Here is a 56,378-nt window from a genome sequence, read left to right as displayed (position 1 = left end):
CGAAGTCATCGTGATGGTGGGCGACGGCAGCTACCTCATGATGAACAGCGAACTCGCGACTTCCGTCATGCTCGGCGCAAAGCTGATCGTCGTCGTGCTCGACAACCGCGGCTACGGCTGCATCAATCGCCTTCAGCAGGCCTGCGGCGGCGCGCCCTTCAACAACCTCTTCGACGACTGCGTGCAAGGGCCGGCCGGCGCGCCGCAGATCGACTTCGCGGCCCATGCGCGCGCGCTCGGCACGCATGCGGAGCACGTGGCGAACGTCGGCGAACTCGAAGCCGCGATGCAACGCGCGCGTGCCGCGGACCGCACCTACGTGATCGTGATCGACACCGACCCGGCCCGCACCACGGACGACGGCGGCTGGTGGTGGGAAGTGGCGGTGCCCGAAGTCTCGCAGCGCGGCGCGGTGCGCGAAGCGCGCGCGAAGTACGAGGCGCAGATCGCCGCGCGCGACCGCCACGACGGCACGGTGTAACGTCATTGAGAACCAGGGAAACGCTCCATGAATTCGTTTGAAGTGCGCATCGGCATCAATCCGCTCTCGTGGATGAACGACGACCTGCCCTCGCTCGGCGGCGAAACGCCGCTCGACGTCGCCCTCACCGAAGGGCGGCGCATCGGCTACGAAGGGTTCGAACTCGGCAACAAGTTTCCGCGCGAACCGCAGGCATTGAAGACGCTGCTCGCGCAGTACGACCTCGCGCTCGTCTCGGGCTGGTATTCGGGGCAGCTTGCGCGGCGCAGCGTGGAAGAGGAAATCGCCGCGGTGGGCCCGCACCTGGACCTGCTCGCGAAGAACGGCGCCACGGCAATGGTGTACGGCGAAGTGGCCGACACCATCCAGGGCGCGCCGAAGCCGCTCTATCAGCGGCCACGCTTTTTCTCGGCGGCGCAGTGGGACGCCTACGCGGAACGTCTCGACGCCTTCGCGCGCTATACGCTCTCGCACGGCGTGCGCGTCGCTTATCACCATCACATGGGCGCTTACGTTGAAACGCCCGCCGACGTCGACAACCTCATGGCGCGCACGAGCGACGCCGTGGGCCTGCTGTTCGACACGGGGCACATCACGTTCGCGGGCGGCGACCCCATTGCCGTGCTGGACAAATACATCGACCGCGTCTGTCACGTGCACTGCAAGGACGTGCGTCCCACTGTCGTCAAACTTGCGCGCAACCGCAACTGGAGCTTCCTCGACGCCGTGCTGGCCGGCGCTTTCACGGTGCCCGGCGACGGTGCCGTCGATTTCGCGAGCGTGATCGATCGGCTCAAGCGCCACGGTTATCGCGGCTGGCTCGTGGTGGAAGCGGAACAGGATCCCGTGGTGGCGCCCTCGTACGCCTATGCGGAGAAAGGCTATCGCACGCTGCGCACGCTCGTGGACGCGCCGCTCGATGCAACGAAGGAGGCCGCATGACCCTGCTGGTGAAGGCCGAGCGCGAAGGCCAGACAATCGCGCGCGTCACACCCGAATCGGCGGACTGGCGCTACGTGGGTTTCGCCGCCTACCGGCTCGGCGAAAACGACGTGGTGCACGTGTTCGAAAGCGCGCGGGAAAGCTGCCTCGTGGTGCTCTGCGGTGTGGTGGACATCGAGGCCGGCGACACGAAGTGGCTGAACCTGGGTTCGCGCGACAGCGTGTTCGAGGACAAGTCGCCCTATGCCGTGTACCTGCCGCCCAACGTGCGCGCCGTGGTGCGCGGCGTGCGCAATGCCGAGATCGGCGTGGCGAGCGCGCCCGCGAAGGGCACCTTGCCGGCGCGGCTCATCGAGCCCGCGCAGATGAAACGCTCGACGCGCGGCAAGGGGCTCAACACGCGTTACGTCTGCGACATCCTCCCGCAAACCGAGCCGGCCGAATCGCTGCTCGTGGTGGAAGTGCGCACGCCCTCGGGCCATGCGTCCAGCTACCCGCCGCACAAGCACGACACGGATGACATCCCGGTGGAAAGCTCGCTCGAAGAGACTTACTACCACCGCCTGAATCCGCCGCAAGGCTTCGCCTTCCAGCGCGTGTACACGGATTCGCGCGACATCGACGAATCCATGGCGGTGGAGGATCACGACGTCGTAATGGTGCCGCGCGGCTATCACCCGGTGGTGGTGCCCTACGGCTACGACTCGTACTACCTCAACGTGATGGCGGGCCCGCAGCGCGTGTGGCACTTCAAGAACGATCCCGCGCACGAGTGGATCATCGAGCGGGATGCGCGCGGCGGCTGAACGCGCGAGAAGCCTGCCCGACGCCCGGATGAGGACCAGGGAAGCGGCGGCAACGCCGCTTAATGTCTCGCTGAAATGACATTAAGCGGTTTTTTCCGCCTAATGCTCTCTATACAGGACAATACTTGCACCCACGTAATGTTCCGTATACGATGCGTTAACTCGCATTTCCGCGTTAACGTACCGAATACAGAACATGAACCTCGCTGAATTGGGTGAAGCCTTCCGCCATGCGCGCATGGCCGCCAACCTCACGCAACAACAGGTGGCCGACCTGAGCGGCGTGGCGCGCGGCCGCATCAGCATGTTCGAGACGGGAACGCTGCCCGAAATTGGCGCCGTCAAGTTGCTGAGCCTCTTCGACGCGGTGGGACTGGAACTGATCGCCCGCCCGCCAGGCCATCAGCGCACGCTCGACGACGTGCTGATGGAGACGGCCGAGACCTACGATGCGCCGCCCCGCCAGCGCGTGCGTGCCCGCGCCGCGCGGCCCCCGAAAGCCACGGAGGGCAAACCGTGAGCGGCGCGACCCTCGACGTGTATGTGAACAGCCGGCACGTGGGCACGCTCACCGAAGAGGTCGGCCAGTACGTCTTCACCTACCTGCCCGATGTTCCGCCGGCAAGCCTCGTCTCGCTGCTCATGCCCGTGCGTGCGGCGTCGTACGGCTGGAAGACGCTGCATCCCTTCTTCCAGATGAATTTGCCGGAAGGCTTCCAGAAGAACCTGATGATCCGCCGTCTCGGCCCGCACGCCGACGTCAGCGATTTCGGTCTGCTGGCGCTCACCGGCGCGAACACGATCGGGCGCGTCCGGCTGGTTCCGCGCGGCGCCACGCCGGAACAGGCGGCCAGCAAGGCGGATATGGCGGCGCTGCTGGCGTCGGCCGACTCGCGCGACAACCTCTTGCAGTTGCTCGAAGGCGGAGTTGCGGAAGGCGTCTCCGGGGTCATGCCGAAGGCGCTCGTTCGGCCCGACCACCTCGACAGCAAGGCCACGGTCTGGACCGACGAGTTCATCCTGAAGACGGGATTCGAAGACCTGCCGGGACTCGCCATCAACGAATACCTGTGCCTCGACGTGGCGCGCGAAGCGGGTCTCGAGGTGCCCGAGGCGCGCCTGTCCGACGATGGGCAGGTGCTCGCCGTGCGCCGCTTCGACCGCAACGCGGATGGCGGGATGCTGGCGGTGGAGGACTACTGCGCCCTCAAACCCAACGACGCCGTCAACAAGTACAAGGGGTCGCTGGAGGACCTCGCCAAGCTGACGCACACCTACGTGCCGCGCGCTGCGCTCAAGGACAACGCCCGGCGCCTCTACACGCTGATCCTGCTGAACTACGCGATTCACAACGCGGATGCGCACCTGAAGAATTTCGCGCTCGTCTACACGAATCTCGACGACGTTCGGCTTGCGCCCGTCTACGACGTGCTGAGCGGCACCGTCTACCCGAGGTACGCCACGCAGCTGCCTGCGCTCACGTTGCAGGGCAAACGGGTGTGGGCCTCGGGCAGCATGCTCGCCACGTACGGCGGCGCCAGGCTGGGGCTCAGCAGGGCCGACATGGACGAAGCGCGCGAGCGGATCACGGGCGCCGTGCACAAGGTGGCCCCCAGGGTGGAGGCCTATGCGAAGAACCACCCCGCGTTTCGCGAGGTGGCGAAGGGCATGCTGGACACGTGGGCCGCCGGGCTCGAGGACATCTTGCCCAACGCGAAGCCGGGCAAGACCACCCCGGCGCCGCTGCGCGCACAGATGGGCATGTCCGGGCCCGACACGACGGCACGACGCAAGGAAGCGAATCCTTATGCCAACGCCGACGGTCCTTTCAGCTACAAATCGCGATAAATCCGCGACAGGTCCGCGACGGGGCCGCAATCAATCCGCGATCAGCCGCTCGATGCCGGACCGGCCGCCCGATCCAGCCCTCAGCCCGCCAGCTGGAACTTGCCCACCATCCGCTTGAGCGACTTCGCCTGATCGTCGAGCGACTGGGCCGCCGCCGTGGCCTCTTCCACGAGCGCCGCGTTCTGCTGCGTGCCCGCGTCCATCTGCGTGACCGCGTGGTTCACTTCCTCGATGCCGGCGCTCTGCTCCGCGGAGGCCGCGGAGATTTCGCCCATGATGTCGGTCACGCGCTTGACCGCTCTCACGACCTCGTCCATGGTCTGGCCCGCGTCCTGCGCGAGCGCCGAGCCGTTGCTCACGCGATCCACGGATGCGCTGATGAGCGTCTTGATTTCCTTCGCCGCGGCCGCGCTGCGCTGCGCGAGGTTGCGCACTTCGCCCGCCACCACCGAAAAGCCGCGTCCTTCCTCGCCCGCACGCGCCGCTTCAACCGCCGCGTTGAGCGCCAGAATGTTGGTCTGGAACGCGATGCCTTCGATCACGCCGATGATGTCGGCAATGCTCTTCGCGCTGTCGTTGATCTCGCCCATCGTCGCGACCACGCGGCCCACCACTTCGCCGCCCTTCTCCGCGATCTCCGACGCGTTGGCCGCCAGCGTGCTGGCCTGCTTCGCGTTGTCGGCGTTCTGGCGCACCGTGGAGGTGAGCTGTTCCATGCTGGTCGCCGTGCGCTCCAGCGCCGTAGCCTGTTGCTCCGTGCGTTGCGAGAGATCCAGGTTGCCCATCGAGATTTCGCTCGACGCCGCGGCAATCGCCTCGGCGCTCGCCGCGATCTCGCTCACCGTGGAGGCGAGGCCCTTCTGCATGTCGCGCAACGCGAACAGCACGCTCGACGAATCGCGCCGCTCCACCTTCACGGGATAACCGAGTTCGCCCGCCGCAATGCGCGCCGCGATCTCTTTCGCGTAGGCCGGCTCGCCGCCCAGCTGACGCGCGAGCCGCCGCACCACCCACTCGCTCACGAGGAACGCGAGCACGATCAGCCCAACGGTCATCGCCGCGATCATCACGAACGACGAATGGAAAATGAACGCGGATGCCTTGATGGTGGCCTTCGCCGCCGTGCCGCGCTGCGCGACGAGTTCGTCGACGAGCTTTTCGAGCTTGCCCGTTTCCACGAGGAGCGACACGTCCTGCGTGCCCACTTGCCAGTTCATCTGCGAGAGGTCGAGCGGCTGCGCCTTCACGAGCGTCACGAAGTCATGCAGGTGTCCGCTCCACGTGGTCACCGCCGCGGAGAACTTGCGCTCCAGCTGGGCGTCGTTGGCGTCAGGCGATGCATCGGAATATTGCTTCAGCGTGGCGAGCTGGGTGTTGAGCGCGGCCAGACCGCTTTCGATGTCGGCGCCCAGTTCGTCGCGCTCCTTCGCGGTGGTCGCGGTAAGCAGCATCTTCTGGGCGCGGCTTGCGCGCAGCATGTAGCCGCGCACTTCTTCCGCCGCGCGGCTCGCCACGTGGCCCTGGTCGTAGATGGATTGCGCCGATGCGTTGAGGCGGCTGATCTGCGTGAGCGCGAATATGCCGATGGCGAACGTGCCGATCAACAGGAGGGCAAAGGCGAGACGCAGCGTCGCCTTCACCGAAAGCCGCGCGAGGCGATGTGATCCGGCCGTGCCCGCAGGCTGCCCCGACCTGGGTGCCGCCGCTTCGTGCCATGGTACGAATCCGATGGTCCCGCTGCTCCCCGAAACTGCTTTCATAGTGTCTTCCCCGCTACTTTGGCCGCGCGCTGCGGGCCGGATCGCACCCGCATGCGCGCTTATCCTCCGGGTCTACGGCAGCGGCATCCTTTTCTTTAGCACTGCGCCGTCCGTGTCAACCCGAACCCGTCGTGACGCGCGCTTCGTGGGCGCACGTCCGTGCGGCTTTATACACGGCCAAAAACGCGCAGCGGGTCCGGGTTCGCATTCGCCACACAGATTCGTCGCGCGGATGCGACGTAGCGGGCCGTAGTTGCCTGACGACTCCGGATACTTGTTTTCCGGGGGTTTTCACGTGCTTGTCACGCACACGTCGGCCAATCAGACCGCGGGCCGCGTAGGCACACGCTGGGCAAACTTGCGCAGCCGATGCGCAAGCCGGTGCGAGGGCCGCTCCACCGCGAGGTAGAACGCGTAGCTCACGGCGAGCGCGATCACCACCGTCGCGAACCATGCGGCCACGGCGCCGGGCGGACTGCCCGTGACGCCGAGAATCGCCTGCGCGAGCTTGTGGCAGAGATAGAGGCTGTAAGACCACGCACCCAGCGCGCCCACGCGATTCCAGAAGCGACTACGCGAGGGCCGTGCCAGTTCGGCGGCAATCCATGCGGTCGCAACGAGCTGGAAGATGGGCAGCGTGATGTCCGGCCCGATAAACGGCAGGAACGCGGGCTTGATGCGCGACGTGGACGCCAGCACGAAGGTCAGCGACGCGGCGGCCACCACGGCGATGCGCGTGGCGACGAGTTGCGTCGAAAGTGCCTGCGCGACGGCGCGCAGCGTAGCGGCGAACCTCGCGGTAAAGGCCGACATGGGTGAACGCATGGACGAACCCAGGGACGCCCCCCCTCGTTCGCCCGCAGCGCCCATCTGTTGGATCTCGGCGACGAGGCAGCCCAGCAGCCAGCCAGGCAGATACAGGAACGACGTGCCGGCCACGCCATAGGTTTCGTAGACGCAGTGCTCGCACACGATGTGCGTGTGCGTATGGACGTACCACACCATCGCGGCTCCGGCGAGCGCGATGCCGACGATCATCTCCCCCGCGTAGCGGAAATAGCTGCGCAGCAGCGGATAGAGCGTGTAGTAGACGATTTCGCAATAGAGCGACCACAGCACCGACTGCAGCAGATTGCCCGCCCCCGGCAGCGGCTGGCAGACGAGCACGGCCACCGCGAGCGGCAAACCGATGCGCACGTAACGCGAGGCAAAGTAGTTGACGGGCTTGAGCACCGCGTCGCGATGCCAGGCGTGGTGGATGCAGTAGCCCGAGATCACGAAGAACACGATCACGGCGGCGGGCCCGGCGAACAGCACGACCGAGCCCGACCACAGCGCGCCGCCCACCGGCGCGAATGCAGGCGCGAATGCAGGCGGAAGCACGGCCTTGAAAATCTCTTTGAAAGGCGGCGGACCGAAGTGGTAAAGCATGACCCACGTGGCCGCGAGAAAACGGATGGCGTCGATCTTGAGCGATTTACCGGACGCCGCCGCGCGTGCACTGCCCTCGCCATGCGCACCCGCCGACCTCACAGCCGAATGTCCGTCCATGACAGGCCCCTTTCAGGAAAGTGCGAAAAGCCTACGCTTGCGTGCCATGAAAAAAATCGGAAATAAATTCGCATGCGCCGAGGAGACGAAGCAGCACGCAACTCATGTCCTGATCGCGACAAAGGTTGTCCGCACAATGCGGGCAGGACACATTACACTGCGTCAAAACAAGTCGAATAAATCTATTTATTCCCATGCAATTTGGCGCCACATCCGTTTCGCCCGTGTTGGGCGACCGGACGCCGCGATGCGTGGACATTTCCGCCCATAAAAAATGGATACGAGTTTCGATAAACACGCCGCCGCGGCAGGCGCCATCGCTTCCACGGCTTCACCCACAGAAGCCTCGCTGCCGGCGAAAGCCCAACGCACGGTTTATTCCGTGCTGGGCGCAATCAGCTTTTCGCATTTGCTCAACGACATGATCCAGTCGTTGATTCTCGCGATCTATCCGATGCTGAAGGCGAATTTCGCACTCTCGTTCACGCAGATCGGCCTGATCACGCTGACCTATCAGATCACGGCGTCGATGCTGCAGCCGCTCGTCGGCATCTATACCGACCGGCGTCCGCAGCCATGGTCGCTGCCCGTCGGCATGGGCTTCACGCTGAGCGGGCTGCTGCTGATGTCGGTGGCGCCGAATTTCGGCGTGCTGCTCATGGCCGCAGCGCTCGTGGGCTGCGGCTCCTCGGTGTTTCACCCCGAGTCGTCGCGCGTGGCACGTATGGCTTCGGGCGGACGGCACGGGCTCGCGCAGTCGCTGTTTCAGGTGGGCGGGAATGCGGGCACGTCGCTCGGACCGCTGCTCGCGGCGGCCGTCGTGATTCCACATGGGCAGCGCAGCATCGCGTGGTTTTCGGTGGCGGCGCTCGTCGCGATTGCCGTGCTCACGCAGATCGGCCGCTGGTACCGCCAGCATCCGGCCACGAAGAAGACGCGTGCCGAACGGCCCCACGCCACGCTCTCGCGCGCACGGGTGGCGGCAGCAATGGGCGTGCTGGTGCTGCTCGTGTTCTCGAAGTACTTCTACCTTGCGAGCATCAACAGCTACTTCACGTTCTATCTGATCGACCGCTTCCATCTGCCCGTGCAGGCCGCGCAGGTGCATCTGTTCGTGTTTCTCGCGGCCGTGGCGGCGGGCACGATCATCGGCGGGCCGGTCGGCGATCGCATCGGGCGCAAATATGTGATCTGGGTATCGATACTCGGCGTGGCGCCGTTCACGCTGCTGCTGCCCTACGCGAACCTGTTCTGGACCGGCGTGCTCACGGTCGTGATCGGCGTGGTGCTCGCCTCGGCGTTCTCGGCGATTCTCGTCTACGCGCAGGAACTCATCCCCGGCAAGGTGGGGATGGTGGCCGGCCTCTTCTTCGGCTTCGCATTCGGGCTGGGCGGCATCGGCGCCGCCGTGCTCGGCCAGCTCGCGGACGCCACGAGCATCGCCTACGTCTACAAGGTGTGTTCGTTCCTGCCGCTGCTCGGCGTGCTGACGGTGTTCCTGCCCAACGTGGAGGCGAAGAAGGCTGCGGCGTAATGAATGATGAATGGCGCCGCGCGCGGTGTGCTGGGCCGCACCACCATCACGCGCGGCGGGTTCAGCGCGGCTTCGGCGGGTTCAAGCCTGGTTCAAGCCCGCTTCAAGCCTGCTTCATTCGCCTCCTGACCTGCCTCACTTGTCCGAAGCGAGCGAGGCCGATGGCGTCGTCGACCGTTGTACGGCCATCTGTGCCGCACCGCGCGGATTGAGGTCGACGTCGAGGCTGCCGTCCAGCGCCATTTTCACGGTGCCCTTCGCCACGTCGCGCCGGTACGCGTACATGTCGAAATGCAGCGGGCCGCTCGCGCGCGAATCGTGAATCAGCGTGCGTCCGTTCACCACGAGCGAATCGAACATCTTCACGTCCCCCGCTTCTATCCAGACGTAGCTCGCCCCCGCCGACGCCGGCGCGTGGATCGCGGGCGCATGCGGCTCGGCGCGAAACTTGAGCACGAGGCCCGCCTGCGTCACCGTCGCGCTCTCCAGATGGCCGCGCAACACCGGCGGCGGAAACACGGTGTACTGATCGAATACGAGTTCGTTGCCGCGCAGCGCCACGCCCTTGCGCGCGAACGGCGTGAGCGACGAAAGCGGGATGTCGAGCGCGCGCAGCAAGCCCGCCTGCGGCACGCCGAGCACCGTCACGCTCTGCGGCGCGTAAGCGAGATGACGCTCGTCGAGCACGCGAATCGTGCCGCTCATCGTCGTGGGCAGCCACACGCCTGGAAAGTGATTCCAGAGCTTGATGCCGCCCGTCACGCGTAACGCGTTGCCTTCCGGCACGAGCACGAGGTCGTTGAGCGAGCGCGGCGTGTAGTCGAGCAGATAGTCGTTGAAGAGCGCCGACATCGCGGACCACGGCTCCACCACTTCGCCGCCCAGAATGCGAATCTCGTATTGCGTCGGGTCGTCCAGATTCACGGGCTGGCCGGGCTGCTTCGCCACGAGTTGCGCGTCGAGCGAGCGCACGTGAAAGCCGATGCGCCCCGTCACGTAGAAGTCGACGTTCTGCGCATGGATGAACGGCGCCGGCCCCGACGAGCGGCGTTCGTCGTCCGCCGATTGTGCCGATTGCACCGATTGCGCCGTGGGCGGCGATGCCGGTGTAGTCGCGGGCACGGCGTCCGAAGACATGGATACGGTAGACACGCCCGATGCCGCCGACGCCATCGGCGTATTCGCGTCCCGCAACGATGCCGGCACGAAGCGCCATTGCGCGCGTGCTTCGGCGAGCGACGCCTGCTGCATGCGGATGAAGCTGTCGTTGTAGCCCGCGGCGGCGCTGCCCGTCTGTATCGACGCAGACTGCGTTGCCTGCGCGGCCACGCTCGTGACCGGCCACGATGCGAGCCGCACGTTCAACGCGCCCGCCTCGCTAAACGTGAGCCAGCCCGCGGCGAGTTGCTCGCGATAGTGGTACAGGTCCAGCACGAACGGCGCAGCGCGGTTCACGGGCTCGATAGCCATGTCGATGTTCATCGGCATCGAGCGCATGAACTTCACGTCGCCACCCACGATACGCAGGCCGCGCGCCGGCATCGACTCGGGCCACACGATGTTGTTCAGCGTATGGTCGTCGAGCGTGAAGCGCACGCCCTCGGGCGTCACGTCGATCTGCGTGATGGTCATGCGCAGCGCGGGCGGCGGCGTGAGCTTCGCGACCTGCATCACGACATCGTCGCCTTCGAGGCGTGCAATCGGCGTCTGAACCTTGAGCAGATCGGCCATCCTCACGTGGGCGGCCTGCATCAGATGATCGGCACTCGCGCCCGCCACCTCGACGTGCTGGGCATGGAACACGAGTTCGTCCGCATTGCGCATGGCGAGCGTGCCCGTGAGCGCGATCGGCACCCAGCCGTCGCGCCGCATCTGCCCCGTGATGCGCAGCGTGCCCTGCTGCGGCACTACGCGCATGTTGCGCAAGGGCGAGCCCTGGTACTGGAACAGATAGCGGTTGAAGATCCCGGTGAGGCGGTCCGCATTGAGCGTGACGTCGCCGCGATGGACGCTGATCACGACGCTCGTCGGGTCGTCGAACACGACGGGTTCCCCGCGCTTGACCGGCGTGAGCGTGGCGCTCATGTCGTGGATCATGAAGCCGATGTCGCCTGTGACGCGAAAGTCCACGTCGCGCGCGAACATCAGCGAGCCGTCGATGCCCGAGTCGCGCAGCGTAAGTGCGCGCGTGCGTTGCAGTGCCAGGGGCCCGACCGACGGCACGCGCGCGAGAACCCGCTGATCCTCGCCTAGCTCGCGCGCCTTTGCCACTTCGAGCTTTGGATGCTCGGCCGAACCCGCATCGGCGCACCCGGCGAGGAATGTCGTGATAGCGAGCAGCGTCGTAATGGCGAGCAGCGCAGCAGCACACGCCGCCACGGACGTGAAAGCGCGTGTGCCGCGCAATGCGCGCTGGCGGCGTGGTTGAGTTTGTCCGGACTGCGCTTTCGCGCACGCTTCGTGCTGAACAGCGGCCGAACCGGTTGTGTCTTGCATGGTGTTCGCCTCCTCCCTGGGAACGGCGCAGCGGCTTCGTATCGGGTCATACCCGCTTCATACCCGCCTCATACCCGCTTCGTGGAATGCGCGGCGCCGTCGTCCTGCTTGCCCTCGTTGTCCGGTACCGTCATCTGCGCGATCTGTGCGATGTGCCGGAACGGGGTCTTTGCAAGCGATTGTCTTTTTTTGTCGCCGCGCTGCCGACAAGATTCGTCGAGGAGAGTCACCAAACGCGGGCGCGGACGGCGACGGCCGCAGAAGCGCCGTGAAGCCGCGTCCGCAGGGGCCTTTCGCGAGAAGCGTGGGTGACATTCAAACGCCTGTTTTGAGCGTTCGAATCGATAAATGGCGGGGTTTTTGTGTTGCGCTGCAATGTCGCTGTGTACCAGGCAAAGACCAGGCGCACACCAGGCGAGTACCAGGCGCGTACGCTCGCCGCGCGCTCGCTCAGCCCACGCCGAGCCAATCGCGCACCACGTCGTCGCGTTTGGCGAACGCGTCGAGCGATCCGTCGAACACGATGGCGCCGTGTCCCATCACCGCAACGCGGTCCGCAAGCCGGCGCGCGAGCACGAGCCGCTGTTCGATCAGCAGCACCGCGACGCCGCGTTCGCGCAACGTGCGCAGGCAATCGCCTACGAGTGCGCTCATCTGGGCCGCCAGCCCTTCGGTGGGTTCATCGACGATCAGAAGATCAGGATCGCCAAGCAGTGCGCGAGCCAGCGCGAGCATCTGCTGCTCGCCGCCCGAGAGCACGCCTGCACGCGCCGTGGCACGCTCGCGCAAAATCGGAAAGAGCGCGTAGGCATCGTCTAGCGTGAAGCGCGGGGCGCGTGATAAACGCGACACGCGCCGCAAAGCGCCACGCGGCGCGAAACCGAGCGCGAGGTTTTCGCGCACCGTGAGCGTGGGAAACACGTCGCGGTGCTCGGGCACGTAACCGATGCCGAGCCGCGCGATCTCGAACGTACGCCGTCCCGCGAGCATCTGACCTGCGAACCGCACGTGCCCTTGCGTGCGCACCATCCCTATCACGGCTTTCGCGAGGGTCGAGCGACCCGAGCCGTTGCGTCCCGCGAGCGCGAGTACTTCGCCTGCATCCACACGCAGATCGACGCCATGCAGCACCTGGCTTGCGCCGTACCACGCATGCAGTCCGCGAATCTCGAGCAGCGCGCCCATCACGCGAACGCCTCGCCCAGGTACGCGGCGCGCACCGCCGCGTGCGCGCGAATCTCTGCGGGCGTGCCCGTCGCGATAACCCTGCCCTGCACGAGCACCGAGATGCGATCCGCGAGTCCGAACACCGCGTCCATGTCGTGCTCGATCATGAGCAGTGTCTTGCCGGCCGTCGTCGCGCGGATCATATCGATGGCGTGCGCGGCTTCGGCGCGGTTCATGCCGGCCGTCGGCTCGTCGAGCAACAGCGTGTGGGCGTCGCTTGCGAGCGCGAGGCCGAGATCGAGCGCGCGCTGCTGCGCGTAGCCCAGTCGCGCGGCGCTCACGTCGCGCTGTGCGGCAAGGCCGATGGCGTGAAGCACGTCGTCGGCGCGTGTGTCGATGACTGCGGAGCCTGCCCATCGATGCCACCAGCACACGCCGCCGCGCCGCGCGGCGAGCACGGCACAACGCAGGTTGTCGTACACGGAGAGCCGCCCGAACACGCTCGTGGTCTGGAAACTGCGGGCAAGGCCAAGATGATTCACGCGCTCGGGCGTGAGTCTCGTGATGTCCACGCCGTTTAACTCGATACGGCCTGCGTTCGCTCGCGCGGCGCCCGTGATCACGTTGAAGAGCGTCGACTTGCCCGCGCCGTTCGGGCCAATCAGTGCGTGGCGCTCGCCGGCTTGCACGACGAGATCGACGCCGCGCAGCACCTCGACATCGCCGAAGCGCTTCTCGAGGCCACGCAGGACGAGCGCCGCGGTCATGATTCGTCTCCGGTGCGCGGGTCTGCGCGGGTGCCTGGGCCTGCCAGGTCGCTGTCGTGACCCGCCGTGAGCTTCGACCACGCACGTGCGGCGCGCCACGCACACACGCCGCCTGCCATCGCGAGCGCCGCGAGACAAACCGCGAGCCGCGACGCGCCCGCCGCATCGTGCGGCACAGCGCCGACGAACGGCAGCGCAGCATCGGCGCTGCCACCGGAGATCTCGCCGAAACGCGCGGCGTACGCCCACTGCACCGCGAGCACCAGTGCCACGCCCCACGCGCTCGCGCCGCCCGTGCTCCACGCGTAGAGGCGCGCGCAACGCCGCCATCCGTATTGCGCCACGAGGCGCCGCTGCCGCTCGACGAAACCCGCGAGGCCGCCCGGCGACGCCACCATCACGACCACGAAGAACAGCCCTACGTAGAGCAGCCACGCGCGCGTGACGCTCGCCACCGCGACGCTGAAAAACACCAGCGCGACAGCACCGACCGCCGGTCCGAAGAACCACGCCGGGCCGCCCGTGACCGTTGCGATCAGCACGGCGGCCGAGGGCAGCATGCCGACGCTCTCGGGCGACACGAGTTCCACGTTCACGAGCGCGAGCGTGCCCGCCACGCCCGCGAAGGACGACGAGAGCACGATCATCGCGTAACGGATGCGCGCCGGTGCACAACCGATCGCGGCGGCACGCACCGGGTTGTCGCGCACGGCGTTGGCGAGCCGCACGAGCGGCGTGCGCGAGAGCACGAACATCGCCGCGCTGGCCAGCACGCACCACACAGCGATCAACGCGTACGCCTGATGCGCCGGGCCGAAGGTCCAGCCGCCCCACGCCGGGCCGCTGGTACGGTCGATAGTGACGCCTGCTTCGCCGCCGAACCAGTGAGGCAAAGTCCAGGCCGCCGCCGCAACGAGTTCGCCGAGCCCGAGCGTGATCATGGCGAACGCCGTGCCCGCGCGGCGCGTGGCCACGGCGCCGAACAGCACGCCCACCAATGCGCCGCCCACGCCACCCACTGCGGGCAGCAGCGGCAACGCGATGCCGAACCGGTTGAACACGTGCGCGGCTGTCAGCGCGCCGAGCCCCGAGCAGGCGGCATGGCCGAACGAGAGCAGCCCGGTCTCGCCGAGCAGCAGGTTGTACGAGAGCGCGAGCACGATCAGCGTGGCCGTCTGCGCGAGATACGAAAGCAGCCAGCCCGCTGGCACGAGGTGTGACGGCGACAACAGCGCCGACACGAACGGCGGCCCGGCGAGCAACGCGATCAACGCGCACCAGGGCGCCGCACGCTGGAACAGGCGCGGGCGCGAAGGCCCGTGACACCTACGCATCGTCGCCACGCTGGCCGAAGAGTCCGCGAGGGCGCAGCGCGAGCATCGCCACGAGCAGCACATAAGGCAGCAGCGGCGCGATCTGCGCGACGGTAAGCGCGCTCCATGCAGGCGGCAGCGCATCGGCGAGATGCCCGAGGTGGCTCAGGTGATCGAGGCGTTCAGCCAGATCGCCGAAGGACACGTTGCTCGCCGCCGCGAACGTCTGAATGCAGCCCACCGCGAGCGAGGCCGCGAGCGCCCCCGAAAGCGAACCCAGGCCGCCCGCCACCACCACGACGAACACGATGGAGCCGACGGACTCCGCCATCGCCGGCTCGATCACGAAGAGCGGCGCGCCCACCACGCCGGCCAGCGCCGCGAGCCCGGTGCCCACGCCGAACACCCAGGTGAAGACGCGCGGCACGTCATGACCGAGCGCCTCCACCATCTGCGCATGCGTGAGCGCCGCACGCACGACGAGCCCCGTCTTCGACACGCGCAGCACCGCGGCGAGCAGCGCGAGCATGGCGAGCGCCACGGCCATCATGAAAGCGCGGTAGCGCGCAAAGGCGAGGCCGTCGAGCGTGAAGAGCGGACCGTCGAGCACGGCCGGCACCGTCGCGCTCAGCGGCTCGAGCCCCCACACGAGCTTGACGAGTTCACCGATCACGTAGGCGGCGCCGAAGGTGAGCAGCAACTCGTTCAACGCGCCGCCAGGCCGCACGCGCCGCAACAGCCAGCGTTCGAGCGCCGCGCCCGTGGCGCCCACGGCAAGCGGCGCGAGCACGAGCGCCCAGCCGAAGCCCATGCGCGCCGCCAGCGAAAAACCCACGTACGCGCCCAGCATGTAGAAGCTCGCGTGCGCGAAGTTGAGCACGCCGAGCATGCTGAAAATCAGCGTGAGTCCGGCGCTGAGCATGAACAGCAAGAGGCCGTAGCTGAGGCCGTTCAGCGTCTCGATTGCCAACGTCTGCACGAGTTAATCCGCCGCCTCGTCCTGGTTCTTGTGCTGACCGGAAGCAACGGCCTCATGAGGCGCCACGACGAGCGGCGCGAGTGCTGCGCGCAACGCGTCGGGCAGCACCGAGACCGGCCGGCGCGTGGCGCGCTCCACGTAGACGTGCACGAAATGCCCCTGCGCCGCGGGCTGCGACTCGCCCTCGCGGAAGAGCCCCACCTCGTAACGCACGCTCGACGACCCCAGCCGCGCCACGCGCAGACCGGCATCCACGCGCTCCGGAAACACGAGCGGCGAGAAGTAGTTGCACTGCGTCTCCACCACGAGGCCGATGGTCGTGCCGTGCTCCACGTCGAGCGCGCCCGCGCGGATCAGGTACTCGTTCACCACCGTGTCGAAATAGCTGTAGTAGACGACGTTGTTCACGTGGCCGTAGACGTCGTTGTCCATCCAGCGCGTGGTGATGGGCAGGAAGTGGCGGTAGGCGCTGCGAACGATCGCGGTGGGCCTCATGGTGGTTTGCGTCCCTTCGTGGGTTAGAGCGACTCGTGCAGCATGCGACGGTAGTCGTCCGCGCTGGCTTCGCGCGGATTGGTCTTGTGGCAATGGTCGGCAAGCGCGCCTTCGATCACGTGGTCGAACACGCTCGCATCCACGCCCATCTGCGCGAGCCCGGTGGGCAGGCCGAGCCGCGCGGTCATGTCGTGCAGCGCGTCGGCCAGATCGGCATGGGGCGCGAGCCCCATTACGCGGCGCATGCGTTCGTAGCGCCGGTTGGCCACCACGCTTTCGGCGCTCGCGTTGAAGCGCAGCACGGCGGGCAGCACAACGGCGTTGAGCGTGCCGTGATGCAGCGACGTGCGTCCGCCCACCTTCACGCCACCGAGCGGATGCGACAGCGAATGCACGCAGCCGAGCCCCTTCTGGAACGCCATCGCGCCCTGCATCGAAGCGCTCATCATGTTGAGACGCGCGTCGCGGTCGCTGCCGTCGCGGGTGGCGCGCTCGATGTTCGCCCACGCGCGTTCGAGCCCGTCGAGCGCGATGCCGTCGGCGGGCGGGTTGAAGGCGGGCGCGAGGAACGTCTCGATGCAATGGGCGATGGCGTCCATGCCCGTCGCCGCGGTGAGCATGGGCGGCAGGCCGAGCGTGAGGCCGGGGTCGCAGATCGCGGCCTTCGGCAGCAGATGCCACGAATGGAAGCCGAGCTTGCGTCCGTCGTCGAGGATGATGATGGCGCCGCGCGCGACTTCGCTGCCCGTGCCGGCGGTGGTGGGCACGGCGATGAGCGGCGCGGCCGCGCTCGTGATGCGGTTGCTGCCGCCTTCGATGGTGGCATAGGTGGCGAGCGGCCCCGGATGGGTCGCCGCAATGGCCACGCCCTTGGCCAGATCGATCGACGAACCGCCGCCCACTGCCACGAGCCCGTCGCAGCCCTCCTCGCGATAACGTGCTGCGGCGGCCCGCACCATGGCCTCCGTGGGGTTCGATGGCGTGTCGTCGAACACCGGCAGCGTGCCGCGACCGAGCGCATCCACGGCGCGCTGGGCAAGACCTGCGGCCACGACGCCTTTGTCGGTGACCACGAGCGGTCGCGTGATGCCGGCGCGCGCGCATTCGGACGCGAGCTGGTCGAGCGCGTCGTAGCCGAGATGGATGTGAGTCAGGTAGTAGATGTACGCCATGCCATGTCTCCTGGTTGGGTCGCCCGGTTTGGGCGTCCGGTCGGTCATCCGGTTGCGCGCCTCAACTGGGGCGCCTTGTTCGGTCTGGTTCGACCACTTGCATCGGCTACCTGCCGCGCGCGGGCACTTTTGTCTTGCGAACCGCTGCGGCGGCTGAGGGGTGCCGCTTCATCGTTATCGACAGGAATGTGCCGCTACTGCTCTGCTGTGATGGCGTGCTGATACGTCGCTACGCGCGGATGCCGCCGTCATTGTCCCGGCCGCTCGACGAATTCGAACGGCAGACCCCGGCGCCGCATCCACTCGGCGAGCGCCTGGCCCGTACCCGCCAGCCACGGCCGCAGCTTGGCGGGCTCCACGAGCCGATACTCCAGTAGCTCCGGCGACAGCGCGATGGTGCCATGCGCCTTCACGTGATACGCGATGATGAGTTCGTTCTTGCGGATGAACTCGTAGACGCCCACCAGTTCCACGCTCTGCGCATGCAGCGCCGTCTCTTCGCGCACCTCGCGGGCAATGCCCTCTTCGGGCGTTTCGCCGTTTTCGAGAAAGCCCGTGATGAGCGCAAACGTGCCCTCGGGCCACGCGGCATTGCGTGCCAGCAGCACCCGCCCTTCGTACTCGACGATCGCGGCCACCACGGGCAACGGATTGTTCCAGTGCACATAGCCGCAGGCCTCGTCCGGACAGGTCTGGCGCACACGGCCGCCCTCGTGTTCCGGATCGGTTCGCTCGACGAGCGGCGTGGCGCAGCGGGGGCAGAAGCGGTAGTCGGTCATGGGGCGGGAGGACGCAGGGTGCGATGGAAAGCGTCCATTTTAGTGTGCGATTGCGGCGGTCGTGGGGCGGCGTCGGCGTGGGGCGAGGTTCGGGCTGAGGTTCGTCCCGGGACGGCCGCTTTGGGCCGCCACGCCGCTCTCGTTGTACCCCACGCCTCGCGCCCCAAACGAAACGGGCCGCTCCCTTTTCTTCAGGAGCGGCCCGTTCGCCTTTTACTGTCCGGCACGCCGCGATGGCGCTTTCATCGAGCCATTACGGTGGCCCGCCGTCTGCGATTAAAGCTGCGCTTCAATCCAACCCTTCACGCCGGCCAGCGCGGCGGGCAGGTTGGTCGGATCGGTGCCGCCGGCCTGCGCCATGTCGGGCCGGCCGCCGCCCTTGCCGCCCACCTGCTGGGCGACGAAGTTCACGAGTTCGCCGGCCTTCACCTTCTTGCTGGCCTCGGCCGTGACGCCCGCGATCAGGCTCACCTTGCCGCCTTCCACCGACGCCAGCACGATCGCGGCGCTCTTCAGCTTGTCTTTGAGCTTGTCGACGGTCTCGCGCAGCGTCTTCACGTCCGCGCCTTCCAGCGTCGCGGCAAGCACCTGCACGCCGGCCACCTCGACCGCCTGGCCCGCCAGTTCGTCGCCCTGGCTCGACGCGAGCTTCGACTTGAGCGCGGCCAGTTCCTTCTCGAGCGACTTCACCTGGTCTTGCACCTGCGAAATGCGCTGCGTGAGTTCGGCCGGCTGCGCCTTGAGCGCCGCGGCCGCCGCGTTGACGCGTGCGTCGAGTTCCTGCACGTAGCGCACCGCGTTGTCGCCGGTAATGGCTTCCACGCGACGGATGCCCGCCGCCACGCCGCCTTCCACCACGATCTTGAAAAGGCCGATGTCGCCCGTGCGATGCACGTGCGTGCCGCCGCAGAGTTCGCGCGAGAAGCCGAGATCGAGCACGCGCACTTCGTCGCCGTACTTCTCGCCGAAGAGCGCCATCGCGCCGCCCTTCACGGCTTCGTCGTAGGGCATCACCTGCACCACGCCCGGCGCGTTCGCAAGCACCTCGGCGTTCACGATGTCTTCCACGCGGCGAATTTCGTCGTCGGTCATGGGCGCGTTGTGGGCGAAGTCGAAGCGGGTCTTTTCCGCATCCACGAGCGAGCCCTTCTGCTGCACGTGCGCGCCCAGCACTTCGCGCAGCGCCTTGTGCATCAGGTGCGTGGCCGAGTGGTTGCGCGCCGTGCGGGCGCGGCGGATCGCGTCGATCTCGGCCTTCACCACGTCGCCCACCTTGAGCGTGCCCTGTTCGAGCAGACCGTGATGGCCGATCACGTCGGCCTGCACCTTCTGCGTATCGCTCACTGCAAAGCGCACGCTCGCGTTGCCAAGCACGCCCTGGTCGCCCACCTGGCCGCCCGACTCGGCGTAGAACGGCGTGTGGTCCAGCACCACCACGGCGTGCTGGCCCTTCGTCACTGCGTTGACCGCGGCGCCGTCCACGTAGAGCGCGACCACCTTCGCGTCGTCGAAGACGATCTCTTCGTAGCCGTGGAACGTGGTCTTCGCGCCCGAGTATTCGAGGCCCTGCGCCATGCGGAATTTGCCCGCCGCACGAGCCTGCTCGCGCTGGCGCGCCATGGCTTCGTCGAAGGCGGACTCGTCAACCGTCACGCCGCGCTCGCGGCACACGTCGGCCGTGAGGTCCAGCGGGAAGCCGTAGGTGTCGTGCAGCTTGAACGCGAGTTCGCCGTCGAGCGTCTTGCCGCCCGCGGCTTCGAGTTCGGCAAGCGCGCCTTCGAGAATCGACATGCCGTGCTCGATGGTCTCGAAGAAGCGTTCTTCCTCCTGGCGCAGCACGTCCGTGACGCGCGCCTCGTTTTCCTTGAGTTCGGGATACGCGCCGCCCATCTGCGCGACGAGGTCGCCCACCAGCTTGTGGAAGAACGCCTGCTTGCGGCCCAGCTTGTAGCCGTGGCGGATGGCGCGGCGCACGATGCGGCGCAGCACGTAGCCGCGGCCTTCGTTGCCCGGAATCACGCCGTCGACGATCAGGAACGAGCACGCGCGGATGTGGTCCGCAATCACCTTGAGCGAGTTGTTCGTGAGGTCGGCGATGCCGGTTTCACGGCCGGCGGCCGCGATCAGCGCCTGGAACAGGTCGATCTCGTAGTTGCTGTGCACGTGCTGGAGCACGGCCGCGATACGTTCGAGGCCCATGCCGGTGTCCACGCAGGGCTTCGGCAGCGGTGTCATGTTGCCCTGCGCGTCGCGGTTGAACTGCATGAACACGAGGTTCCAGATTTCGATGTAGCGGTCGCCGTCTTCTTCGGGCGATCCCGGCGGGCCGCCCCACACGTCCGGGCCGTGGTCGTAGAAGATTTCGGAGCACGGGCCGCACGGGCCGGTGTCGGCCATCTGCCAGAAGTTGTCGGAGGCGTAGCGCGCGCCCTTGTTGTCGCCGATGCGGATGATGCGCTCGGCCGGCACGCCCACTTCCTTCGCCCAGATGTCGTAGGCCTCGTCGTCTTCCTGGTAGACGGTGACCCAGAGCTTGTCCTTCGGCAACTGGTAGACCGTGGTGAGCAGCTCCCACGCGTAGTGGATCGCGTCGCGCTTGAAGTAGTCGCCGAACGAGAAGTTGCCGAGCATCTCGAAGAACGTATGGTGGCGTGCGGTGTAGCCCACGTTTTCGAGGTCGTTGTGCTTGCCGCCCGCGCGCACGCTGCGCTGGGCCGTGGTGGCGCGCGAGTACGGCCGCTTGTCGGTGCCGAGGAACACGTCCTTGAACTGCACCATCCCCGAATTGGTGAAGAGCAGCGTCGGGTCGTTGGCGGGCACAAGGCTCGACGAGCGCACGATCGTGTGGCCCTTCGATTCGAAGAACTTGAGGAATTTCTCGCGGATATCGGCTGCTTTCATGGCGTGGTGGGGCGGTCTCTGCTTTAAATCCGGCGCGTACCGGTCAAAACCGCAGACGCGCCAGCCATTTGCTTTCCAGACGGTCGATTATACGGGATCACGCCTGCCACGCGAGGCCGCAGAGCCCTCGTGGGCGGGCGCGCACGCGGGAATCGCTTAAGATGGACGGCATTGCAGGCAGCCACAAGAGGAGACATGCAAGACATGATGGGCGCTCTCAGTCATATCCGGGTGCTGGACCTCACCCGCGTGCTGGCCGGTCCCTGGTGCGCACAGACGCTCGCCGACTTCGGCGCGGACGTGATCAAGATCGAGCGCCCCGGCGCCGGCGACGACACGCGCCACTGGGGTCCGCCGTATCTGAAGACGCCGGACGGCGCCGACACGCGCGAGGCCGCCTACTACCTCGCGGCCAACCGCAATAAACGTTCGGTCACGGTGGACATCGCGACGCCCGAGGGCCAGCGCATCGTGCGCGAACTCGCGGCGCAAAGCGACGTGGTGCTGGAGAACTACAAGGCCGGCCAGCTGAAGAAGTACGGGCTCGACTACGCATCGCTCGCCGCCGTGAAGCCGGACATCGTCTACTGCTCCGTGACGGGCTTCGGCCAGACCGGCCCCTACGCGTCGCGGGCCGGCTACGACTTCATCGTGCAGGGCATGGGCGGCTTCATGAGCATCACGGGCGAGCGCGACAGCCTGCCGGGCGGCGGCCCGCAGAAAGCCGGCGTGGCCATTGCGGACCTCATGACCGGCATGTACGCGACCATCGCCGTGCTCACGGCGCTCGCGCACCGCGACCGCACGGGCGAAGGCCAGTACATCGACATGGCGCTGCTCGACGTGCAGGTCGCCATGCTCGCGAACATGAACGCGAACTATCTCGCGAGCGGCAAGCCGCCCGTACGCTGGGGCAATGCGCACGCCAACATCGTGCCGTATCAGACGTTCCAGACGAGCGACAGCTGGATCATCGTGGCGGTAGGCAACGACGGCCAGTTCCGCAAGTTCGTGGAAGTGGGCGGCCGCGCGGAACTGGCCGACGACGAACGCTTCGCCACGAACCCGGCCCGCGTGCGCAACCGCGACACGCTCGTGCCCGTGCTCGCCGAAATGGTGCGCCTGAAGACCAAGCACGAATGGATCGCGGCCCTGGAAGCGGCGGGCGTGCCGTGCGGGCCGATCAACGATCTGGCCGAGGTGTTCGCCAACGAGCAGGTGGTGGCCCGCGGGATGCAGGTCGACGTGCCGCATCCGTCGGGCGCCACGGCGAAGCTCGTGGCCAATCCCATCAAGATGACGAAGACGCCGCCGCGGGTGGCGAGCCATCCGCCCACGCTCGGCGAGCACACGGACGAGGTGCTGCGCGACGTGCTGGGCTATAGCGAAGACGCCATCGCGGCGTTGCGGGCGAAGTCAGCCGTCTGAACGCCGCGCGCCCGGGGCCGTTCGGCGCACGTTCAACGCACCCTCAGCACACCCTCAGCGCCCCGCCTCCACGCGTGGCTCGCGCGCCAGTTCCGCGAGCCACGCGAGTCCCTGTTCCCAGTCGCCAAGACCGCTGTCGGCATTGATGTGCCCGCGTGCGCCGATGTCGAACCAGCGGCTGCCCCACGCCTGCGCGCACGCGGCGGAAAACGCAATGCCGCCGTACGGGTCGTTGCTGCTCGCCACGACGGTGGTGGGAAACGGCAGCGGTTCGAGCGGCACGGGCGAGAAGCCCGACGCGTCGCGGGGGAACACAGCGCCTGCCGGGTCCGGCACGGCCACGAGCAGCGCACCCGCCACCTTCGCCGCGCGTTCGGGCGTGGCGTATTGCGTGGCCCAGAACGCCACGGTGAGGCAGCCCATGCTGTGCGCGGCGAGCCGCACCGGCCCTTCAGCGGCGGCGATGGCTTCGTCGAGCGTGCGACACCACGCCTCGCGCACCGGATGGTCCCAATCGGCCATCTGCACGCGGGTGAAGGCGAAATGACCCGACGGCGCGCCCGATACCGCGCCTCTGGCCGGCCCATGCCGGCCGTGCAGCGCCTCCCAGCGCGTCTGCCAGTGGCCGGGGCCGGAGTTCAGGTAGCCGGGCAGCGTCAGTACCGTCAGTACCGTGTGGTCGATCATCGCTTTCGTGTTCCTCGCAGGCTCGCGACAAGGCTGCGGCGCCCCGCGCAACGCCGTGCGGCGGCTGCTGGAGCGGGCCTCGTCAGGTAGAATTAACAGAATTGCGGACGCACCGCGCGCCCTCGAACGACATCCCTACTCTCGCATGAACAACGAACGCAAACCCACCGAACGCAAAGCCGCCGACAGCAACCACGCGGACCGGACGGACGCGCCCGCGTCCAATTTCATCCGCAACATCATCGACGAGGACAACCGCTCGGGCAAGTGGAGCTCGCGGGTTGAAACGCGTTTCCCGCCCGAGCCGAACGGCTACCTGCACATCGGCCACGCGAAAAGCATTTGCCTCAATTTCGGCATGGCGCGCAGCTATGGCGGCGTGTGCCATCTGCGCTTCGACGATACGAATCCGGAAAAGGAAAGCGTCGAGTACGTCGAGTCCATCATCGACGCCGTGAAGTGGCTCGGCTTCGACTGGCAGCACGACGGCCGCGAGCACCTCTACTATGCGAGCGACTACTACGACAAGCTGTACGCGTTCGCCGAGCTGCTGATCGAGCGCGGCAAGGCCTACGTGGACAGCCAGAGCGCCGACGAAATGCGCGCGAACCGCGGCTCGCTCACCGAGCCCGGCAAGCCCTCGCCGTACCGCGACCGCACGCCCGAAGAGAATCTCGACCTGTTCCGCCGCATGAAGGCGGGCGAATTCACCGAAGGCGAGCACGTGCTGCGCGCGAAGATCGACATGGCGTCGCCCAACATCAACATGCGCGACCCGGTGATCTACCGCATCCGCTTCGCGCATCACTACCGTACCGGCGACACGTGGTGCGTGTATCCGATGTACGACTACACGCACTGCATTTCGGACGCGCTCGAAAACATCACGCATTCGCTGTGCACGCTCGAATTCGAAGACCACCGGCCGCTCTACGACTGGGTGCTCAACGAACTCGCCGACGCCGGCGTGTTCACGCGTCCGCTGCCGCAGCAAATCGAGTTTTCGCGGCTCAACCTCACGTACGCCATCACGAGCAAGCGCAAGCTGCTGCAACTCGTGACCGAAGGCCATGTGGAGGGTTGGGACGACCCGCGCATGCCGACCATCGTCGGCCTGCGCCGTCGTGGCTTCACGCCCGAGGGGATCCAGCTCTTCTGCGAGCGCATCGGCATCACGAAGGTGGATTCGTGGATCGACATGAGCGTGTTCGAAGGCGCGCTGCGCGACGACCTCGACGAGAAGGCACCGCGCACGGTGGCCGTGCTGGACCCGGTGAAGCTCGTCATCGACAACTTCCCCGAAGGCGTGACCGAGGAATGCAGCGCGCCGGTGCATCCGCATCATCCGGAACGCGGCCTGCGCACCTTCCCGATTTCGCGCGAACTGTGGATCGAACGCGAGGACTTCACGGAAACGCCGCCGAAGGGCTATTTCCGCCTTTTCCCCGGCAACAAGGTGCGGCTGCGCTACGGCTACGTGGTGGAATGCACGGGTGCGGAGAAGGACGGGGACGGCAACATCGTGGCGGTGCATTGCACCTATTTCCCGGACAGCCGCTCGGGCACCGAAGGCGCGAACAACTACAAGGTGAAGGGCAACATCCACTGGGTGAGCGCGGCGCAGGCCTGCCCGGCGGAAGTGCGCCTCTACGACCGCCTCTTCAAGGAACCACAGCCCGATGCAGGCGGCCGCGATTTCCTCGAAGCGCTGAACCCGGACTCGAAGCGTGTGGTGCAGGCCTATCTGGAACCCGGCGCACGCGATGCGATGCCCGAAGACCGCTACCAGTTCGAACGGCATGGCTACTTCGTGGCCGACCGCGTCGATTCGAAGCCGGGCAAGCCGGTGTTCAACCGCATCGTCGGGTTGCGCGACAGCTGGGGCAAGCCGGCTTGAATCTGCGATGAAGAGAAGCGGCGTCTGAAATGACGCCGTTTCTCCTGCGCACCGCGCGCCGTTACAGCCTGCGGTGCAGTTCCTCCAAAGACAACGTTGTCTCGAAGAGCCGGTTCAGACTCCGGCTCGCGTACTGGGCCACCTCGTCGGGCGCGGCCCAGCGGTAAGCGTCCATCTCGGGAATCATCACGCCGTCCCAACGGCGCGGAAAGAGCGACGTGCAAGTGCAGCGCGTGAGGTCCAGTTCGTCGTCCCGCGCGCGGGCGGCAAAGAGATGCAGTTCCTTGTCGCGCCGATAGTCGAAACGGCCCAGGTCCACCAGCCGGTCCGGGGCGATCACGAGGCCCGTCTCTTCCACCAGTTCGCGCAGTGCCGCCTCGCGCGGCGTCTCGCCTTCCTCGCCCTGCCCTTTCGGAACGTCCCAGTGGTTGGTGCCGGTGGCATGCGCAAGCAGAACCCGGCCTTCCGGGTCCAGCAAAACGACGCCACACGAAACGGTGCGTTCGGCCACCGGCTGCATCCTCCCTGCTGCTTCTATCGGGCTTTCTGGAATTGCCACTCGCCTTTGCCTTCGCGGCAGTAGGACGGCACAAGCGTCATGGACTGGCCCTTCGCATCCAGTTCCACGTCGACCTTGCGACAGGTCTTTTCCCCGTCTTTAGTCGTGTCGTGCGGCGTGATCTTCGCGTCGATCCTCACGCTGTTGCGGGAACCCTGATTCGTCCAGTTCGCAGTTTGGCCGTCCTGCTTGTTGTCGAGCGCGACATACACGGCCTTGATGATTTCATCGTGATCGCGCTGCTGGATGTAGGCGAGCGGCGTGTTGTCGAGAAAGCTCAGGTTCGAGGCCAGCGCGCTGCCCGCGCAGGCGAGCAGCAGCGCCCCGGCGCCCATGCTCAAGAGGTTTCGAATCCGCTGGCGGCTTTGATGTTGATTTCGCGTCGTCATTCAGTCGTTCTCCTTGTTAGCGTCGTTCGAATAGACGTCGTGCAATGGCCCGCACACGGGCTCCTCAATCGAGCACATTAATCGGCGCATTAACCAGCGCATTAACCAGCGCATTAACCAGCGCATTAACCAGCGCGTTAACCAGCACATTAACCGGCACGCAGACTGAGCGCCACGGCACGCGGGACGGCCTGGCAAGCATAGCACGCAGCTTTCGGCCGCCCCGGGGCCGCCCGGCCCCCTGCGGCCCTGCGTCGCGGCCTACTGCGCGGCGGGCTGCCAGCCGTCCGTGAGCGTGTTGAGAAAGGCAATGACATCGCGGATTTCGGCGGCGTTGAAGACGGGCGCGTCACCCGGCTTGCGGTCGAACGGCGGCTCGGTATTGAGATTCGGCCAGTAGCGTTGCGGCAGGTCGTCGAACTTCTGCACCTTGCCGTTCACCACCGGATAGAACTTCGCCGGGTTCGTGTCGCGTTCGGCGTAGAAGCGCAGCACCTGTTCGAGCGAATGGTAGACGCCGTTGTGGAAGAACGACTTCTTGAGCGCCACGTTGCGCAGCGTCGGCGTGCGAAAGAGGCCGCAGAATTCGGCGCGGCCCTTGAGGTCGGTACGCTCGGGGCCGCACGCACCCAGGTCGTAGAAATGCGGATCGCGGTTCACCGCGAGTGCGCGGTTGCGCGGCACGCCGACGGCGATCAGCCCGAAGTCGCTGAACTGCGGCGGCGCGCCGTCCCGCGCGCGCTGGCTCACGTGGCAGCTCGCGCAGTTGCCCTTCTTCTCGTCGTTGAAAAGCTGCAGGCCGCGCAGCTCGGCCGGTGTGAGTTGAGTCTTGCCCGCCAGGTACGCGTCGTACTTGCTCGTGTACGGATAGAACACCTGCGGCGTCTGCTCGAACGTTTCCAGCGCCTTGAGGACCGCCTTGAAGGTGGCGTCGGCGTTGTCGAAGATGTGCTCGCCGAACGCGTCCCGAAACTGGTTCGCGTAAGGCGCGGCCTTGACTGCGGCGGCCACCTTCTGCGGCGAGCTGCCCATCTCGAGCGGCGAGAGGATCGGAATGCGCGCCTGGTCCGCGCCGCGATCCACGCGACCGTCCCAGGTAAGGCCGCCGGTGGGGCCCGCGTCCACGCTTTCGTCGCCTTCGTCGTCGGACTCGTGATAGTGCTCCTGGAACGCCGGCACCGACTGCAGATACTTGAGCGTGGGCACGGCTCGCATGCCTTGCTGGTGCATGTCGCTGCCGCCCAGTTGCACGGAAAGCGCGTTGGCCGGCGTGAACGCGCGCGACGGCGTGTGACAGGTGGCGCACGCGAGCTTGCCCGAACCGGACAGCGACGGGTCGAAGAACAGCTGCTGACCGAGCGCCGTCATCTTGCGCACCGATTCGTACACCTGGGCGCGCGTCTGTCCGCCTCCGTCCACGGCAGCGACGCGCACGATCTGCACGATCTGCGGTGCATCCGTTGCTGCGCCCGCTCGCTGCGCATCGGGCTGCGCCGTTGCCGCCACGGTCTTCGCACTTGCCGGCGCAGCCACGTCCGCAGCGCCTTCGGCGCCCGGCCCGCGGGCATCGCATCCGCCGAGCAGTGCCAGCAGCAGGAGTACCGCGCCCGCGGCAAGCGCCGCAACGGCGTGCTCCCGCATGCGAAGCGACAGGCGGCCGGGCGAAGGCGACCGGGCGAACGGCCATTCCGTGAAACGACACAGCATGAGTATTCTTCCGAGGTTGGCGAATCGCGAGAGCGTATGTCGGTGCCGTGACGAAACCATGACGGAAAGCCAACGAACGCCCGGGAATTTAAAGGCGCTTGTAAATAATTACATCTGTCTGTCAAATTAGCTTGCGACACTCCCCGGGGCCGAACGTGCCGAGACAACCCGCCGGTTCCCGACCACAGCCGCACAGCATAGATCGGGAGCCGGGCACAACGGATGGACAGAACGGCCGCGGCAGTCCCCTACGCGAGAGAGAGAACTCCATGAACAAGAAACTGATCTGCACGGCGCCCCTCGCGATCGTTGCAGCGCTCGGCCTGTATGCCTGCGGTGGCAATGAAGTCACCAAGCCGGACATCTCGTCGGTGAAGACCATCGTCGTGATCTATGCGGAGAACCGCAGCTTCGACAACCTCTACGGCAAGTTCCCGGGCGCGAACGGCCTGCAGAACGTAACGGCCGCGAGCGCGAAGCAGCTCGATCGCGACGGCTCGGTGATGGCCACGCTGCCGCCCGTCTGGAACGGCCTCACGCAAACGGGCGTCACGCCCGCCGTCACGCAGGCGATGACCGCGAACCTGCCCAACAGCCCGTTCGCCATCGACGATCCGAACGGCTTCAACGTGCCCTTCACGCAGACGACGCGTGACCTGTGGCACCGCTTCTACGAAAACCAGATGCAGATCGACGGCGGCAAGAACGACAAGTTCGCTGCCTGGGCCGACTCGGGCGGCCTCGTGATGGGCTACTACAACCTCAACGCGGACAAGCTGCCGCTCTGGAAGATCGCCCAGCAATACACGCTCGCCGACAACTTCTTCATGGGCGCGTTCGGCGGCTCGTTCCTGAACCACCAGTGGCTCGTCTGCGCGTGCACGCCGGTCTACCCGAACGCGGACGCGAGCCCGGCCGCCAGCTCGATCTCGGCCGTGAATCCAGACGGCGTTTCGCTGCAGGTCGCGTCGAACTCGCCCGCCTCCGCCATTTCGGGGCCGCCGAAGTTCGTGAAGTCGGGCAACCTCACGCCTGACTTCTTCGCCGTGAATACGATGCAGCCGCCGTATCAGCCGAGCGGCAACAAGCCTGCCTCGGGCGGCGACACGACGCTCGCCGATCCGTCGAATGCGACGACGCTGCCGGCGCAGACGCAGCAGAACATCGGCGACCTGCTCAACAACGCGGGCGTGTCGTGGGCCTGGTATGGCGGCGCGTGGGGCGCGGCGCTCTCCGCGTCGCAAAGCGGCACCTCGGGCGTGATCTACGGCGCGAACATGAGCGCGCCGAACTTCCAGCCGCACCACCAGCCGTTCAACTACTTTGCGGGCTACGCGCCGGGCACGGCGAACCGCTCGGCTCACCTGCTGGACGGCGGCCTTGCGGGCTCGGAGTTCATCAAGGCGATCGATGCCGGCACGCTGCCGCAAGTGGCCTTCTACAAGCCGCAGGGCAACCTCAACGAGCACGCGGGCTACACGGACGTCCAGTCGGGCGACCAGCACATCGCCGACGTGATCGCGCATCTGCAGAAGAGCCCGCAGTGGAACAACATGGTCGTGATCGTCACCTACGACGAAAACGGCGGCTTCTGGGACCACGTCGCGCCGCCGAAGGGCGACCGCTGGGGTCCGGGCTCGCGCATTCCGGCCATCATCGTTTCGCCGCTCGCGAAGAAGGGCTTCGTGGACCACACGCAGTACGACACGACCTCGATCCTGCGCTTCATCACGCGCCGCTACGCGCTGCCCACGCTGCCGGGTCTCACGGCGCGCGACAAGGGGCTGACCGCGAACGGCAACCCGTCGATGGGCGACCTCACGAACGCGCTCGACATCGTGCACTAAGGTTTCTTCAAGCAGCAGCAACGCGCGTTACGCGCAACCTTCGGGCAGCTTCGGCTGCCCTTTTTTGTTTCTGCTGCATTCGTGCGGGCCATGCGTATGCGGTGACGCGCGCCGTGCCGCCTATGCCATGCGCCGCTAAGGTTTGGTAAGGGCCTGCGAAAAACACGCTGTGCCGCGCGCTTCGGCGCGGCGCCTCGCGCGTGAAGATCGGAGCGCGAAATACGGTGCGTCCCCTGTCGCCGTGTTTCGCGCATCAACGTTCAACCATCGGAGCGAGCCCTCATGCAACTGACCAACCTTCCCTCCACTCACCTGCCGAACCTCAACGAGGCCACCGGGACCACCAGCGCCGCGGGGGCCGCTTCGGCGAAGACCGGCAGCCGCACCGGCCTGCGCACCGGCACCGGCACGCAAGCGGCCGCCGAGCCCGCCGCCGACACCGCGCGCAAAGCCCGCACCGGCTCGATGGTCGGCTCGAACGTCGACACCACCGCGTGAGCGGCGCATGGTGACAGCTGTTCCGGCACGGTGGTACGGATGGCGCGGCCGGCCCGCGGCGGTGTTGCGAGCCGCGCGCATGTGCGGCGCGTGGCTCGCCATGGCGGCGGCCACGTTCTCGCTCGACGGCTGCGCTGTCGCGGCGCTGCCATGCCGCGTGGTCGCCGCCACGCTGAAGGTAGTGCCGGTCGTGGGCCACACGGCCGCCGTGCCATTCGATGCCTGTGCCGACGTGATCGACTGACGCAATCGCCTGACGGGGTGCAACAGCAGAGGGAGGGACGGGCTTCACGGCGTGGCGGGATCGTCCGTCACGTCCGTCTTCTCGCTGCCTCTCCATCATCGGGCGACGCTGCGTTCGCGCCGCCCTCGCAATAATTCGCAACACGCCGCAAGCCAGCGTAAGCCTTCGCAACCCGCCGGCAATCTCTGATAACGACCGGTCGCGTCGCCGCGCATATTCGGCCCATTGCGCGAGCCGCGCGGCCCGTATCGTCTGGCCATTGCTTCATCGTGTTCGTTATCGAGCTTTCATATCGAGCCGTCATTCAGGTCCGCAGCCATGATCGCGTCGTTCCGTTCCCCTTGCTCCACTCGCTCCCCTCGCCGCATCGCGCGACAGGCGCGAAACCCAAGGCTGCTCGCCTTCGTGTTGGCCGCGTTGCCGTGGCTCGTCACGGGCTGCGGCTCGAGCCGACAGCCCTCGGTGGTCAACATGCCCTTGCAGCCGCCCACCGTCGCGCAGCCTTACACGATCAACACGCAGGGCGCCATCTTTCAGCCCGGCACCGCGCTTGCGCTCTACGAGACGCCGCGCGCCCAACATGTAGGCGACGTGCTCACCATTCGCCTCTCGGAATCGTGGTCCGGCAACGATTCGGCCGACACCGAACTGAGCCGCGCAAGCTCGATCAGCGCGGAAGCCGCGGACAAATCGACGGGCGCCGCCGCGCGTCTCGCGCGTCTCTTCAACATCGGTTCGGCGGACACGACCTTCACGGGCAAGGGCACGACGAAGAACTCGATGGGCATGGACGGCACGCTCGCCGTTTCCGTGATCGGCACGACCGCGGGCGGCAATCTCGTGGTGGCAGGCGAAAAGGTGATCGCGATGGCGGGCAACCAGGAGCGGCTGCGGCTCTCGGGCATCGTCAACCCGAAGGACATCGAGGCCGGCAACTACGTGGCGTCGAACAAGGTGGCCAACGCGCACATCGAACAGGCGGGCGTGGGCAGCCTCACCGATTCCACGACGGTGGGCTGGCTGCAGCATCTCTTCCTGAGCGTGCTGACGTTCTGAAGCGGGCGCGCAAAACAGCAGACACCGCGTGATGGCGAAATGATCGGGACAACCTCTCACGCCGCGGCGCGCGCCGCCCGCTTACCCGGCAACCGGACTGCCCGAGCCGTAGCGCTCGGCCGCGCCTGTCTCGCCCTGCGGCACGAAGATGTAGCCCTGCCCCCAGACGGTCTGGATGTAGCGCGGCTCGGAAGGATCGGTCTCGATCAGACGGCGCAGGCGCCAGATCGAAACGTCGAGGCTGCGGTCACGGTAGGTGGCCGAGTGGCCGCGCAACCGTTCGTTGAGCTGGGCGCGCGTGATGACCGTCATCTCGTTCTTGACGAAGATCTTGAGCGTGGCGAATTCGCTGGAACGCAGCGGCACGCGCTCGCCGTTGCGGCGCAGTTCGCGCGCCGCGAAGTCCACTTCGAACGGGCCGAAGCGGTACGAAGGACGAATCTCGGGCGCGCCCGGCGACACCGTGCTCTGCCGGCGCAGCACCGTGCGGATGCGCGCCACCAGCTCGCGCGGATCGAACGGCTTGGGCAGATAGTCGTCGGCGCCCAGTTCGAGACCCACGACGCGGTCGATCACGTCGGAGCGCGCGGTGAGAAAGATGACCGGAATGTTGTCGCCCGTGGCACGCAACTGGCGCAGCGCGGTGATGCCGTCCTGCTCGGGCATCATCACGTCGAGCACGACGATGGACGGCCGCTCCATTTCGAGGCGGCGTTTCAGGCCCGCGCCGTCGTACAGCACGGACACCGCGAAGCCGTGGCTTTGCAGGTATTCGCGCACGAGGTCGCGCACTACGGGGTCGTCGTCGACGAGCAGCACATGTTCAGTCATGCAACGGATTCTAAGGGCTCAATTCGCGTTTTTGCGACGGCCAATCCTTTCCAGATATTTCCTGTAATGGCCCTTTCGGGCCACGGCATGCGCCTGCGCGGTTCGCCCCGCCTGCGAGGCCGATTTCGCCGAAGGTTGCCGTGCGGTGTTGCCGCGTGCATTTGACACGTCTTTCGCGCTCTTTCAGGAACGCAACGCGGCTCACCGAACCTCAAATGAACGTAAGAATCGGTAACTCCACCGTCAGAACTCTGCAAGGTTCTTTTTTTGATGGCCGTCTACAATTTCGCGGTGTCGATTCCGGCGCCTGCCGTGCCTCGCGGCCGCACCGGTCTGCGTATCGGTCTACCTGCAGGTCCGCTTGTCGATCCGTCCTCCTGCCCGCCCTTTTGTCTGCGATGAACAAGCGAGCCCTCCTCAAGATTCCGTTCGACTCGCTGTTCGGCAGGATGGCGCTCATTTCCATGATCGTGCTGTTCGCCGTGCAGGCGGGCTGGTTCGCCGTGCTCACGGCGCAGCGCCGCCACCACGACGCGGACGGCTACGCGCGCGGCCTGCTGCTCGTGCTCGAAGCCGTACACAGCGACACCTCCCACGGCGCCCATCTCGCGCCCGCGCTGCACACCCATCTCGTGCCGACCTGGAACATGCCGGCCACCGTGAAGCTCGAAAACCCGGCCGCGACGCCCATCGCGATGCTCGCGCGCAAGCTCGCCGCCGATTTGCCGGCCGGCGTGCAGATTGCCGCGGACATCGACCCGCAGCACACCGTGCGGCTCTGGGTGCGTTACCCGGACAGCAACAACTGGATCGTGACGCCCGTGGATCTGCCGCCGCCCAAGCCGATTCTCGTGGAATCGGTGTCCATGCTGGTGGGGGCGCTGCTGCTCTCCTTCGTGGCCGCGTGGCAGTTGCAGCGGCCGCTCTCGCGCGTCGCCCAGGTGGCGCGCCATTTCGGCGGCGGCCGGCGCGCGGCGCCCGTGGTCGAGCGCGGGCCGCGCGAGCTGCGCGACCTGATCCGCGCGTTCAACCAGATGATGCAGCAGATCAACGAGACCGACGACGAGCGCGCCGTCATGCTCGCCGGCATCGCGCACGACCTCAAGGCGCCGCTCACGCGCCTCAAGCTGCGCGCGAGCGTGACCGCGGGCGGCAACGAGGAAACGCGTGCGCAGTTCATTCGCGACATCGATTCGCTCACGCGCATCGTCCAGCAGTTCCTCGAATTCGCGGCGAGCGCGCCCGCGGCTGGTCCCGATGTGGGCGTGGACGACTTTCTCGCCGAGCAATTCTCCCTGCCTGAAGACGACGATGCGCCGCTCTTCGTGCTCGCGCTCGCGGCCGGCCCCGCGTTTCGCCTGCCTCGCACGCTGATCGACCGGCTCGCCACGAATCTGGTCGATAACGCGCTCGAACACGGCGAGCCGCCCGTCGAAATCAGCACCCAGCGCGACGGCGACGACTGGGTGCTCATGGTGCGCGACCACGGGCGAGGCATTCCGCCCGCACGCATCGAAGACGCGTTGAAGCCGTTCGTGCGGCTCGATCCCGCGCGCGCGGGCGACGGCCACTGCGGTCTCGGGCTGGCCATCGTCACGCGGCTGGCGCGCGACCTGGGCGGCCGCTGCGCGATCGAAAACGCGGCGGGCGGCGGGCTCGCCGTGCGCATCACCGTTCCCGCCCAGACGCCGCGCGCCCTCCCGGGCCGCCCGACGCCATACGACAGCTCACGCGCCGGCGCCCGGCTCGCAACCGCATGAACGGGCCCGACATGGACGCTGCCTTCCACGCCTCACCGTCTTCCTCCATGCTGCTTCACACGGACACGCCGCACGAGCCTGCGCACAATGCTTCCTTCAGCCCTGCGCTTGATCCCTCATTCAATCCCGCATTCAACCCCGCGTTCAGCCCCGCATTCAACCCGTCACTCCACGACGCGTACGCCGCTGCGCTGCGCATGCACGGGGCCTGCAGCGGCCCGCGCCCGCCACGGCCGATCCTGCCGCAGGCATTGACGCGCCGTGCGTTCCTGAAGAGCAGCGCGCGCGCCGTGGCGCTTTCCGGACTCGGCGCGTGCCTGCTTTCGGCATGCGGAGGCGGCGACACGACCGACGTGCCTGCGGCGGTCCAGCTCACCTCCGTCGAAAATTTCCGCGACGTGAGCGGCTCCGGCGCAGGCTACCCGACTACCGACGGCCGCCGCACGCGGCGCGGCATGTTCTACCGCAGCGGCGCACTCTCGCCCGACGACGCCGATGCGGCCACCCTCGCGCGCCTCGGCATCGCCCAGGTCTACGATCTGCGCGTCGCAGCGGAAGTCGACGCGCGGCCCGACCGGCTGCCCTATGGCGCCGTGCGCAGCGAACTCGACATCTCGCCCATCGACGTGAGCGCCGTGCGCCCCGCGAGCGAAGCCGAAGCCGTGGCGTGGATGAGCGAGGCCGAGCGGCGCCTCGTGATCGACGCGCAATCGCGCTCGCGCTTCGGCGCGCTCTTCACGCAGCTCGCCAACACGGCGGGACCGCAGGTGTTCCACGGCTCGACGGGCAAGGACCGTACGGGCTGGGCCGCGGCGCTGCTGCTCGCGATTGCGGGCGTGCCGCTCGACGTGATCATGCAGGACTATCTGCTCACCAACACCGTCGCAGCGAGCGCCATTTCCGCGCGCATCGACGCCCTCGCGCGCCGCACGGACGCCACCGTGGCCGCCCGCGCCAAGCCGCTCTACGAGGCGCAGCCCGACGTGCTGCAGGCCGCCTTCGACCAGATGCAGCAAAGCTTCGGAACCCTGAACAGCTATCTCACTTCCGGGCTCGGTCTGAGCCAGGGCGTGATCGATACGCTGCGCGCGAAGCTGGTGGTCTGAGCGTCAATGAAAAAAAGGGGTTCTTCACTGTGGTAGGTGAAGAACCCCGAAGTATGGCCTGCCCGGTCGCACAGGCAGGCCTACGAGGGACGTTCCGGTACGCGCGCCCTTCGGCGCACGTACCGCTCGATGCAGCGCACGGCGCGGTGGCGCGTGCGACGCATCCGGTTCGGTCAATCGGTGCGCGCCACGACCATCCGGTCCACCAGCGCGCCAAGCTTGGTTCTCGGGCTCGAGAAGCGATCCGTGTTCAGCCCGCGCGTTTCATAGCGCGCATTCACCAGCACCTGACCGCCCCGCATGAGCGTGAGGTCGATGGCCGAGAGGTAGGCGGTCCATTCGTCGCTGAACGAACGGTGGCCCCATTCCATCGTCGCCGCGTAGACCAGCGTGGCTTCGCAGGTGGGCGGCGACGTACCGGGGCTGTAGACCTCCGACATCACGCCGCGCTTGCGCAACGCGTACTGCAACGCAGGCACGAAATCGCCCTGCGAGACGTTCTGGTTCAGCTCGATGCACACCGTGTGCAGCGTGGCCGGATTGCCGTTCACGTAAGTCGCCGACGGAAAATTCGAGGCCGCGGCGAACCCCGCCTGCACGAGCGATCCCGCGGCGTCCGCAGCGGAAATCAGCGTCCACGCGCAGCCCGAGAGCGCGCTGAAGCACGGCGTCGCGAAGAGCGCCGCCAGCAGCAGCGACGCACGCGGCATCGCGCAGCGGCGGCACTGCCGCCGTTCGCCGGCCGGCATGGCGCGAGGCAGCACGCTCGTCATCGCCGTCGCCACCGCGCGCACGTCACGCCACGCACCGCGCCCACCCACGCGCAAGCGCCGCTGCCCTCAGCGGACGATGCGCAGATGCAGCGTGCGCGGCCCATCGACGCTCGCCGTCACGCTCACGGGACCGTTGTCGCTGCGGACCGTGAAGTGCTGGCGCGTCGGTGTGTTCACGTCGTGCACGACGTTGTTGAAGCACGCGGCGATGTCGGCGCCCATCTCTTCAAGCGGGTCGCTCACGACGCCGTCCGCGCCCCAGTGCGCAGCGAACCGGCAATCGTAGACGTGGCGCGCCGCGCGGCAGTCGCCGAGGAACGGCGCGTCGGTCAGCATGCCGCCGGTCTGGCCGCGCAGCGTCTGGAAGTCGCGCGTGGAGACGACGTGCGCGAGCGCGGCGCACGTGTCGGGCACTTCGCCGGCATAAGTCAGGGCCGGCGCAACCGCCAGGCCGAGCGCGCACGACGCGGCAACGGCCGCCGCCATGCGGCGCGCGAGCGGCGTTCGGCGCGCCGCGCGCACGGGTGCGACGCGAACCGCATCGCGCTGAAACAGGGGCAGAGAGAAGTGAAGATCGGCTTGCATGGGTAGCGGTCAGGTTCGGAGAGTAATCGACGTAACACACATAACCGGCGTGTAACACGCACACGGCGCACACACGGTGTAACGGCTGGCGTGCCGCGCTCCGTTTCCCGGCCGTCTCGCCGCTGAAGGATGCGTTTCACGCTTGCCGCCATGGTCGGTCAGCGGTGACTCGTCCGAAGCCGCAATAAACGCGGGGATCATGGGGTCCCCTTTCCGGATGTTATCGGCGCTTACGCCACGCGCCCCGGTTCTTACCCCACGCCTCCGCGTGTTACGGACCGCGCCGCTTTCACGGCCCGCCGTCTTCGATATCGGGCAGCGCCACTTCGAGAATCGCGAGCACGCGCGCCGCACGGCCGTGCAGTTCGTGGTCGAGCCGTTGCTGCCGGCGTTCGTCCGAACGCAGCCAGGTGCAGGCGTCGAGCACTTCGGCGCTCGTCGGCCCGATGTCGAGAATCTGCGCCACGACGTCGTCTTCCACGCGCCCGACGATATCGCGAATTTCGCTCGCCGTAGCGGGCTGCGGCACGTTGGTCTGGTTCATTGCGGTTTCCCTCCTCATTGCGTTCTTCGTTTCTCGCTCTACGGCTACGGCCTGATGCTGCGCGACCCTCTTTTCAGCTTTCCATGCTGGCCGCGACACCTTGCCGGCCCGTTGACATGGCTCAAACGTATCGCCTCGCACACTGCGTAAATAGAGGGCATGCAAACCGCGCGTGACCAACGGAGGCATTCCAGATGAACGACGGATACGAACGCCGCGCCCTGCTGCTGCAGTTGGGCAGCGTGCTGCAGACCATCAGCCGCGTGGTGGAGCGCGAACGCGACGACGAAACGATTGCCGAGCTGATCGCGGCGTCGCCCATCCTCGCGGACGTGGCGCTGATCGAATATGTGTGGGCGCACATGACAGTGCGCGAATTCGCGGACGCCGCGCTGCGCGCGTTTTGTCTCTGGCCCCAGTTGTTGCTGGAAGACACGCTCGATCACGACGCGCTGGCCGCGCCGGTGCGTGAGCACCTGTTCGCGGGCAATCCCGGCGGCTGGCTCGGTTACGCGGCTTCGCTGCGCGCGGAGGTGCCGTGGTTCGGCGAACAGGTCGCGGCGCACGGCGCGGACGGCCACTACGACGAACATCACGACGAACACCACGGCGGCAAGGCGGCACGCAACGCCACGGCGTAAGCACACGGCCAACGCGGTCGCGTCGGCCGCGTTGAAGTTCGGCGAATCGCCCCCACGTTTGCCAGCGTCACGCAAGCCGCGGCGGACGGGCGTCCGCGATTCACTGGCAAGCGCAACCGGGTGAACGCGAGTTCACTCACGCAGGACGGCGGCAAACCGCAATGGATATGACTACGGCAGACCGGGTACAAGGCACGAACCGGAACGCGGACCGGAGCACCGACCGCACCGATCGTACGGATGACAGCGACCGCACGAACCAGTACGGACAGAGCGTCGCGCGGCTGCTCGCGCTCGCCGCTGCGCAGGGCTACCTGATCGACGCCGACATCGTCGACGAGTTTCCGGACGAGCGCACCTCGCCGGACGCGCTCGACGCCGTGCGCACGGTGCTCCGGCAAACCGGCATCGCAGTGCTCGAAGAACGGCCGGACGGCACGTTTCTCGCGGACGATGCGGCGCCTGCCGTGGACCGCGAGGTGCTGGAGGAAGCCAGCGACCTGATCGAAGATGCCGCGCGCGGGGCAAGCGCCTCCACGGACCCGCTCGCCCTCTACGCGCGCCGCATGCACGCCGTACCGCTCCTCACGCGCGACGAAGAAGTGACGCTGGCGAAGGAAATCGAAGCGGCCCGGCGGGACGTGCTGTGGGCGCTCGCCGGTTGTGCGGAAACCGCTGCCGTGCTGCTCGCCAATGTGAACCAGCCGGCAAGCGAATCGGCGGATAGTGACAATAGCGACGGCGCCGACTCCGATACCGACAACGACACCGACACCGAAACGCCCGCCCGCAAGGCAAGCGCCGCTCGCACGGATGCCGACAGCGCAGAGCAGACGAAACACGCGCTCGCCGCCCTGCGCCGCGCGTTGCGCAGCAGCGGGCCAGGCTCGCGCGCGCATCGCAACGCGCGCACGCGCATCGTCGACATGGCCCAGGCTGGCGGATGGTCGCCGCGCGCGGTGGAAAGCGCGTCGGCCGTTCTGCGTGCGTTGCAGGCCCACGCCGGCGACGCCGCCAACGCCACCGTGCCGCCCGAACTCGTCGCCACGCTCGCAGGCGAACTGGCCAGCGCCCAACGCCGCCAGCGCGACGCCACGCGTCGCATGCTGGAAGCCAACCTGCGCCTCGTGCTCTCGATTGCCAAGAAGTACGCAAACCGCGGTCTCGAACTCGCCGACCTCGTGCAGGAAGGCAACCTCGGCCTCATGCGCGCCATCGACAAGTTCGAATATCAGCGCGGCTTCAAGTTCTCGACCTACGCGACGTGGTGGATCCGTCAGGCCGTGTCGCGCGCCGTCGCGGACCGTGCCCGCACGATCCGCCTGCCCGTGCATGTGAGCGATCAACTGGGCCGCATACGGCGCGTCGGCGAACAGATTCGTCAGCGCACGGGGCGCCACGCCGCCCTCGACCAGCTTGCCGCAGAAAGCGGGCTCAGCGAAGAGCGGCTGAAAACGCTGCTCGCGCTGCCCGGGGAACCCGCGTCGCTCGACGCGCTGCTGCCTGACGGCGAGACGGAACTCGTGGACATCGTGGCGGACACGAATGCGTCAACGCCGTTCGCCTCGCTTGTGGACGGACGCATGCGCGCCTGCGTCGCATCGCTGCTGAAATCGATGAAGCCCTCGGAGGCGGATGTCTTGAGGCGGCGTTTCGGCATTGGCGGCGGCGCGCCCGACACCTACGACACGATCGCGCGGCAAGCCGGCGTATCGCGCGAGCAGGTGCGGCAGATCGAACGGCGCGCGCTGGCGGCGCTGCGTTCGTCGGCCGAAGCGCACGCGGCTCGCGAGTTTCTGGAAGCGGACGCCGCGGACGCGTGAGACACGAAGGGCGTAGCGAAGGGCGTAGCCGAGGGATGGCTGCGGTAAATCGGCGGGGTGTCGGGCACGTAACGAACGTAGCGCAGGCATGCGCCCCCGCCGTCTGCATCGCCTTGCGTCGCGTTTGTGCCTCGCCTGGCACGAGTTTGTCCCGAGTTTTCCCGCTGGAACGCGGGCGCGAACGACGCAAACGGAATTGAACGCGGATTAACGCAACGGCGGCAACGGCGGCAACGGCGCGAACTGCGGCAGCCGCGCAATGGCGCGCAGTACCGAATCGCCGCGCGGCGTCACGCACGCATTCACGTACTCGCTCTCGCGCTGCTCCAGCGTGATGAGGCGGTGCGTTTGAAGCGTACGCACCTCGAAACGGTCCAGTTGCTGCGGCTTGTGCCCGTGCTTGATGAGCATGAGCGTGGCGAATTCGTGGGGGCTGAGCATGATGAGTCCTCGTCGTAGGCTCGAGGCGCGATCGGCGTGCGCGGCACCTTCCACGTTATAGGACGGGGTGCCGTGGCGACTTGACCCGCATCAATGGCTGCAGCCCTTTGCGTGGGGCGCTTTTCCGCAGACCATAGTGTTTTGCGCCGGTCACCCGCGCCGGCCGTCCATGCTGGTCGCCCACGCCGGTCGCCCTCGCCGGTCGCCCTGACCCGCGCTAACGTGCGCGGCTTCGCTCGCCCTTCTTTCCCGTTGCCGTGTTCGCAGCGCGCGGTGCGTCCTTCGGCGCACCGGCGGCGCCATTCATCTGCTCGACCCACGACAGCGCATCGACATACGACAGGAAGTGCTGGAGATAGCCCGGCGACAGTTCACGCATCAGCGAGAGCGACCGATGCACGAGGCTGCTCGAATTGAGCGGCCCCGCGTTGCGCGGCACCCGATCTTCGGACTGACGCAATTGTCGTTCGGCGCTGAGCCGCGACCACGTGGCACGGAAGTAGTCGAGCAGATCCATCTCGGGCCAGCTCGACAGGTTCGGCTGCAACATTGCAGGCTGGGCCGTGTCGCGACTGCGGTCTTTGCCTGCCGGGCCGGTACGGTTGTCCGCGTTCGGCTGCGCACCTCGGGCGACGTAATCGATCAGTTCCGACAACGCTCCGCGAGCCGGTTCGCGTTGTTGTGAAGCGCGGTGTTGTGAAGCGGCGCGATCCTGCGCTGCATCGGCGGTAGCGAAACCTGCGCGCGCGAGTTCGGCGCTGTATTCGTCCAACGCTTGCGTCAGTTTTTCGTCGAGCAATCGCCGCGTCTCGCCGCTGTGCGCGGCGGCACGGCGGTGCAGCGCGTCGATGAAGCGAAAGCGCATGGGCGCGATGCGCTCCGCGCCGCGCTCGCGCCAGCTATCGAGCAGCGCCTGCGCCTGAGTCACCGCATCCGGCATGGCGGCCGCATCGCGCACCGCAGCCGGTTCGGAGCGGGCGTCGTGACGAGATTCGCCGGCGATGGCGTTCGACGCCGTGCCGTCGCCCGAGTCTCCAGCGCTGGGTTCACGATCGCCCGGCGCCACGCGCTCCCCCGAGCTATTCACGATGCTCACCGTTAGCCGTCGCCAGCTTCGGCACGGCCGTAATCTCCACGCGCCGGTTCTTCGCGCGCCCTTCCTTGTCCGCATTCGAACTCACGGGCTGCTGGGAGCCGAACGCGGCTGCGAATACAGACGACGCCGGAATGCCCGCATCGATGAACGCACGCGTCACGGTCAGCGCGCGCTTGGCCGAGAGTTCCCAGTTGTCCGCGAACTGGCGATTGCCGGAGCGCACCTGGAGGTCGTCTGCAAAGCCGCTCACCATCAGCATCTCGTTGTTGGTCTTGAGGAACGCCGCGAGCGGTCCCGCGAGGCTCTTCAGCAGATCGCGGCCCTGCGGCTGCAACTGGTCGGAATTGAGCGCAAAAAGCACGCTGCCGTTAATGCCGATGCGCCCGTTCACAAGCGTCACGCGCCCCGCGGCGAGCGGCCCCGCGAGCGCCTGTTCGAGCGTCTTGCGATGCTGTGCCTCCAGTTGCCGCTGGCGTGTCTCTTCCCGCAGCCGCGAGGAGAGTTCGATCTGCAGACCGATCACGCCCACCAGAATCAGCACGAACGCCCCCACCAGCACCGACATCAGGTCGCCGAACGCGGCCCAGATGGGCGCCGTGGTCTCTACCGTGCCTGCGCCGCTGTCGATTTCGTCGCTCATGCCGCATCGGCTCCTGCCGGTGCCTGCCGGCCCGCAAGCTGCTGCAGGTCTTCGACGATCTGCTTCTGCGACAGCATGCTGAGGTCGATCACTTCCCTCGCCTGCGCCACGTAGTACGCAAGCTGCTCGTCACTGCGCGTGAGCGAGCGGTCGAGCGCGCTCTCGATGCGCTCCAGGTGCGCCACCAGCCGGTCGTTCGATGCGCCGAACACCTGCACCGCGCCCGCGAAGGCGTCCGAGAGGCTCGCCACCTCGACGGCGCTCGCGCTCACCTGGCCTGCCACGCCGTCGAGCCGCGCGGCCTCCGTCTCTACCTTGTCGGTGAAGCGCGCGCCCACGCGTTCGAGCAGATCGGCCGAGGTGGCCACGAGCGCGTCGATCGCCTCGCGCTGCCGCGTCGACGCGTGGTTGACCGCGTCGAGCAAGGTCGACAGCGTGTCCAGAATGCGGCTGCGCTCTTCGAGCATCGCGGTGTCGCGGACCATGCTTTCCGAGAGCTTCTGACGCAGTTCGGCCACCACCTCGGCAGCGGCTTTCGGCGCTTCGGATGCCGCCGCGACGAGCCGCGAAATTTCACCGATGGTTTCGCGCGCATGCGCCTCGCTCTGCGCCGACATGGCTTGCGCCGTGCTGGCCAGCGTCTCGCAGATTTCGCGCTGACGGCTCGCGGTCTGTGCGCCCGTCTCTTGCCATTCTTCGCGCAGCGCCGCGGCCATCGAAGCGAGCGACGTGGTCCACGCCTGCAGCCGCGCTTCGTCGCGTGAGGCGAGTTGCGTCTGCAGATTCGCGTGGGATTCGTTCATGGCCTGCACGAGCGCTGCGCCGTGCTGCTCGAAGCCGGCCGCGGCGGCGGCAAGCGCCTGCTCGTTGGCCGCGGCGAGTTTCGCGCTCGCTTCGCCTTGATGCGCGAGCGCCTCGTTCCACGCCTGCGAGAGACCGGTCGCCGTGGCATCGAGGCGCGCCGCCACGCCTTCCAGCATGCCGGCCGAGCGTTGCTCGAAGGCACCGGCGAGCCGGTCCACCGACGCGTGCAGATGCTGCGTGAACGCCTCGCCCGAGCGCTGATGCTCGGCGAGCGCGCGGTTCCAGACCCCAGAGACATTGGCCGCCGTGGATTCGAAGCCGCTCGCAAGTCCGTCGAGTTGCCGCTGCACCGCTTGCGCGACGGTGTCATGCAACGACGAGGTCTCGCGCGAAAGCCCCGCCATGGTTGCTTCCACCACCGGCTGGAGCGCGGCGCCCGCGGCGCGCGCGCTTTCTGCGGCGCTCTCTTTCAGCGATTGCCGCATGGACGCCGCGAGGCTCGCCCAGGTGGCCTCGGTCTTGCCGAGAAACGCCTGCTGGCCCGCCATCTGACGCTCGTGGGCAGTTGCGCTCTGTTGCTCGAGCGCGGTCATCATCGTTTGCAGCCGCTCGACGAGCACGGGCATGGCCTCAGCCTGGCGCTGCATGAGCTTGAAGGTCTGCTCGCGCTGATACACCTGCGAGTAGGCGCGCAGCGTCGTCGCGATTTTCGCGTCGAGCAACTGCACGGCCTCGCCGCGCTCGCGGCGGCACAACGCGGCGAGCAGGCCGAGCATCGCGGAAGTCGCCACGCCCGCAATCGAGGTGCCGAACGCGAAGCCGAGCCCCTTCACGGGCGCGGCGAGCGTGGTGCGCACGGCATCGAGATCGCTCGCGCCTTGCAGCGCCGCGCCGGTGCCCTTGAGCGTCGCCACCATGCCGAGCAGCGTGCCCAGCATGCCCAACAGCACGAGCAGGCCCACGAGATACGGCGTAAGCGCGGGCGCCGGCAAGGCAGCGCGCTCGCCTTCCACACGCGCACGCACGGCGCCGCGCAGGCTTGCGTCGAGTTGGTCGAGCCACGCGCCGAGCGCGGGCGGCCGGTCCACGGGCCCCGCCAGACCCGCGACGGCGCGCACGAGCGTGGCGGTAGCGAGCCGGTAGCGGCGCAATTCCAGCGCGCCCGCCACGTAGCAGGCGCCGATCAGGAGCGTCACCGCCGAAGCGAGCGGATTCGAGGCGGCGTAGCCCACGGCGATCCAGCACACGGCGGCGAGACCCGCCAGGAAGACGACGAGGTCGATGCGAAATGAGGACAAGGCGCGGGACATGCTGGACATGCGGGACATGGGCTCTTGCATGGGGTCTTGCATAGGATTTTGATTAGCGGGCTTGGCGGGTACGAAGCGCCGCGAGCAGCGCTTCGACCGGTTGAAACCGCACTTCGAGTTCGGCCAGCAATACGCTCTGCACATCGCGGCGAAACGCGTCGAGGCGTTCGCCTGAGAGCATCGGCGGGGCGTCGTTGGAGGCGTCCGTTGCGGGCGGTGCATCGGCCTGCGCCTCGCGGCACAAACGCTCGAAGTAAACACCGAGCAGCGTGGGCACCGACGCGAGCAGCGTGCGCTCGCGTGCGAAAAGCGCGCGCTCCATCACGGCATCGAGCACGGCAAGCCGCGCGAGGCCGGACGTGCGCGCCGCGAGCAAGGCGCGCAGGCGGCCGCGCAGGTCGCCGATGTCCGTTTCCATCGCCTGCTGCAACGAAAGATAGGACTGACGAAACGCGGCGTAGTCACCCGCCGCCTGCTCCGGCACGGCCTGTGAGCCGCCGCGCGGCGCGCGCGTGCGCCGGCTGACGGCGAGCACGGCGTCGTTAGCGATCGCCTTCGTCAGCGTGTTCCGCACACTCGCGCACAGTTCGTCCTCGGCTCGGCCAGGCGGACGCGCGCTTCCCATCACCGCGGGCGGATTCGCGTTCAGCACCGATGAGAGCGCGATGGCGTCGGTCCAGCCGAGCCATTGGCTCAGACGGTCGGAGAGCGACTGCGTGGACGCGGGAACGTCGGCGTCGGCGAGACGGGCCAGCAGACGAACGAGGGTCGGACCGCCAAAGGCGGTACGGGGCGGGGCTTGCACGATACGACCAGAGGCAAAAAGGCAGCAGTTTACACGCTGCCCGCGGCCCGGCCGTCGTCTTTGTCAGGAAGGGAACATGCGGGTGGTCGCGATTCAACCTACGTGTATCGCAAATCCGGCTTCGCCCGGCGCGAGGTCAGGGCGCAGCGTGAGCGCCGGTATCTCGTACGCGCCGCTGTTCTGCTGACGAAACGGGATGGGCGCCGCCGTGTCGAGCGTATCGAGCCGCTGACCCAGCGCCTCGCGCACCTGCGCAAAGCGGGCTTCGTCCATGCGGCTCGTGCGATAGACGACGAACGGCGGCAGCACGTCGAAGCCCGGGTAATAGAGGATGCCGTGCTGGATCGGGAACAGGAGGTCGTCGATGGGACCGTTCACGCCGCGCGAGCCGTAGTGGGATTCCCAACCGCCCGTGGTGACAACGAGCATGGCGCGCTTGCCCTTCATCATGCCTTCGCCGTAGCGGTCGCCCCAGTGCGTGTCCGAGTGCTCGCCCACGCCGTAGGCGAAGCCGTATGCGTAGACCCGCTCCACCCAGCCTTTGAGGATGGCCGGCATCGTGAACCACCAGAGCGGGAATTGCAGGAGGACCGTGTCGGCCCAGCGCAGCTTCTCCTGCTCGTGCGCGATGTCCGAGGCTTGGGTGCCGTGCTGGAAGGCATGCTTCGAATCGAGCGAGGGATTGAACGGCGCGCCGGCTTCGCGCTCGGGGTAGTCGCTCGCGTCGAGCACGGCTTTCCAGTTCATCGCGTAGAGGTCCGAGACCTGGACCGCGTGCCCCGCCTGCTGAAGATGGTTGACGGTGAAGTCCCGCAGCGACCCGTTCAACGAGCGCGGTTCGGGATGGGCGTAGACCAGCAAGACGTTCATGAGTAAGCCTCCGTAGGTGAACGAAGGCAGGATAGGTGCGACGCCGGTATATTGGAAATGAATTCCTAATATGACAGGTATTGCCATGGACGATCTCAGGAAGCTGGACCTCAATCTGCTGATCACGCTCGACGTCCTGCTCTCCGAGCACAACGTCACGCGGGCCGCCGAGCGCCTGCATCTCGCGCAGCCTTCGGTCAGCGTGCAACTGGCGAAGCTGCGCAGCGTGTTTGGCGACCCGCTGCTGCTGCCGGGGCCGCGTGGCATGCGGCCCACGGCGAAAGCCGACGAACTGCGCGAACCGCTGCGGCAGGCACTCGAAGCGCTGGAGCGCGCGGTGCTGCCGGCGCGTGCGTTCGACCCGGCCAGGGCCACGCACACGTGGCGCGTCTCGGCATTCGATTACGGCGAATCGACGATCGTGCTGCCCGCCTTGAGCGGTCTGCGCGCGGCGGCGCCGGGCACGCGACTCGCGGTGGTGACCGTCCCGCCATCGGAACTGGCGAAGCAGGCCGAACAAGGCGCGATCGATCTCGCGTTCCACACCACCGAGGACGCGCCGCCCACCCTACGACGCCGCGCCTTGTTTACCGAGCGATACGTGCTGGTCGGGCGCGCCGGACATCCACGATTGAAGCGCCGCCCGACGCTGGCGCAGTTTTGCCAGCTCGAGCATGTGATCGTGTCGCCGAAGGGCGGCGGCTTCGTCGGCGTTACGGACGACGTGCTCGCCAAAGCCGGCATGACGCGCCGCGTCGTGCTTTCGGTGCCGCACTTTCTCTTCGTGCGGTCAGTGCTGGAAAGCACCGATCTGGTCGCGATGCTGCCCGAACGGCTCGTACGCGGCATGGACACGCTGCGCGTGGTCGAACCGCCGGTGGATGTGCCGGGCTACGAGATGTCGATGCTGTGGCACGAGCGTGTGCATCGGGACCCGGCGCATCGGTGGTTGAGGGAGTTTGTGGGGGGTGGGGTTTGAGGGGGGAGCAGGCACGGCGATCTCACAACGGAGGTACGCCCTCTTCGTGCTGCCGCGGCGGCAGCGATAAACGCACATGTCGCCTGAGATGGCACGGCAGGAGGGGCTCGAACCCCCGACCCTCGGCTTAGAAGGCCGATGCTCTATCCAGCTGAGCTACTGCCGCATATCGACGGGAAGCGGCGTCCGCAACGCCGCCCGAAATGAAGATGATGGTTGCTCCCAAAGGAAGGGAGCAAGCGCGGAATTATACCTTGAATGCCGCGGGCTGAGCCGCGCGCATCCGCATCCTGGCGTGCTCAGACGGGTTGCGGATGCAGCATGAACCACGTGAGGAACGCCACGCCGGCAATCGCGCAATAGATGCCGAACGACGCCAGGCGTCCACGGCCTTCGAAGTAGCGCATCAAAAAGCGGATGCTCAGCCATGCCGCAATGCCGGTCAGGACGCCGCCCACGAGCGCGTCGCCAAGCTGGCCCGGCGCGTGAAAGAGTTTAGGCAACTCCAGCAGGCCCGCCGCGAAGATGATCGGCGTGCCGAGCAGAAACGAAAACTCGGCGGCCTTTTCCGCGGTGAGGCCCGCCGCGTTGCCGGCGATCATCGTGAGGCCGCTGCGCGAGAAACCCGGAATCAGCGCACCGATTTGCGCGAGCCCCACGAGGAACGCCTGCCTGAACGTCAGCTTTTCCGGCGGACGATGCGCGCGCGAGCGCTGCAGCCAGTCGCCGAACCAGAGCAGCAGCCCATTGATGATCAACGCAATCGCGACGATCCGCAGGTCGTGAAAGATGCGCTCGAGCCGCTTTTCAAGCACGAGGCCGACAATCCCGGCCGGAATCGTCCCGATGATGAGCGCCCACATCATGTGGCCGTCGTCGTTGTGCCGCCCCGCGAGCGAGCTGAAAAAGCCGCCGATCAGCGCGATCCACCGCTTGTGGAAATACAGCAGCAGCGCGAGCGCGGTGCCCAGATGCAGCGCCACGAGGAACGGCAGCAGTTGGGGCGCGTGCTTGTCGATGTGCATGCCGAACAGCGCGGGCACGAGAAGGGTGTGTCCGAGACTGCTGACAGGGAAAAGTTCAGTGACGCCCTGCAACACGCTCAAAAAGATCAGGAACGAAAAGCTCACGCGCGGATCCTCGCATTGGATGAACATCGCGCCGGCGTGCCGCCCCGGCGCCCGAAGCGCACCGATTATGCCGGTGCAGTATGGATGCGCCAAGCGTTCGGCGATTTTTGACGATTTATTTATTGCACCGCGTCAGAGCGACGGGCGCGGCAGAAAACATCGGGAGCACGACAAGCAAAAGGCCCGCCATGATGCGGGCCCTGCTGAAAAGGCATTGTCAGGAAGACGAAAGGCAAACACGCGGCGGTAGCCTGGCGGCCACGGCGCACTTCAACTTCAGCGCGCGACCTTGTAGAAAAAGTAAACGGTGCTCGCTGTGAACATGCCGAATAAAGCTACGCCCATTGCCATTGCGAGATCCATAGCGCCTCCGGTCCGGTCGGGCCCGGGGTCGCGTTTTACCGGGCGGTATGCGGATTATCGACAAGCCTCTGCCGGCACGACACTCGCAATTTCCCGGGAAGGGTTTCCCCGTAGCCCAAAGCGGCGCACAATCGCCGTTCGCCTGCGGGGTCGCGCCTTGCATGGCGTGGCTTCCTTCCTTTTCCATGTATTCGACGTATCCGATCGACATGCCCCAATTCCAGCAACAGGACATTCTCGAGATCGCACACGGCGCGTCGCTGCTGCGCGTCGCGCCGCAGGCCGGCGGCCGGCTGCTGTCGTGGCACATCGACGGCCAGTCCGTCATCTATTGGCCCGACGACGCGAACTGGGCCGAACCCGCGCGCGTGCGCGGCGGCAATCCGCTTTTGTTCCCGTATCTCGGGCGTCATCGCGTGGACGGCGACATCGGCCGCTGGCGCGATGCCGAGGGCACGGTCCGCGACGTGCCAATGCACGGCTTCGCACGCGACCTGCCCTTCGCCGCCCAACCCGATGCGGACAGCCACGGCGTACGGCTCACGCTCACCGATAGCGAGGCTACGCGCGCCGGCTATCCGTTCGGATTCCGCTTCGAAGCGACGTATCGCCTCGCCGATGCCCACACGCTCGACGTCGCGCTGACGACGACAAACACCGGCACTGAGCCGCTGCCCTACTACGCCGGCCATCACTTTTATTTCACCCTACCGCACGATCAGCGTGCCGAAACGGTGCTCGAACTGCCGCGCACGCAACGCCGCCACCAATTGCCCGACGGCACTATCAGTACGCCGGAGCCGGGGGCACAGCGCTACACGCTCGACGAAGCGCGCATCCACGACCGGTTTCACTGTCTCGACGGCGCGCCGGATACCCCCGTACGCGTGATCGCCCCCGGCCTGAACCGGACGATCACGATCGACCTGCGTCGCCCGGGTTCCGTGCCCTGGTACGCCGTGACCACCTGGACCGAGCGCCCGGAGTCGGACTTCTATTGCGTTGAGCCGTGGCTCGGTCTGCCCGATGCCATCCACAACGGTCTCGGCCTGCGCTGGCTCCCACCGGGCGCGACCGAAGAAGCGGCACTGCGCATCACCGTGAGCGCCTTGCGCTAACCCTCGACCGCGATGCGCCAGGATCACGCCGCGCGCCATGCGCGGCGTTTCAGTTGACGTCGCAAAATGCAAACCCGTTAGAATCGGACGTTTTTTGCGACTGTCGCGCGATCGGGGATCGGTATGCACGCGACGCATTGCGAGGTCCAATGTTGGCAACAAGAATCAGGCGGCTCGCCTGCGCAGGGCTCGTCGCGGCACTCGCCGCCTGTGGGTCGGCGCCGGTGGGACCGGGCTACTACCGCGTCGAACGCGGCGACACGCTATCGAAGATTGCGCGGACTAACCGGCAGTCCGTGCAGAGCATCGTCCGCTGGAACAACCTGTCGAACCCGGATTCCATCGAGGTCGGTCAGGTGCTGCGTGTCGCTCCGCCTTCCGGGACGGTGTCGAGCGGCAACGGAGCATCGCGCGGCACGGCCGAATCCGGCGCGCCGGCCGCTCGCAGCGGCACCGCAACCGGCACAGCGTCCGGGAGCGCATCTTCAGCGGCGCCGTCGGCCGCCCCCGCCGCGCCCATCTCGCTCGTCTGGCCGGCCGCGGGCAACGTGGTGCGGGGTTTCGACGGCAAGAATTCCAAGGGCATCGACATCTCGAACAGCCCCGGCACGCCGGTCGTCGCAGCGGCGCGAGGCACGGTGGTCTACGCAGGCAACGGTCTGCGCGGCTACGGCAATCTGCTGATCATCAAGCACAACAGCGACTACCTCACGGCCTACGCGCATAACCGCACGCTGCTCGTGAAGGAAGGGCAAACGGTTGCGCAAGGACAGAAGATTGCCGAAATGGGCGATACGGATTCGGATCGTCCGATGTTGCATTTCGAGCTGCGCTATGAAGGACGCTCCATCGACCCTTCCCGTTCATTGCCGCCGCGTTAGTCAACATGGGCCGCTAAGCACGCGCATCGTCGTATTGCAGGGGCAAAAAAAAAGCCCGGCTCGAGGCCGGGCGAACGGGGGTTCGGCGCATATCGGCAAAGGACCGGTTCGCCATGCGCCAATTGGGAATCTAGCAACGCGTCTAATACAGCGCAATCGATTAATTGCCAATGAAATGTGATGCGGCGAACGGATTACGCGCTATGTGAAGCGAAAGAGAAGCCACTCGCGAAAGCTAAAACATCGCGAAACGACGTAATTCGGTAGATGAAAGGAGACCGGAGTGCGTGGCGCCGCATCGGCAAGAGGCGCATGGCGTATAGCTTTGCGGGATTCACGCGAACAATGCGCGAGGCGAGAGTCTGCAATTCCGACGCCCGGCAAAAGCGCGGGTTAACGAAAGGATAGGACAGCTTCACGGAGATTTAAAGCTTTGTACGCGACCGCACTCATCAAACGCGTTTTAACAATAGCGATCAGTATAGGCACACGAATACACACCACTTTCTCGTACGACTAAATATCGCAAAATTAGCTTATCGCGAATTTAACGAGCGAAGTGGCCAGAACGTGCACGTCTGACCACGCGGCTATATCGCCCGATTCCACCGCCCGGTGCATTGCGAGCGGCGGGATCGGGCAAGCGCATCAGGAACCGGGCAACATGCGGCGGATCACGCCGTCACGCAACACGAAGTGGTGGTAAAGCGCGGCCGCCACGTGCAGGCCGATCAAGCCAAGCAGTCCCCAGGCGAGCGCGCCATGCAGATCGCCTAGTTCATGCCCGAGTGTGGAGCCCTGAGCCGCGAGCGGCGGCAGCGGAATCACCCCGAACAGCGTGAGCGACCATCCTCTCGACGATGCATTGGCCCAACCCATCAAGGGTTGCACGATCAGCAGCAGATACAGGACACCATGCGTCAGGCGGGCTACGGAACGCAGCATGGCTGATCCCTCGGCTGGCGCGGGTTCCGGGCGCACGGCGCGCCATATGAGCCGAACGACCATGACGGCGACGATCGCCGTGCCCAGTTCGAGATGCCACGTGATGAGCCCTGCAGGCTGCGTGCCGCGATGGATGCCCGGCATGGTCCACGCCACGATGAACTGAATAACGAGCAACACGAAGATGAGCCAGTGCAGCAGTCTCGAGAAGGGATCGTATTTGGGGGGAGTGGAGTAGGCCATTGATACCTCGATGGTTCGGTCTTCGGATATGCCGTGCAATAAGCCGCACGGCCCAGTATTCGCCGATTGGAAGCATAACGAGTGCCAGTGTATGGCTCAAGCAGCCGGACGGCCTGGTCTGCAAACGGCTTGATGATTTATAGTAGTCACCGCTCATGTCCCATTCCAATACGATGACGACGAACCCAGCTTCTCACAGCGCGCTCTATCTCAAGCTCCTTGGCGAAACGGCGAAAATCGACTGGCAGGATCTCGAACGCTTTTTCGCACAAGGCAAGCTGCTGCGGGTGGCGCGCGATCTCGATCTCGTGAGTGTCGCCGAGGCGATCGCGAGCGACGACACGCAGCAGGTCACGCAATGGCTTTCCGCGGGGCTTGTCGAGCGCATGCAGGCCGACACCGCTGCCGACTTCACCGCCCGCGATCCCGAACTGTGGGCTGTCGTCGTGTCGCCCTGGGTGTGTGTCCAGGAGCGCAGTTGAGCAGCCCTGCCGGCGAGCGGGCCGCCTCACCGGCGGCTCCGGTCGACTGGCACCGGCGGGTTCTCACGCTCGCCTTCCCCATCGTTATCGCGAATCTGACCCAGCCCATTCTGGGCGCGGTGGATACCGCCGTGGCAGGCCATTTCGACGGTGCCGCGAACCTGGGTGGCGTTGCGCTAGGCGGCCTCTTTTTCAACTTCGTTTTCTGGGGCTTCGGCTTTCTGCGCATGGGCACGACGGGACTCGTCGCGCAGGCATTCGGCGCAAACGATGTCGCCGCGCTGCGGATCAACGTCGTGCGGGCGCTCATGCTGGCGCTCGTGGCGGGTTTGGCTGTCCTCGTGCTGCAAGGTCCGCTGATCGAGCACACGCTGCGTGCGATCGGCGGCAGCGACGACGTCCGGCGCAATGCGCACGTCTATTGCCGCGCGCGGATCGGCTCCGCGCCTTTTGCGCTCGCGAATTACGTCGTGCTCGGATACCTGCTGGGCGTGCAGCGGGTGCGCACGGCGCTCGTCATTCAGGTGTTCATCAACACGGTCAATGTCGTTGCCGTACTGCTTTACGTGTATGGATTCGGCTGGAACATCGCGGGTATCGGGGCCGCGACGGCGACCGCGGATGCGCTTGGCTTCGTGCTCGGGGCCATCGTGCTGCGGCAGTTGCTGCCGCGCAATCTGCCGCGGCTCGACCGCGCGCAACTCGCGGATCCGGTCGCACTGAAGCGGCTGGTAGCGATCAATCGCGACATCTTCCTGCGCACGCTGTGCATCCTTGGTGCGTTCGGATGGTTCGCGCATCTGGGCGCAAACCAGGGTGACGCGATTCTGGCCGCCAACGCCCTGCTACTCAATTTCCAGACCTTCATGGCGTATGGACTCGACGGCTTCGCCCACGCCGCGGAAGCGCTCGTGGGCGCCGCAACCGGCGCACGCGATCGCGATGCCTTCCGTCAGTCCGTCAGGGTCACGATGTTCTGGTCGGCACTGGGTGCGCTGGGGTTTTCGCTCGTGTACGGCGCGGCGGGCGCCTGGATCGTCGAACGACTGACGGATCAGCGTGTCATTCGAGCCGCCGCGGAGGTTTTTCTGCCGTGGGCGGCGCTGTCGCCGGTCGTTTCCGTGTGGGGCTTTCTGCTCGATGGCGTGTTTATTGGCGCGACGCGCACGCGGGACCTGATGTATTCGATGGCGCTGTCGGGCGGCGTGTTCATGGCGGCGTCGTGGGCGCTCGTTGCGCCGCTCGGCAACCACGGACTGTGGGCCGCGCTGCTCGCGTTCATGGCAGCGCGCGGCATCACGCTGCTCATGCGGCTGCCGCGGCTCGCGGCGTCGATAGCGGCGCATCAGCCGTAGACGCGCAGGCGCGCCAGACTGCTCGCGCCGGCGCCGTCGGCTCTTCCTGTGTAAGCCGCCGCGCATTCCGCGAACACGACGTTTCGCGGCTGTTTTGCGTCTATTTCGGCGCCGCCTCCGGTGCCTCGATCATCTGCGGCGGCCGGACGTCGGTGGGTACCCCGTGATAGTCCGGCGGATCCTGCGGCGGAGGGCCATGGCGCACGGCGGACGAATTGTCGGCACAGCCGGTTAATGCAGACAAGAACAAGAGGATCAAAAAGGGACGACTCATGGATTTCCCGAAGCCGGATGCGGCGAAGTGGCAAAGCCGCGAGTCTACGCGCAAAGCGCCAGGGACGCGCCCGCGGGCGGTTTGCCGCAACGAACAGTTCTCCTCCCCGGTTCGTTTTTGCTGTCCTACCATGTACGCATGGCTGCAATCGTCCAAGGAGGCTGCCATGGATGCCGAGTCAATCGCGGGCCTGGTCGGACTGACCGTGGGCTTGCTCGTCTTGCTAGGACTGACCATCTTCGAATCGCGGACCTACCGGCGCGAGCACCACGGTGAAGGCATGATGCACCACTGGCTGGCCGAGCATCACATGCTCGACTGGACGCGGCGCAGGCATTGAAGGCTCGCTCCGTCCGAGGCTGTTCTGTCTGGGGTTGGCAGCGCTGCAGGGCGTCTGGCGACGCGCTGCGTGGGTTGTTGTTGGCTGACGGTTAGTTGGCTCGTGGCGTATTGGCGCGCCGTTCTTGCGGGCTGCCCTCGCCGGTTTGCTGCGTTGCACTTGCTGCGCGAACTGCCGGCTGGCCTGTTATTGCGGGGCAACAACCGCGTACACGAGGCGCCTCCGCGCCCCTTCCTTCGTTGGCAGCGGCACGCCATGCGTGCTCTGGGCCGCTGCGCCCGGACGGGCAATAAACGCGTTTTCTACTTCTCTCCCGCCTCAAACTCCGGCTTTCGCAAGCACGACGATCGACACGCTAAACGCCTCCTGCTGCGCGTCTTCGTTGCGATACGAGTGCGGCACGTGGCCAGGGAACGCGAGCACCTCGCCAGCGGCAACGCCATGGCGTTCGCCCGCAACAAACACGGCCACTTGTCCGGAAAGGCACGTGAAGTACTCGCGCGTGCCCGGCAGATGAGGTGTTCCCCGCATCGTTGCGCCCGGCGCGAAGGACATCGTCTCCAGTATCCCGTCCGGCATCGGTTCCGGCACAAGCGGCCGGATGGTCAGCCCCATGCCGCGGCTGTGCGTCGGGACATCGGCCGCCGCCCACTTGCGCACTTTCGCCCGGGGCGAGGCCAGCAGTTCATCGATCGGCGCCCCCAGCGCACCCGCCACTTTCATGAGCACCGTAAGCGACGGATTACTGTCACCGGATTCCAGATTGGCGATCGTCGAGCGCGGCAATCCGGAGACCTTCGCCAGCGCCTCCTGCGTGAGGGCACGCGTGCGTCTTAGCGCAACGAGATTGCGGGCCAGGTGCTGCGCGGCGTGATCGAGTTCGTCCATCGTATCGACTTTCCGACAAAGGTTTGGACATCGCGCTGGGGCAAGGACGTGCGCGTTCCTATTATCAGGCCACGAGACGGCGTGCGTGCGCCGCCCCATCTTCAATCTGGAGAGTGCGATGAACTATCGCGATGACTTGCGCGGCGTACGTGCCGCGATAACCGGCGGCACCTCAGGCCTGGGCCTCGCCTTGATGGACGAACTGCTCATGCGCGGGGCTCGAGTGGCATTTGTCGCTCGAGATCCGAAGCGTGTCGCTGCCGTGGCTGCGGAGCGGCCCGGCGTGGTGGGCCTTGTAGGCGACATCGGACGCAAGGACGACATTTATCCGCTTGCGACGCAGATTACAGGGCTACTGGGTAGCCTCGATGTACTTGTGAACAATACGTCGTCGCTTGGCCCTACCCCGCTTGCACTACTGGCCGATACCCAATGTGAGGAGTTCGAAGCAGCGCTCGCAGTGAACGTGCTGGGCGCGTTCCGGCTAACGAAGGCGTTGCTCGGCGCGCTTGCGGCATCGGCACGCGAGCACGGCGGTGCACTGGTGCTGAACGTGTCGAGTGATGCCGCTATCGAGCCGTACGCAAGATGGGGGGCATATGGCTCGAGCAAAGCCGCGCTGCATCAGATGAGTCGCATCTGGAATGCAGAACTCGCGGACGAACGAATCCGCGTGCTCGCTCTCGATCCGGGCGACATGGACACTCCACTGCATCGGCTGGCATTGCCGGATGCCGATCCAGCGACTTTGCGACGTCCCGCGGATGCAGCACGCGAGTTCGCGGATGTGATTACGTCAACGCTTGATGACCTACGCGAAAATATGTCGATGGGGGTGCGCTGAAGATGCAAGCTGCCAGCCTTCCTAACCAGCGTCCCAAAGATGCACGGCTTCTCGTGATCGACCGCTGCGGACGCATCCGTCATCGCCTTCGGAGCGCGATCGCCGATCTCGTGCGCTCTGGCGATTGTGTCATTGCTAACGATGCGGCAACGCTCCCCGCGAGTCTTCACGGGATTCACGAACCCACCGGCGCGCCGATCGAGATCCGGCTAGCGGCCCGTGCATCCATCGATCCGCACGACGTCGCGCGCTTCAGTTGCATCGTGTTCGGCGCCGGTGACTTCCGTACTCCCACGGAAGCACGCGAAGCGCCCCCGCCCCTCGTTCGCGGCGACCGATTGCGGCTAGGCTCGTTGCAGGCAACGATCGTACGAACGCTGGATCATCCGCGCTTCGTTGAACTCGATTTCCACGGTACACCGACGAGCATCTGGCAAGGACTCGCGACGCATGGCCGACCGGTTCAGTACGCTCACGTTCCAGCACCGCTCGCACTGTGGGATGTGTGGACGCCGATCGCTGCGCTGCCCGTTGCATTCGAACCGCCTTCGGCCGGCTTCGCTCTGGACTGGCGCACATTGAAGGCGCTGCGTGACAAGGGCGCGTCTTTCGCCACACTGACGCATGCCGCCGGATTGTCGTCGACCGGCGATTCTTCCCTCGATGAGCGCTTACCTCTCGATGAACCGTATCGGATACCACTCGCAACCGCGCGACTGGTCGCGGAAACGAACATGCGAGGTGGACGCGTGATCGCCATCGGCACCACCGTCGTCCGCGCGCTCGAGCACGCGGCTATGCCCGACGGGAGCGCACGCGTCGGCGATGGGGTTGCGAGCGGGCGTATTGGACGCCATACGCGATTGCGCATCGTTGATGTGATCGTCTCCGGTACACATGAGCCGGAATCGAGCCACTACGCGCTGCTTTCCGCATTCGTTACCCGTCAAACGCTGGCACATGCCACCTCGGTACTCGAAAACGAGCACTACCGGACACACGAATTCGGAGATTCGATTTGGATTGAGCGTGATGCGAGAAAAGATGAAGTACGTTGCGAATGCAGGCGGACGGCAAAATGCGCTTAATGGTCTCGCTGGTGTGCTGCGAAGTAGTGCAAATGTTCTGCTGGGACTGGAGATGCGGGAGGTTTTGGGGCTGCCAGTGGGGACTGGTCGAGGCGTGGTTCAGGAGGGAAGCGCCG

At 66.6% G+C, this 56,378-nt stretch carries 52 protein-coding genes and 1 tRNA gene (1 of these 53 running past the window's edge); 24 read left to right on the top strand and 29 right to left on the bottom strand.

Annotation, left to right across the window (positions count from 1 at the left end; genetic code table 11):
- From iolD to PXJ20_RS30605, 5 genes are all read left to right on the top strand, one after another.
- On the top strand, positions 1–481 hold the 3' end of the coding sequence (gene iolD, locus PXJ20_RS30625; protein ID WP_421030645.1) for a 3D-(3,5/4)-trihydroxycyclohexane-1,2-dione acylhydrolase (decyclizing). 1,535 nt of this gene lie to the left of the window's left edge; the window shows 481 of its 2,016 coding nt (coding positions 1,536–2,016); its start codon lies beyond the left edge, outside the window; its stop codon occupies positions 479–481.
- A gap of 27 nt (positions 482–508) precedes the next feature.
- Positions 509–1,423 carry a myo-inosose-2 dehydratase gene (gene iolE, locus PXJ20_RS30620; protein ID WP_421030644.1) on the top strand — a complete coding sequence of 305 codons (915 nt, stop codon included), beginning with the start codon at positions 509–511 and terminating at the stop codon, positions 1,421–1,423.
- A complete protein-coding gene (gene iolB, locus PXJ20_RS30615; protein ID WP_421030643.1) occupies positions 1,420–2,229 on the top strand; it encodes a 5-deoxy-glucuronate isomerase in 810 nt (269 codons plus the stop codon). Before iolE ends, iolB begins: the two co-directional genes overlap by 4 nt.
- A gap of 196 nt (positions 2,230–2,425) precedes the next feature.
- Positions 2,426–2,749 (top strand): helix-turn-helix domain-containing protein, encoded by a 324-nt coding sequence (locus PXJ20_RS30610; RefSeq protein ID WP_421030642.1) that lies wholly within the window; start codon positions 2,426–2,428, stop codon positions 2,747–2,749.
- Positions 2,746–4,077, top strand: coding sequence for a type II toxin-antitoxin system HipA family toxin (locus PXJ20_RS30605; protein WP_421030641.1), 1,332 nt, complete (start codon positions 2,746–2,748; stop codon positions 4,075–4,077). Before PXJ20_RS30610 ends, PXJ20_RS30605 begins: the two co-directional genes overlap by 4 nt.
- 80 nt (positions 4,078–4,157) lie before the next feature.
- Here the strand turns inward: PXJ20_RS30605 and PXJ20_RS30600 are convergent, their stop codons facing one another.
- Together PXJ20_RS30600 and PXJ20_RS30595 are read right to left on the bottom strand one after the other, a co-directional pair.
- Positions 4,158–5,837, bottom strand: a complete 1,680-nt coding sequence (locus PXJ20_RS30600; protein WP_421030640.1) for a methyl-accepting chemotaxis protein — start codon at positions 5,835–5,837, stop codon at positions 4,158–4,160.
- Positions 5,838–6,158: 321 nt separating this feature from the next.
- Positions 6,159–7,388 carry an acyltransferase family protein gene (locus PXJ20_RS30595; RefSeq protein WP_421030639.1) on the bottom strand — a complete coding sequence of 410 codons (1,230 nt, stop codon included), beginning with the start codon at positions 7,386–7,388 and terminating at the stop codon, positions 6,159–6,161.
- A gap of 274 nt (positions 7,389–7,662) precedes the next feature.
- On the opposite strand from PXJ20_RS30595, the gene PXJ20_RS30590 reads away from it, so the two are divergent.
- The gene (locus PXJ20_RS30590; RefSeq protein WP_421030638.1) at positions 7,663–8,922 is read left to right on the top strand and encodes an MFS transporter; all 1,260 of its coding nucleotides are present in this window, start codon (positions 7,663–7,665) and stop codon (positions 8,920–8,922) included.
- 135 nt (positions 8,923–9,057) lie between these two features.
- Here the strand turns inward: PXJ20_RS30590 and PXJ20_RS30585 are convergent, their stop codons facing one another.
- The 9 genes from PXJ20_RS30585 to alaS form a co-directional block, all read right to left on the bottom strand.
- A complete protein-coding gene (locus PXJ20_RS30585) occupies positions 9,058–11,418 on the bottom strand; it encodes a hypothetical protein (RefSeq protein ID WP_421030637.1) in 2,361 nt (786 codons plus the stop codon).
- Positions 11,419–11,868: 450 nt separating this feature from the next.
- The gene (locus PXJ20_RS30580) at positions 11,869–12,603 is read right to left on the bottom strand and encodes an ABC transporter ATP-binding protein (protein ID WP_421030636.1); all 735 of its coding nucleotides are present in this window, start codon (positions 12,601–12,603) and stop codon (positions 11,869–11,871) included.
- Positions 12,603–13,352, bottom strand: coding sequence for an ABC transporter ATP-binding protein (locus PXJ20_RS30575; protein WP_421030635.1), 750 nt, complete (start codon positions 13,350–13,352; stop codon positions 12,603–12,605). Before PXJ20_RS30575 ends, PXJ20_RS30580 begins: the two co-directional genes overlap by 1 nt.
- On the bottom strand, positions 13,349–14,623 hold the full coding sequence (locus PXJ20_RS30570) for a branched-chain amino acid ABC transporter permease (RefSeq protein ID WP_421030634.1): 1,275 nt from the start codon (positions 14,621–14,623) through the stop codon (positions 13,349–13,351). The genes PXJ20_RS30575 and PXJ20_RS30570 overlap by 4 nt, the downstream gene beginning before the upstream one ends.
- A gap of 55 nt (positions 14,624–14,678) precedes the next feature.
- Entirely contained in the window at positions 14,679–15,587 is a 909-nt protein-coding gene (locus PXJ20_RS30565; protein WP_421031000.1) for a branched-chain amino acid ABC transporter permease, read from the bottom strand.
- Positions 15,588–15,647: 60 nt separating this feature from the next.
- Positions 15,648–16,139 carry an acyl-CoA thioesterase gene (locus PXJ20_RS30560; RefSeq protein WP_126878898.1) on the bottom strand — a complete coding sequence of 164 codons (492 nt, stop codon included), beginning with the start codon at positions 16,137–16,139 and terminating at the stop codon, positions 15,648–15,650.
- Between the two features lie 23 nt (positions 16,140–16,162).
- Complete coding sequence (locus tag PXJ20_RS30555) at positions 16,163–17,311, bottom strand: iron-containing alcohol dehydrogenase (RefSeq protein WP_413213467.1); 1,149 nt, start codon at positions 17,309–17,311, stop codon at positions 16,163–16,165.
- 248 nt (positions 17,312–17,559) lie between these two features.
- Positions 17,560–18,090: an NUDIX domain-containing protein gene (locus PXJ20_RS30550; RefSeq protein WP_017777711.1), complete on the bottom strand. Its 531-nt coding sequence runs from the start codon at positions 18,088–18,090 to the stop codon at positions 17,560–17,562.
- Positions 18,091–18,366: 276 nt separating this feature from the next.
- Positions 18,367–20,991, bottom strand: a complete 2,625-nt coding sequence (alaS, locus tag PXJ20_RS30545) for an alanine--tRNA ligase (RefSeq protein WP_421030633.1) — start codon at positions 20,989–20,991, stop codon at positions 18,367–18,369.
- 207 nt (positions 20,992–21,198) lie between these two features.
- Between alaS and PXJ20_RS30540 the strand changes: the two genes are divergently transcribed.
- Positions 21,199–22,419, top strand: coding sequence for a CaiB/BaiF CoA transferase family protein (locus PXJ20_RS30540; protein WP_026122032.1), 1,221 nt, complete (start codon positions 21,199–21,201; stop codon positions 22,417–22,419).
- Positions 22,420–22,473: 54 nt separating this feature from the next.
- Here PXJ20_RS30540 and PXJ20_RS30535 read toward each other — a convergent pair whose 3' ends face one another.
- On the bottom strand, positions 22,474–23,106 hold the full coding sequence (locus PXJ20_RS30535) for an RBBP9/YdeN family alpha/beta hydrolase (RefSeq protein WP_421030632.1): 633 nt from the start codon (positions 23,104–23,106) through the stop codon (positions 22,474–22,476).
- A 145-nt stretch (positions 23,107–23,251) separates the two neighbouring features.
- Here PXJ20_RS30535 and PXJ20_RS30530 point away from each other — a divergent pair, with 145 nt between their 5' ends.
- Complete coding sequence (locus PXJ20_RS30530) at positions 23,252–25,003, top strand: glutamine--tRNA ligase/YqeY domain fusion protein (RefSeq protein ID WP_421030631.1); 1,752 nt, start codon at positions 23,252–23,254, stop codon at positions 25,001–25,003.
- 61 nt (positions 25,004–25,064) lie between these two features.
- Here PXJ20_RS30530 and PXJ20_RS30525 read toward each other — a convergent pair whose 3' ends face one another.
- From PXJ20_RS30525 to PXJ20_RS30515, 3 genes are all read right to left on the bottom strand, one after another.
- A complete protein-coding gene (locus PXJ20_RS30525) occupies positions 25,065–25,514 on the bottom strand; it encodes an NUDIX hydrolase (protein ID WP_421030630.1) in 450 nt (149 codons plus the stop codon).
- 23 nt (positions 25,515–25,537) lie between these two features.
- Positions 25,538–25,951, bottom strand: coding sequence for a hypothetical protein (locus PXJ20_RS30520; protein WP_421030629.1), 414 nt, complete (start codon positions 25,949–25,951; stop codon positions 25,538–25,540).
- 261 nt (positions 25,952–26,212) lie between these two features.
- Entirely contained in the window at positions 26,213–27,658 is a 1,446-nt protein-coding gene (locus tag PXJ20_RS30515; protein WP_421030628.1) for a cytochrome-c peroxidase, read from the bottom strand.
- 269 nt (positions 27,659–27,927) lie between these two features.
- Here PXJ20_RS30515 and PXJ20_RS30510 point away from each other — a divergent pair, with 269 nt between their 5' ends.
- From PXJ20_RS30510 to PXJ20_RS30495, 4 genes are all read left to right on the top strand, one after another.
- Positions 27,928–29,505 carry an acid phosphatase gene (locus PXJ20_RS30510; protein WP_421030627.1) on the top strand — a complete coding sequence of 526 codons (1,578 nt, stop codon included), beginning with the start codon at positions 27,928–27,930 and terminating at the stop codon, positions 29,503–29,505.
- 282 nt (positions 29,506–29,787) lie between these two features.
- Complete coding sequence (locus PXJ20_RS30505; RefSeq protein ID WP_017777701.1) at positions 29,788–30,003, top strand: hypothetical protein; 216 nt, start codon at positions 29,788–29,790, stop codon at positions 30,001–30,003.
- A 7-nt stretch (positions 30,004–30,010) separates the two neighbouring features.
- On the top strand, positions 30,011–30,247 hold the full coding sequence (locus PXJ20_RS30500; protein ID WP_126878905.1) for a DUF6726 family protein: 237 nt from the start codon (positions 30,011–30,013) through the stop codon (positions 30,245–30,247).
- Between the two features lie 471 nt (positions 30,248–30,718).
- Positions 30,719–31,303 (top strand): flagellar basal body L-ring protein FlgH, encoded by a 585-nt coding sequence (locus PXJ20_RS30495; protein WP_017777698.1) that lies wholly within the window; start codon positions 30,719–30,721, stop codon positions 31,301–31,303.
- Between the two features lie 81 nt (positions 31,304–31,384).
- On the opposite strand, the gene PXJ20_RS30490 is transcribed toward PXJ20_RS30495, so the two are convergent.
- Complete coding sequence (locus PXJ20_RS30490; protein WP_017777697.1) at positions 31,385–32,134, bottom strand: response regulator; 750 nt, start codon at positions 32,132–32,134, stop codon at positions 31,385–31,387.
- A 398-nt stretch (positions 32,135–32,532) separates the two neighbouring features.
- On the opposite strand from PXJ20_RS30490, the gene PXJ20_RS30485 reads away from it, so the two are divergent.
- Both PXJ20_RS30485 and PXJ20_RS30480 read left to right on the top strand, forming a co-directional pair.
- Positions 32,533–33,894, top strand: a complete 1,362-nt coding sequence (locus PXJ20_RS30485; protein WP_421030626.1) for an ATP-binding protein — start codon at positions 32,533–32,535, stop codon at positions 33,892–33,894.
- Positions 33,895–33,905: 11 nt separating this feature from the next.
- Positions 33,906–35,000: a tyrosine-protein phosphatase gene (locus PXJ20_RS30480; protein ID WP_421030625.1), complete on the top strand. Its 1,095-nt coding sequence runs from the start codon at positions 33,906–33,908 to the stop codon at positions 34,998–35,000.
- Positions 35,001–35,173: 173 nt separating this feature from the next.
- Here the strand turns inward: PXJ20_RS30480 and PXJ20_RS30475 are convergent, their stop codons facing one another.
- The 3 genes from PXJ20_RS30475 to PXJ20_RS30465 all read right to left on the bottom strand — a co-directional run bounded on the left by PXJ20_RS30475 (position 35,174) and on the right by PXJ20_RS30465 (position 36,902).
- Entirely contained in the window at positions 35,174–35,710 is a 537-nt protein-coding gene (locus PXJ20_RS30475) for a hypothetical protein (protein WP_026122027.1), read from the bottom strand.
- Between the two features lie 129 nt (positions 35,711–35,839).
- A complete protein-coding gene (locus PXJ20_RS30470) occupies positions 35,840–36,358 on the bottom strand; it encodes a hypothetical protein (protein ID WP_240659137.1) in 519 nt (172 codons plus the stop codon).
- Positions 36,359–36,647: 289 nt separating this feature from the next.
- Positions 36,648–36,902, bottom strand: a complete 255-nt coding sequence (locus PXJ20_RS30465; protein ID WP_017777692.1) for a hypothetical protein — start codon at positions 36,900–36,902, stop codon at positions 36,648–36,650.
- Positions 36,903–37,096: 194 nt separating this feature from the next.
- Here PXJ20_RS30465 and PXJ20_RS30460 point away from each other — a divergent pair, with 194 nt between their 5' ends.
- Complete coding sequence (locus PXJ20_RS30460) at positions 37,097–37,543, top strand: hypothetical protein (RefSeq protein WP_126878909.1); 447 nt, start codon at positions 37,097–37,099, stop codon at positions 37,541–37,543.
- Positions 37,544–37,704: 161 nt separating this feature from the next.
- Positions 37,705–39,366: a sigma-70 family RNA polymerase sigma factor gene (locus tag PXJ20_RS30455; protein WP_413213458.1), complete on the top strand. Its 1,662-nt coding sequence runs from the start codon at positions 37,705–37,707 to the stop codon at positions 39,364–39,366.
- Positions 39,367–39,573: 207 nt separating this feature from the next.
- On the opposite strand, the gene PXJ20_RS30450 is transcribed toward PXJ20_RS30455, so the two are convergent.
- The 6 genes from PXJ20_RS30450 to PXJ20_RS30425 all read right to left on the bottom strand — a co-directional run bounded on the left by PXJ20_RS30450 (position 39,574) and on the right by PXJ20_RS30425 (position 45,332).
- On the bottom strand, positions 39,574–39,807 hold the full coding sequence (locus PXJ20_RS30450) for a hypothetical protein (RefSeq protein ID WP_277597644.1): 234 nt from the start codon (positions 39,805–39,807) through the stop codon (positions 39,574–39,576).
- 217 nt (positions 39,808–40,024) lie between these two features.
- Entirely contained in the window at positions 40,025–40,747 is a 723-nt protein-coding gene (locus tag PXJ20_RS30445) for a DUF2894 domain-containing protein (protein ID WP_421030999.1), read from the bottom strand.
- A gap of 139 nt (positions 40,748–40,886) precedes the next feature.
- Positions 40,887–41,543, bottom strand: coding sequence for an OmpA family protein (locus tag PXJ20_RS30440; RefSeq protein ID WP_017777687.1), 657 nt, complete (start codon positions 41,541–41,543; stop codon positions 40,887–40,889).
- Positions 41,540–43,675 carry a DUF802 domain-containing protein gene (locus PXJ20_RS30435; protein WP_421030624.1) on the bottom strand — a complete coding sequence of 712 codons (2,136 nt, stop codon included), beginning with the start codon at positions 43,673–43,675 and terminating at the stop codon, positions 41,540–41,542. The genes PXJ20_RS30440 and PXJ20_RS30435 overlap by 4 nt, the downstream gene beginning before the upstream one ends.
- Before the next feature lie 34 nt (positions 43,676–43,709).
- On the bottom strand, positions 43,710–44,465 hold the full coding sequence (locus PXJ20_RS30430) for a DUF3348 domain-containing protein (protein ID WP_421030998.1): 756 nt from the start codon (positions 44,463–44,465) through the stop codon (positions 43,710–43,712).
- Between the two features lie 90 nt (positions 44,466–44,555).
- A complete protein-coding gene (locus PXJ20_RS30425; protein WP_421030623.1) occupies positions 44,556–45,332 on the bottom strand; it encodes an NAD(P)H-dependent oxidoreductase in 777 nt (258 codons plus the stop codon).
- Positions 45,333–45,417: 85 nt separating this feature from the next.
- On the opposite strand from PXJ20_RS30425, the gene PXJ20_RS30420 reads away from it, so the two are divergent.
- A complete protein-coding gene (locus PXJ20_RS30420; protein ID WP_232833577.1) occupies positions 45,418–46,311 on the top strand; it encodes a LysR family transcriptional regulator in 894 nt (297 codons plus the stop codon).
- A gap of 89 nt (positions 46,312–46,400) precedes the next feature.
- Here PXJ20_RS30420 and PXJ20_RS30415 read toward each other — a convergent pair.
- Positions 46,401–46,477 (bottom strand) — tRNA-Arg (locus tag PXJ20_RS30415).
- A 133-nt stretch (positions 46,478–46,610) separates the two neighbouring features.
- Positions 46,611–47,441: an undecaprenyl-diphosphate phosphatase gene (locus PXJ20_RS30410; RefSeq protein WP_277597635.1), complete on the bottom strand. Its 831-nt coding sequence runs from the start codon at positions 47,439–47,441 to the stop codon at positions 46,611–46,613.
- Between the two features lie 572 nt (positions 47,442–48,013).
- Between PXJ20_RS30410 and PXJ20_RS30405 the strand changes: the two genes are divergently transcribed.
- Both PXJ20_RS30405 and PXJ20_RS30400 read left to right on the top strand, forming a co-directional pair.
- On the top strand, positions 48,014–48,922 hold the full coding sequence (locus PXJ20_RS30405; RefSeq protein WP_421030622.1) for an aldose epimerase: 909 nt from the start codon (positions 48,014–48,016) through the stop codon (positions 48,920–48,922).
- 149 nt (positions 48,923–49,071) lie between these two features.
- On the top strand, positions 49,072–49,803 hold the full coding sequence (locus PXJ20_RS30400) for a peptidoglycan DD-metalloendopeptidase family protein (RefSeq protein ID WP_017777679.1): 732 nt from the start codon (positions 49,072–49,074) through the stop codon (positions 49,801–49,803).
- Between the two features lie 648 nt (positions 49,804–50,451).
- Here the strand turns inward: PXJ20_RS30400 and PXJ20_RS30395 are convergent.
- A complete protein-coding gene (locus PXJ20_RS30395) occupies positions 50,452–50,991 on the bottom strand; it encodes a cytochrome b (RefSeq protein ID WP_413213453.1) in 540 nt (179 codons plus the stop codon).
- A gap of 155 nt (positions 50,992–51,146) precedes the next feature.
- On the opposite strand from PXJ20_RS30395, the gene PXJ20_RS30390 reads away from it, so the two are divergent.
- From PXJ20_RS30390 to PXJ20_RS30380, 3 genes are all read left to right on the top strand, one after another.
- On the top strand, positions 51,147–51,473 hold the full coding sequence (locus PXJ20_RS30390) for a DUF2288 domain-containing protein (protein WP_413213452.1): 327 nt from the start codon (positions 51,147–51,149) through the stop codon (positions 51,471–51,473).
- Positions 51,470–52,828 (top strand): MATE family efflux transporter, encoded by a 1,359-nt coding sequence (locus tag PXJ20_RS30385; RefSeq protein ID WP_421030621.1) that lies wholly within the window; start codon positions 51,470–51,472, stop codon positions 52,826–52,828. Before PXJ20_RS30390 ends, PXJ20_RS30385 begins: the two co-directional genes overlap by 4 nt.
- A gap of 272 nt (positions 52,829–53,100) precedes the next feature.
- Positions 53,101–53,442 (top strand): hypothetical protein, encoded by a 342-nt coding sequence (locus PXJ20_RS30380; RefSeq protein ID WP_421031016.1) that lies wholly within the window; start codon positions 53,101–53,103, stop codon positions 53,440–53,442.
- Between the two features lie 318 nt (positions 53,443–53,760).
- Here PXJ20_RS30380 and PXJ20_RS30375 read toward each other — a convergent pair whose 3' ends face one another.
- Positions 53,761–54,330: a helix-turn-helix transcriptional regulator gene (locus tag PXJ20_RS30375; RefSeq protein WP_017777674.1), complete on the bottom strand. Its 570-nt coding sequence runs from the start codon at positions 54,328–54,330 to the stop codon at positions 53,761–53,763.
- Positions 54,331–54,415: 85 nt separating this feature from the next.
- On the opposite strand from PXJ20_RS30375, the gene PXJ20_RS30370 reads away from it, so the two are divergent.
- Positions 54,416–55,174: an SDR family oxidoreductase gene (locus PXJ20_RS30370; RefSeq protein WP_421030620.1), complete on the top strand. Its 759-nt coding sequence runs from the start codon at positions 54,416–54,418 to the stop codon at positions 55,172–55,174.
- A gap of 2 nt (positions 55,175–55,176) precedes the next feature.
- On the top strand, positions 55,177–56,262 hold the full coding sequence (locus tag PXJ20_RS30365) for an S-adenosylmethionine:tRNA ribosyltransferase-isomerase (RefSeq protein ID WP_421030619.1): 1,086 nt from the start codon (positions 55,177–55,179) through the stop codon (positions 56,260–56,262).
- Positions 56,263–56,378: the final 116 nt, after the last annotated feature.

The sequence above is a fragment of the Paraburkholderia sp. A1RI_3L genome (assembly GCF_048957895.1).
Taxonomy (GTDB): domain Bacteria; phylum Pseudomonadota; class Gammaproteobacteria; order Burkholderiales; family Burkholderiaceae; genus Paraburkholderia; species Paraburkholderia kururiensis.
The sequence above is the reverse complement of the archived record's forward strand: the minus strand, read 5'-3'. Positions and strand labels throughout refer to the sequence as shown.

What these genes read in the sequence shown, in the direction of transcription:
- PXJ20_RS30440 (WP_017777687.1), bottom strand. Translation starts at nt 41,543, where the DNA reads ATGAGCGACGAAATCGACAGCGGCGCAGGCACGGTAGAGACCACGGCG.
- PXJ20_RS30500 (WP_126878905.1), top strand. Translation starts at nt 30,011, where the DNA reads ATGGTGACAGCTGTTCCGGCACGGTGGTACGGATGGCGCGGCCGGCCC.
- PXJ20_RS30455 (WP_413213458.1), top strand. Translation starts at nt 37,705, where the DNA reads ATGGATATGACTACGGCAGACCGGGTACAAGGCACGAACCGGAACGCG.
- PXJ20_RS30590 (WP_421030638.1), top strand. Translation starts at nt 7,663, where the DNA reads ATGGATACGAGTTTCGATAAACACGCCGCCGCGGCAGGCGCCATCGCT.
- PXJ20_RS30465 (WP_017777692.1), bottom strand. Translation starts at nt 36,902, where the DNA reads ATGAACCAGACCAACGTGCCGCAGCCCGCTACGGCGAGCGAAATTCGC.
- PXJ20_RS30520 (WP_421030629.1), bottom strand. Translation starts at nt 25,951, where the DNA reads ATGACGACGCGAAATCAACATCAAAGCCGCCAGCGGATTCGAAACCTC.
- PXJ20_RS30375 (WP_017777674.1), bottom strand. Translation starts at nt 54,330, where the DNA reads ATGGACGAACTCGATCACGCCGCGCAGCACCTGGCCCGCAATCTCGTT.
- PXJ20_RS30510 (WP_421030627.1), top strand. Translation starts at nt 27,928, where the DNA reads ATGAACAAGAAACTGATCTGCACGGCGCCCCTCGCGATCGTTGCAGCG.
- PXJ20_RS30595 (WP_421030639.1), bottom strand. Translation starts at nt 7,388, where the DNA reads ATGGACGGACATTCGGCTGTGAGGTCGGCGGGTGCGCATGGCGAGGGC.
- PXJ20_RS30610 (WP_421030642.1), top strand. Translation starts at nt 2,426, where the DNA reads ATGAACCTCGCTGAATTGGGTGAAGCCTTCCGCCATGCGCGCATGGCC.
- PXJ20_RS30555 (WP_413213467.1), bottom strand. Translation starts at nt 17,311, where the DNA reads ATGGCGTACATCTACTACCTGACTCACATCCATCTCGGCTACGACGCG.
- PXJ20_RS30585 (WP_421030637.1), bottom strand. Translation starts at nt 11,418, where the DNA reads ATGCAAGACACAACCGGTTCGGCCGCTGTTCAGCACGAAGCGTGCGCG.
- PXJ20_RS30405 (WP_421030622.1), top strand. Translation starts at nt 48,014, where the DNA reads ATGCCCCAATTCCAGCAACAGGACATTCTCGAGATCGCACACGGCGCG.
- PXJ20_RS30435 (WP_421030624.1), bottom strand. Translation starts at nt 43,675, where the DNA reads ATGTCCCGCATGTCCAGCATGTCCCGCGCCTTGTCCTCATTTCGCATC.
- PXJ20_RS30420 (WP_232833577.1), top strand. Translation starts at nt 45,418, where the DNA reads ATGGACGATCTCAGGAAGCTGGACCTCAATCTGCTGATCACGCTCGAC.
- PXJ20_RS30535 (WP_421030632.1), bottom strand. Translation starts at nt 23,106, where the DNA reads ATGATCGACCACACGGTACTGACGGTACTGACGCTGCCCGGCTACCTG.
- iolB (WP_421030643.1), top strand. Translation starts at nt 1,420, where the DNA reads ATGACCCTGCTGGTGAAGGCCGAGCGCGAAGGCCAGACAATCGCGCGC.
- iolE (WP_421030644.1), top strand. Translation starts at nt 509, where the DNA reads ATGAATTCGTTTGAAGTGCGCATCGGCATCAATCCGCTCTCGTGGATG.
- PXJ20_RS30540 (WP_026122032.1), top strand. Translation starts at nt 21,199, where the DNA reads ATGGGCGCTCTCAGTCATATCCGGGTGCTGGACCTCACCCGCGTGCTG.
- PXJ20_RS30390 (WP_413213452.1), top strand. Translation starts at nt 51,147, where the DNA reads ATGTCCCATTCCAATACGATGACGACGAACCCAGCTTCTCACAGCGCG.
- PXJ20_RS30530 (WP_421030631.1), top strand. Translation starts at nt 23,252, where the DNA reads ATGAACAACGAACGCAAACCCACCGAACGCAAAGCCGCCGACAGCAAC.
- alaS (WP_421030633.1), bottom strand. Translation starts at nt 20,991, where the DNA reads ATGAAAGCAGCCGATATCCGCGAGAAATTCCTCAAGTTCTTCGAATCG.
- PXJ20_RS30425 (WP_421030623.1), bottom strand. Translation starts at nt 45,332, where the DNA reads ATGAACGTCTTGCTGGTCTACGCCCATCCCGAACCGCGCTCGTTGAAC.
- PXJ20_RS30565 (WP_421031000.1), bottom strand. Translation starts at nt 15,587, where the DNA reads ATGCTCAGCGCCGGACTCACGCTGATTTTCAGCATGCTCGGCGTGCTC.
- PXJ20_RS30470 (WP_240659137.1), bottom strand. Translation starts at nt 36,358, where the DNA reads ATGCAAGCCGATCTTCACTTCTCTCTGCCCCTGTTTCAGCGCGATGCG.
- PXJ20_RS30480 (WP_421030625.1), top strand. Translation starts at nt 33,906, where the DNA reads ATGGACGCTGCCTTCCACGCCTCACCGTCTTCCTCCATGCTGCTTCAC.
- PXJ20_RS30515 (WP_421030628.1), bottom strand. Translation starts at nt 27,658, where the DNA reads ATGCTGTGTCGTTTCACGGAATGGCCGTTCGCCCGGTCGCCTTCGCCC.
- PXJ20_RS30495 (WP_017777698.1), top strand. Translation starts at nt 30,719, where the DNA reads ATGCCCTTGCAGCCGCCCACCGTCGCGCAGCCTTACACGATCAACACG.
- PXJ20_RS30460 (WP_126878909.1), top strand. Translation starts at nt 37,097, where the DNA reads ATGAACGACGGATACGAACGCCGCGCCCTGCTGCTGCAGTTGGGCAGC.
- PXJ20_RS30560 (WP_126878898.1), bottom strand. Translation starts at nt 16,139, where the DNA reads ATGAGGCCCACCGCGATCGTTCGCAGCGCCTACCGCCACTTCCTGCCC.
- PXJ20_RS30575 (WP_421030635.1), bottom strand. Translation starts at nt 13,352, where the DNA reads ATGACCGCGGCGCTCGTCCTGCGTGGCCTCGAGAAGCGCTTCGGCGAT.
- PXJ20_RS30400 (WP_017777679.1), top strand. Translation starts at nt 49,072, where the DNA reads ATGTTGGCAACAAGAATCAGGCGGCTCGCCTGCGCAGGGCTCGTCGCG.
- PXJ20_RS30380 (WP_421031016.1), top strand. Translation starts at nt 53,101, where the DNA reads ATGGATTTCCCGAAGCCGGATGCGGCGAAGTGGCAAAGCCGCGAGTCT.
- PXJ20_RS30365 (WP_421030619.1), top strand. Translation starts at nt 55,177, where the DNA reads ATGCAAGCTGCCAGCCTTCCTAACCAGCGTCCCAAAGATGCACGGCTT.
- PXJ20_RS30475 (WP_026122027.1), bottom strand. Translation starts at nt 35,710, where the DNA reads ATGCCGCGTGCGTCGCTGCTGCTGGCGGCGCTCTTCGCGACGCCGTGC.
- PXJ20_RS30395 (WP_413213453.1), bottom strand. Translation starts at nt 50,991, where the DNA reads ATGGCCTACTCCACTCCCCCCAAATACGATCCCTTCTCGAGACTGCTG.
- PXJ20_RS30445 (WP_421030999.1), bottom strand. Translation starts at nt 40,747, where the DNA reads ATGCCGGATGCGGTGACTCAGGCGCAGGCGCTGCTCGATAGCTGGCGC.
- PXJ20_RS30490 (WP_017777697.1), bottom strand. Translation starts at nt 32,134, where the DNA reads ATGACTGAACATGTGCTGCTCGTCGACGACGACCCCGTAGTGCGCGAC.
- PXJ20_RS30505 (WP_017777701.1), top strand. Translation starts at nt 29,788, where the DNA reads ATGCAACTGACCAACCTTCCCTCCACTCACCTGCCGAACCTCAACGAG.
- PXJ20_RS30450 (WP_277597644.1), bottom strand. Translation starts at nt 39,807, where the DNA reads ATGCTCAGCCCCCACGAATTCGCCACGCTCATGCTCATCAAGCACGGG.
- PXJ20_RS30550 (WP_017777711.1), bottom strand. Translation starts at nt 18,090, where the DNA reads ATGACCGACTACCGCTTCTGCCCCCGCTGCGCCACGCCGCTCGTCGAG.
- PXJ20_RS30580 (WP_421030636.1), bottom strand. Translation starts at nt 12,603, where the DNA reads ATGGGCGCGCTGCTCGAGATTCGCGGACTGCATGCGTGGTACGGCGCA.
- PXJ20_RS30600 (WP_421030640.1), bottom strand. Translation starts at nt 5,837, where the DNA reads ATGAAAGCAGTTTCGGGGAGCAGCGGGACCATCGGATTCGTACCATGG.
- PXJ20_RS30485 (WP_421030626.1), top strand. Translation starts at nt 32,533, where the DNA reads ATGAACAAGCGAGCCCTCCTCAAGATTCCGTTCGACTCGCTGTTCGGC.